The sequence below is a fragment of the Blastococcus sp. SYSU DS0552 genome, assembly GCF_054050815.1.
This window is the reverse complement of sequence record NZ_JBJHAB010000005.1, coordinates 166,652-224,322: the sequence shown is the minus strand read 5'-3', so window position 1 is coordinate 224,322 and position 57,671 is coordinate 166,652. Positions and strand designations below refer to the sequence as shown.

Sequence of the window (57,671 nt, the reverse complement as noted above, 5' to 3'; positions counted from 1 at the left end):
TGCGGACGGTCATCGCCTGGCCGGCCCCCACCAAGCAGAACACCGGCGCCTCGCACGGCTCGGCGCTCGGCGACGACGAGGTGCGCGCGACCAAGGAGATCCTCGGCTTCGACCCCGAGCGGACCTTCCAGGTCGACGACGACGTCCTCGCCCACGCCCGGTCCGTCGTGGAGAAGGGCCGCGCGGCCCGCGCCGAGTGGGACGAGCGGTTCACCGCGTGGGAGAAGGCCAACCCCGAGGGCGCCGCCCTGCTGGCCCGGATGCGCGAGCGCCGGCTGCCCGAGGGCTGGGCCGAGGACCTGCCCGCCTTCCCCGCCGACGAGAAGGGCGTGGCCACCCGCAAGGCGTCGGGGAAGGTGCTGGCCGCGCTCTACCCACGGCTGCCCGAGCTCTGGGGCGGCTCGGCCGACCTCGCCGAGAGCAACAACACCGCGGTGGAGGGCGAGCCGTCGTTCCTGCCCGCCGACCGGCAGACCAAGATGTGGTCCGGCGGTCCCTTCGGCCGCACGATCCACTTCGGCGTCCGCGAGCACGCCATGGGCGCGATCATGAACGGCATCGCCCTGCACGGCGGCACCCGCGTGTACGGCGGCACGTTCCTCACCTTCTCCGACTACATGCGCGGCGCGGTCCGGCTGGCCGCGCTCATGCAGCTGCCGGTCACCTACGTCTGGACCCACGACTCGATCGGCCTCGGCGAGGACGGCCCCACCCACCAGCCGATCGAGCACTTCGCCGCGCTGCGTGCCATCCCCGGCCTCGACGTCGTCCGCCCCGCGGACGCCAACGAGGTCACCGCCGCCTGGCGGACGATCCTGGAGAACAACGACCGGCCGGCCGGGCTGCTGCTGTCCCGGCAGAACCTGCCGGTGTTCGACCGCGAGCGGTTCGGCTCGGCCGACGGCGTCGCCCGCGGCGCCTACGTGCTGGCCGAGGCCTCGACCGGCAGCCCCGACGTGATCCTGCTCGGCACCGGGTCCGAGGTGCAGATCGCCATGGCCGCCCGCGACCGCCTGGAGGCCGACGGCGTCCCGACCCGGGTCGTCTCCGTGCCGTGCGTCGAGTGGTTCGCCGACCAGGACCAGGCCTACAAGGACGAGGTGCTCCCCCCGACGGTCCGCGCCCGGGTGAGCGTCGAGGCGGGCGTGCCGATGGGCTGGCGCGAGTTCGTCGGCGACGCCGGCCGGATCGTCGGGCTCACCCACTACGGCGCCAGCGCCGCGTACACCGTCCTGTACGAGCAGTTCGGCCTGACCGACGAGGCCGTGGTCGCCGCCGCCCGCGAGAGCCTCGAGGCCGCCCGCTCCGGCGCCACCGTCCCGGCCGGTCCGGTCGCCGCCACGGGCGGGCTCCCCCAGGCCACCGGCGACCGCTGAGAAAGGACCTCGCTGCCCCCACCACCCACAGGCTCGCGGCGGGTCCCTGCAGCGAGGCCGCTCCAGTCCCTTCCTGAAAGGCACCTGACATGGCACAGAACCAGAACCTGGCCGAGCTGTCGTCCGCGGGGGTCGCCGTCTGGCTCGACGACCTCTCGCGTGACCGCATCCGCAGCGGCAACCTTCAGTCGCTGGTCGACGAGCACAGCGTCGTGGGCGTCACCACGAACCCGACCATCTTCGCGGCGGCGATCAGCGGGTCGGACTCCTACGACGACCAACTGCACGCGCTCGCCGTCCGCGAGGTCAGCGTCGAGGAGGCGCTGCGGACGATCACCGCCGCCGACGTCCGGGACGCCTGCGACCTGCTCCGCCCGATCGCCGACCGGCAGCCGGGCGACGGCCGGGTCTCCCTCGAGGTGGCCCCCGGCCTGGCGCACGACACCGACGCCACCGCCGCCGAGGCCGCCCACCTGTGGTGGCTGGTCGACCGGCCCAACCTCTACATCAAGATCCCGGCGACCGAGGCCGGCCTGCCCGCGATCACCGAGACGATCGCCAACGGCATCAGCGTCAACGTCACGCTCATCTTCAGCCTGGAGCGCTACCGCGCCGTGATGGACGCCTACCTCGCGGGCCTGGAGAAGCGGGTGGCCGAGGGCGGATCGCTCGAGGGCATCGCGTCGGTGGCGTCGTTCTTCGTGTCCCGGGTGGACAGCGAGATCGACAAGCGCCTCGACGCGGCCGGCGCCGACGCCTCGCTCAAGGGCAAGGCCGGCATCGCCAACGCGCAGCTGGCCTACCAGGCCTACGAGGAGGTGTTCTCCTCCGACCGCTGGCGGGCCCTCGAGGCACAGGGCGCGGCTCGGCAGCGGCCGCTGTGGGCCTCGACCGGAGTCAAGAACCCCGACTACTCCGACACGATGTACGTCAGCGAGCTCATCGCGCCGGGCACGGTCAACACCATGCCGGAGAAGACGATGATGGCCTACGCGGACCACGGCGCCCCCGGGACGCCCGTGCAGAAGGCCTACGACGACGCGGCGGGGGTCATGCAGGCGGTGCGCGACGCCGGCGTGGACCTCGACGACGTCTTCCGCGTGCTCGAGGACGAGGGCGTGCAGAAGTTCGTCGACTCCTGGGACGAGCTCACCGACTCGGTACGAAGCGAGCTCGAGGACAAGAAGTGACCCTGGCGGTCAGCTGCACGGGGTTGGAGATCCCCGGCGCTCTCCGCCGGCAACTGGACGAGGACGACGTCGCCGCCCGGCTGGTCCGCAAGGACCCGACGCTGTGGGGCCCCGACGCGGAGAGCGAGGCCGCGGTCCGGCTCGGCTGGATCGACCTGCCGGCCACCTCCCGGTCGCTGCTCACCGCGCTGGCCGAGCTGCGCACCCAGCTGGTCGCCGAGGGGCTGGACCGCATCGTGCTCTGCGGCATGGGTGGCTCGTCGCTGGCCCCGGAGGTGATCTGCCGGACGGCGGGCGTGCCGCTGGTCGTCCTGGACTCCACCGATCCCGGTCAGGTGGCCGCCGCCATGACCGAACTGGAGCGCACCGTCGTGGTGGTCAGCTCCAAGTCCGGCGGAACGCTGGAGACCGACAGCCAGCGGCGGGCGTTCGCAGCCGCGTTCGCCCGTGCTGGTCTGGACGAGAGCCAGATCGGCGCGCGGTTCGTCGTCGTCACCGATCCCGGGTCCCCCCTGGCGGAGGCGGCCGCCGCCATGGGGGCCCGCGCGGTGTTCCTCGCCGACCCCACCGTCGGTGGCCGGTACAGCGCGCTCTCCGCCTTCGGACTGGTGCCCGCCGCCCTCGCCGGTGCCGACGTCGCCGCGCTGATCGACGACGCGGCGCAGCTGGCCCAGCAGCTCGCCGCCCCGCGCAACCCGGCCATGGAACTGGGGATCGTGCTGGCCGCGGCGTTCGGCGCCGGGCGCGACAAGCTGGCCCTCGCCGACGCCGGCGTCCCCCCGATCGAGGGCTTCGGCGACTGGGCCGAGCAGCTCATCGCCGAGTCGACGGGCAAGGAGGGCCGCGGGATCCTCCCCGTCGTCCTCGAGCGGCCGGAGGCGTCCGCCAGCTCGGCCCCCGACGTCCTGCTGGGCCTGGTGGGAGCCGACGCCCCCGGCCCGGGGCCGGCGCTCGGCGTCACCGGGCCGCTCGGCGCGCAATTCCTCGGCTGGGAGTACGCGACCGCGGTCGCCGGCCGGGTGCTGGGGATCAACCCCTTCGACCAGCCGAACGTGACCGAGAGCAAGGAGAACACCTCCGTGCTCCTCGCCGCCGGGCTGCCCGACGAGCAGCCGGCGGCGACGATCGGCGCGGTGGAGATCCGCGGGACCGCCTCGGTCCTCGACGGGGTCGACCTCTCCTCGCTCGACGGTCTCTCGCTGACCCTCGACGCGCTGCTGGCCGCCGTCCAGCCCCGCGGGTACCTCGCCGTCATGGCATACCTCGACCGGCACCGGGACGCGCGCGCCGCCGAGGTGCGCAGGTCGCTGGCGAGCCGGACCGAGCAGGTGGTGACCTTCGGGTGGGGCCCCCGCTTCCTGCACTCGACCGGCCAGTACCACAAGGGCGGTCCTCCGGTCGGCGTCTTCCTGCAGCTCACCGGGGCACTCGGCGAGGACCTCCCGGTGCCGGACCGCCCGTACACCTTCGGCATGCTGCAGGCGGCGCAGGCAGCCGGCGACCGCAAGGCGCTCGCCGATCGTGGCCGCCCGCTGCTCCACCTGCACCTCACCGACCGCGAGGCCGGCATCGACCAGCTGCTCACCGCGCTGGGCTGCTGATCTGGGGCACCGACCAGCGAGCCGCCCCTCGATCCGCGCCCGACCCACTCCGCCGCCCGGTCCGACACGCCGGACGACGGGTCCCCCCCGACCACGAGGACGGACGATGATCCCCAACCCGCTGCGCGACCCGCGGGACCGCCGGCTGCCCCGCGTGCCCGAACCCTGCGCCCTGGTCGTCTTCGGCATCACCGGCGACCTCGCGCGCAAGAAGCTGCTCCCCGCCGTCTACGACCTGGCCAACCGCGGCCTGCTGCCCACGAACTTCGCCCTGCTCGGCTTCGCCCGCCGCGACTGGGGCGACACCGAGTTCGCCGAGCTGGCCCGGGAAGCGGCCCGGCGCAACGCCCGCACGCCCTGGCGCGAGGAGGTCTGGGAGCGCCTGGCCGGCACGGTCCGCTTCGTCCAGGGCAGCTTCGACGACGACAACGCCTTCGACGAGCTGGCCGAGCACCTTGACGAGCTGGAGGGCAGCCACGGCATCGGTGGCAACGCGGCGTTCTACCTGTCGATCCCGCCCGCGATGTTTCCCATCGTGCTGAAGCAGATGCAGCGCACGGGCATGGCCGAGAGCACGTCCGAGCGCTGGCGCCGGGTCGTGGTCGAGAAGCCGTTCGGGACCGACCTGGAGTCCAGCCGGGAGCTCAACGCGCTGGTGGACTCGGTCTTCACGGCGGACGACGTCTTCCGCATCGACCACTACCTGGGCAAGGAGACCGTCCAGAACCTGATGGCGCTGCGGTTCGCCAACAGCCTCTTCGAGCCCGTGTGGAACGGCCACCACGTCGACTCGGTGCAGATCACCATGGCGGAGGACGTGGGGATCGGCGGACGGGCCGGGTTCTACGAGAAGACCGGTGCGGCGCGGGACGTGCTGCAGAACCACCTGCTGCAGCTGCTGGCGCTGACCGCGATGGAGGAGCCGGTCGAGTTCTCCGCCGAGGAGATCCGCACCGAGAAGCTCAAGGTGCTGCGGGCGATCTCGCTGCCCGAGGACCTGCGCACGTTCGCGGTCCGCGGGCAGTACCAGCAGGGGTGGCTGGCCGGCCAGCGCGCCCGGGCCTACCGGCAGGAGGACGGCGTCGACCCCGGATCGACCACCGAGACCTACGCGGCGGTGCGGCTGGGCGTGGAGACCCGGCGCTGGGCCGGGGTGCCGTTCTACCTGCGCACCGGCAAGCGGCTCCCGCGCCGGGTCACCGAGATCGCGCTGGTGTTCAAGCGGGCACCGCACCTGCCGTTCGCCGAGACCGACACCGAGGAGCTGGGCAACAACCAGTTGGTCGTGCGGGTGCAGCCCGACGAAGGGGTCACCCTCAAGTTCGGCTCGAAGGTCCCCGGGAGCGTGATGGAGGTCCGGGACGTGTCCATGGACTTCCTGTACGGCGAGCAGTTCACCGAGAGCAGCCCCGAGGCCTACGAGCGGCTGCTCCTCGACGTCCTGCTCGGCGACGCCACCCTCTTCCCCCGCAACGCGGAGGTGGAGGCGTCCTGGGCGGTCATCGACCCGTTGCAGGAGTTCTGGCAGGGCAGCGACCCCTATCCCTACCGGGCGGGCGAGTGGGGCCCGCGGGCCGCCGACGAGATGCTCGCGGCCGAGGGCCGCCGCTGGCGGCGACCGTGACCGGCCCGCGCACCGACAGCCAGCACCCGACGCGAGCGGAGGAGACCCCGTGACGACCCTCTGGGACACCACCGGATCCGCGGTGGTGAAGGAACTGGCCGCCCAGCGGCGCACCGGCGGTGCGGTCCTGTCCGGCGTCGCGCTGACGCTGGTCGTCGTCGCCGACGAGAGCCGGGTGACCGAGGCGGAGGAGGCGGCGACGCACGCCGCCGAGCTGCACCCCTGCCGGCTGCTCATCGTGGTGCGCCGGCAGATCGACGCCCCCGGCCCGCGACTGGACGCCGAGGTCCTCATCGGCGGCCGCCTGGGCCCCGGCGAGGCGGTGGTGATGCGCATGTACGGGCGGCTCGCCCTGCACGCCGAGTCGGTCGTGCTCCCGCTGCTGGCGGCCGACGCCCCGGTGGTCACCTGGTGGCACGAAGCACCGCCGGAGCGGATCGCCACCGACGCCCTCGGGGTCTTCGCCGACCGCCGGATCACCGACACCTCGCTCGCCGAGGACCCCTTGGCGGCCCTCCGGGTCCGGGCGGAGGACTACGCCCCCGGTGACTCCGACCTGGCGTGGACCCGCAGCACCGCCTGGCGCGCGGCGCTCGCCTCGACGCTGGACTCCGTGTCCGGCCGGCGCGGCGGCGCGGTCCACCTGCAGGGCGGCACGATCGAGGGCGACCCGCACAACGCCACCACCCGGTTGCTGGCGGGGTGGCTCTCCTCCCGTGGCGGCTGCCCGATCGACGTCACCACCGCCGAGCGCCGCACCGGACCGAGCGGCGTCGAGGCCATCACCCTGCAGCTCGACCAGGACGAGGAGGTGCGGATCCGCGCCGACCACCGCGGCGGCGCGGTGATCACCCAGCCCTACCGGCCCGACTCGAGCGTGGCCCTCCCCGATCGGCCGCTCGGGGACCTGCTCAGCGAGGAGCTGCACCGGCTGGATCCCGACGAGCCCTACAGCGATGCGCTGGAGGCGGCGACCGGCCTCACGGGGCTGTCGGACCGTGCACCGGTCCGGAAGCACGTGTGGTTTGACCCCGCTGCCCCGGACGGGTCCCCCGTCCGGGAAGGCGCCACGGAAGGAGGAACCGGATGAGCCTGTCCCCTGGGGACCGGGTGTCCGCCGAGCTGGCGGACGGCGACCGGCCCGTGCCCGCCGTCGTGATCGAGCCGGACGCCGACCGGCTGGCCCGCGCGGTCGCCGAGGCGCTCGTCGCCCGGCTCGCCGCCGCCCAGGCCGTGCACGGCACGGCGTCGGTCGTGCTGACCGGCGGCGGCATCGGCATCGCCGTGCTGGAACGGGTCGCCGGACTCGCGGCGGAGCCGGTGCGGGAGGTCGTGGACTGGACCGCCGTCGACGTGTGGTGGGGCGACGAGCGCTTCGTCCCCGCCGACGACGACGAGCGCAACGAGAAGCAGGCCCGCGCGGCGCTGCTGGACCGCGTCCCCGTCCCCGCGGAACGGGTGCACGCGATGCCGGCGTCCGACTCCGGGTGTGGATCGCCCGAGGAGGCCGCCGCGGCCTACCTGACGGAGCTGCGGGGCCACGCCGGGGAGGGCCGGGACCTGCCGCGCTTCGACGTGCTGCTGCTCGGCATGGGGCCCGAAGGTCACACGGCGTCGATCTTCCCGGACTCCCCCGCGGCCCGGGACGCCCGGCCGGTGCTCGCCGTGCACGACTGCCCCAAGCCGCCGCCCACGCGCGTCAGCCTCGGCTTTCCGGCGATCAACAGCGCCGAGGAGGTCTGGCTGCTCGTCGCGGGCGAGGGCAAGGCCGAGGCCGTGGCGGCGGCGCTGAACGGCGCCGACCCGGTCGACCTCCCCGCGGCAGGGGTCCACGGCACCCGGGCGACGCGCTGGCTGCTCGACGCCGATGCCGCCTCACGCCTGCCCCGGCCCGCCGGCTGAGTCAGCCCCCGCGACGCACGCGGAGCCGGTGCAACGCCTCCTCGAGCAGGGCGTCGCCGTCGGCGTCGCTGCGCCGTTCCCGCACGTACGCCAGGTGCGTCTTGTAGGGCTCGATCCGGGGCGCCGGCGGCGGGGCGGTGCGGTCCTGCCCGGCCGGCAGCCCGCAGCGCGGGCAGTCCCACAGCTCGGGCACCTCGGCCTCGCTCGCGAGCACCACGCGGGTCTCGTGCCCGTTGGCGCACCAGAAGGGGATCCGGCGCCGGGGCGCGGACTCGCCGCGTTCCACCTCGCCGACCGGACCCGCCCCGACCCGGGTGCCCCGGATCGCATTCCCACCAGCCACGTGTGCCCCCTGATCGTCGGTCCGGGTCGCGGCGACGCCGACCACCGCGGGGGAAGTCTAGGGCTTGACGGGGCGCTTCCCGGTCACGATTGCGTGCCGGTTGTGATTCAGCGCACGAGGCGTGCGGTCAGGGGTTGACCTTGATCAGGATGCCCAGTGCCACGATGCAGACGGTCCAGATGAGGGCGGTGAGCACGGTCAGCCGGTTGAGGTTCTTCTCCACCACCGACGACCCGGACAGCGAGGAGGACACCGAGCCCCCGAACATCGAGGAGAGCCCGCCCCCCTTGCCGCGGTGCAGCAGGATCAGCACCACCAGCAGCAGGCTGCTGAGGACCAGCAGCACGTTGAGGAACAGCTCCATTGACCTCTCCGGAAGTATCGGCGACCGGCGACGGACGCCAGTTCTCGGTTCGAGCGTAGCCGACGGGGCCGGGTGGTCCGGTCAGCCCTGCCGGCGCCGACCCGCGGTTGTCATCGGACGCCTGCAGTGGCGACGTCGTAGCCGTCGTACGGCCGCATGACCAGGCCGTTGCGCAGCCGCTGCCCCGCCAGGAGCTGGATGCGCGTCTCGACCAGCGGGACGTAGGCGGCTCGAGCCAGCGCCGCCTCGGCCACCTCCGCCCACGCCACCTCCCCCGCCTTCGCCCGGTCGACCAGGGCGTTGACCTCCGGGTCGTCCAGCCGGGCGTGATTGGGATTGCCCACCCGGGCGATGCTGCGCCCGTCGACGAGGGGGACGAGGAAGGACCCGGCCGTCGGGAAGTCCGCGGTCCGGGTGGCCAGCACGAGCCCGTACCCGCTGCGGGCCACGTTGTCCGGGTTGCCGACGTCGGTCGCGTAGAAGGTCGCCGGGTCCAGCGGGCGGACCTCGACGTCGATCCCGATCTCGCCCAACTGGCCGGCGATCTCCTCGGCGACGTCGACGCTGCTGCGCACGTCGGGCACGGCGAGGACGGTGGCGAACCCGTCGGGCTGCCCGCACTCGGCCAGGGCGGCCCGGGCGGCATCCAGGTCCGGGCCGTCGTCGCCCCCTCCCGGCCCGTCCGGCAGCGCCCGTGGCCACAGCTGGTTGCTGAGCACCGCGTCGACGGCACCGCCGAGTGCGGACTGGACGGCACGCCGGTCGATGGCCGCGGCGACGGCGGCCCGGCAGGCGGCGTCGTCCATCGGCGCGACGTCGGTGGGCAGCGCGAGCAGACGCACGGCGCCGGTGGTGACGTCGTCGACCCGGTCCAGCAGCTGCTCGCCGTCGTCCCCGGCGAGGCGGGCCGTCGTCGCGGGCATCACCCCGGTGCCCGAGATGTCGATGTCGGCGGAGCCGGCGAGCAGCGCCTGGTCCCGCGCCAGCCCCGAGAGGTCCGTGCGCACCACCACGCTCTCGGGCAGCGCCGTCCGCACCTGGTCGGTGGCCGGGTCCCACTCCGGGTTCCGCTCCAGCAGGATGCCCGTCTGCGGGTCGACCGAGGAGATGGCGTACGGCCCGGAGGACACCGGGTCGTCGCCGTACGCACCGCGGGTGTCGGCCTCCGCCGGTACCGGGCTGGCCGACGGCAGCGCCAGCACGTACGGCAGGTCAGGTTGCGGGGCGCGCAGCTGGAAGACGATCGTGCGGTCGTCGGGCGTCTCGATCGAGGTCAGGTCGGGGTCGTCCTCGTCGGTGGAGTACGGCCCCGGGTAGGGGTTGGCGGGGTCGTCCAGCAGGCCCACGAGGTAGGTGGGGCCCCCGACGATCACGTCGGAGGCGAACGAACGCTGGATGCCGTACTTCACGTCGGCGCTGGTGATGGGCCGGCCGTTCTCGAAGCGGACGCCCTCCTTGAGGGTGAAGGTCCAGCGCAACCCGTCCTCGGACACGGTGCCCAGGTCGGTGGCCAGGTCCGGGACGAGCTCGCCGATCTCCCCCGGCGCGCTGGCGAACGTGACGAGGGTGCGGGCGTACAGCCGCATGAGGTTCCACACCCCCGGCAGGTAGGAGCGCTGCGGGTCCAGGCTGTCGATGGCCGGGGCGACCACCCGGAGCGTGCCGCCGCGCTCGTCCGACGGCGACCGGACACCCTCGATGCCGGCGTCGGGTCCGTCGGCGAGCACCGGCACGTCGGCTCGGCCGCCCGCGCCACCCAGGCAGCTGACCGCGAGGACGGCGACCAGCAGGATCACCGCCGCGGCCGCGAGCAGGCGCCGCGGGGACCAGTCCCGGGCCCACGGCGGGAGCCGGTCGGTCACCCGCTCCAGCGTCGAAGGCTCCACCTGCTGCCCGCCCCCTTCCGTCTGCGGCCGGGGACGGGCAGCAGGGTTCAGCTACCGCCGGCGATCCGGCAGATCTGCGCGAACTCGTCGGCGTCCAGGCTGGCCCCACCGACGAGTGCGCCGTCGATGTCCGCCCCGGCCAGGATCCCGGCCGTGTTGGCGGCCTTCACCGACCCGCCGTAGAGGATACGGACGCCGGCGCCGGTCTCGGCGCCGAAGCGCTCGGCGAGCCGCGCCCGCAGGGCACCGCACACCTCCTGCGCGTCCTCCGGGGTGGCCACCTCGCCGGTGCCGATGGCCCACACCGGCTCGTAGGCGACCACGAGCCCGCCCACCTGCTCGGCGGTCAGGCCCTCGAGCGCGGCGTCCAGCTGCCGCGTGCAGTGCGCGACGTGGTCGCCGGCCTGTCGGACGTCGAGCCCCTCCCCCACGCACACGATCGGCACGAGCCCGTGACGCACCGCCGCCTGCACCTTGGCGGCCACCACGGCGTCGTCCTCCGCGTGCAGCGCCCGCCGCTCGGAGTGCCCCACGGTCACGTACGTGCAGGCGAGCGCAGCGAGCATGCCCCCGCTGACCTCACCGGTGTAGGCGCCGGCGTCGTGGGCGGAGAGGTCCTGGGCTCCGTAGCCGATCGCCAGCTTGTCGCCGGCCACCAGCGTCTGCACGCTGCGCAGGGCAGTGAAGGGCGGGAGGACGACGACCTCGGTGGCGTCGAGCTCCTTCTCCTTGAGGGAGAACACGACCTTCTGGACGAGCCCGATGGCCTCCAGGTGGGTCATGTGCATCTTCCAGTTGCCGGCGATGAGCGGCCGGCGGCCCTCGCGGGGCTGGGTGCGGCGGTCGTTGCGGGCCATCTCACTCCCCCGCTCGGTCGGCCAGCACGGCGAGGCCCGGGAGCTCCCGGCCCTCCAGGTACTCCAGCGACGCACCACCGCCGGTGCTGATGTGCCCGTAGGCGTCCTCGTCGAGGCCCAGCACCCGGACAGCGGCCGCCGAGTCCCCGCCGCCCACGACCGACAAGCCGGCGACGGCGGAAACCGCCTGGGCCACCCCGCGGGTGCCCGCCTGGAAGGGAGCCAGCTCGAAGACCCCCATCGGCCCGTTCCAGAACACCGTGCGGGCGTCGCCCAGGGTGGTCCCGAAGAGCTCCACGGTGCGCGGGCCGACGTCCAGGCCCATCTGGTCGTCCGGGATGGCGTCGACCGCCACGGTGGTCGTCGGGGCGTCCGCGCTGAACTCCGGCGCGCAGACGACGTCGACCGGGAGCACGATCCGGTCGCCGGCCTCGGCCAGCAGCCGGCGGCAGGTCTCGACCTGGTCGGTCTCCAGCAGCGACTTCCCGACCCCGTGCCCCTGCGCGGCCAGGAAGGTGAAGCACATCCCGCCGCCGACGAGCAGCCGGTCCACCTTGGGCAGGAGCGCCTCGATCACCGCCAGCTTGTCGCTGACCTTGGAGCCACCGAGCACGACGACGTACGGCCGCTCGGGCTCGGTCGTGAGCCGGGTGAGCACCTCGAGCTCGCGGGCGACCAGCCGCCCGGCGTAGCGCGGGAGCCGCTCGGCGACGTCGAAGACCGAGGCGTGCGCCCGGTGCACCGCGCCGAAGGCGTCGTCGACGTAGACGTCGGCCAGCGTGGCGAGCCGGTCGGCGAGCGCGCCCCGCTCGGCGGCGTCCTTGGCCGTCTCGGCGGCCTCGAAGCGGACGTTCTCCAGCAGCAGGACGTCGCCGTCGCCGAGGGCGGCGGCCTTGGCCTGCGCGTCCTCGCCGGCCACGTCGGACGCCAGCGGGACCGTCGTCCCGAGCAGCTCGCCCAGGCGGGCGGCGACCGGCCCGAGCGAGAACTGCGGGTCGGGCGCGCCCTTCGGGCGGCCGAGGTGGGCGGCCACGACCACCCGCGCCCCGGCCTCCCGCAGCGCCTGGAGCGTGGGCAGGCTGGCGCGGATCCGGCCGTCGTCGGTGATGACGCGGGTCTTCTTGTCCAGCGGGACGTTCAGGTCGGCGCGCAGGAGCACGCGCCGACCCGACACGCCTTCGGCGATGAGGTCGTCGACGGAGCGCATCAGAGGGACTTGCCCACCAGGGTGGTCAGGTCGACGAGGCGGTTGGAGTAGCCCCACTCGTTGTCGTACCAGCCGAGCACCTTGGCCATCGGCCCGAAGACCTTGGTGAGCTTGGCGTCGTAGATGCACGACGACGGGTCGGTGACGATGTCGGAGGAGACGATCGGCGCGTCCGTGTAGGTGAGGTACTTGCCGAGCGGGCCGGCGGCGGCCTCGCGGTAGGCGGCGTCGATCTCGTCGGCCGAGGCCTGCTTCGTCAGCTGGACGGTGAGGTCGGTCGCCGAGCCGGTGGGCACCGGGACGCGGATGGCGTAGCCGTCGAGCTTCCCCTTGAGCTCGGGCAGGACCAGGCCGATCGCCTTCGCCGCACCGGTGGAGGTGGGCACCATGTTGAGGGCGGCGGCGCGGGCGCGACGCAGGTCCTTGTGCGGGCCGTCCTGCAGGTTCTGGTCGGCGGTGTAGGCGTGGATGGTGGTCATCAGGCCGCGCTCGATGCCGAACGCGTCGTTGAGGACCTTGGCCAGCGGGGCCAGGCAGTTGGTGGTGCACGAGGCGTTGCTGATGATCGTCTGCGAGCCGTCGTACAGGTTGTCGTTGACGCCCATGACGATGGTGATGTCGTCGTCGGTGGCCGGCGCGGAGATGATGACCTTCTTGGCCCCACCGGCGTCGACGTGCTTGCGCGCGTCGGCGGCCTTGGTGAAGAAACCGGTGGACTCGACGACGACGTCGACGCCCAGGTCGCCCCACGGCAGGTTGGCCGGATCGCGCTCGGAGAGGACCTTCATGGTCTTCCCGCCGATCTTGATGCCCTCGCCGTCGGCGGCGACGTCCTCCTTGAGGACGCCCAGGATGCTGTCGTACTTCAGCAGGTGGGCGAGCGCCTCGTTGCTGGTGAGGTCGTTCACCGCCACGATCTCGATGTCCTGGCCGCTGGCGGCGGCGGCACGCCAGAAGTTACGGCCGATCCGGCCGAATCCGTTGATGCCTACCCGGACCGTCACTGCAGACCTCCCATGGGAACCGTCACGTTGGCTGCCGCGCGGACCGCGCGGCCTCGCTCCGTGCAGACCCTATCGGTCGCGGCGAGACGCGGCTCCCACTCGCCCCGTTCGAGCACCCGCCCCCTGTTGATCAGGTCACCTGATCATCAGGGGTCCTGGCTCAGTGTCGACGGTGAGCCAGGACCCCGTCAGGTGAGCCAAGAGGCCGAGAGGTGAGCCAGGACGTCGGGCCGGCGCCCGCACGTCGACCGGCCCTCCACCCCGAGGGCGACGGGCCGGTCGACGAAACGGTCGGGCAGTGCCGGGCGGGACGGGCCGCTACTGGGTCAGCATGTCGTCGGTGACGACCGACTCCGTGTCGGGGATGCCGAGATCCTTGGCCCGCTTGTCGGCCATGGCCAGCAGACGCCTGATGCGGCCGGCGACCGCGTCCTTGGTCATCGGCGGGTCGGCCCGCTGCCCGAGCTCCTCCAGCGAGGCCTGACCGAACTCCAGGCGGAGCCGGCCGGCGACGAGGAGGTGCTCCGGAGCGTCCTCCCCGAGGATCTGCAGGGCCCGCTCGACCCGGGCGCTGGCGGCGACGGCGGCCCGCGCCGAGCGGCGCAGGTTGGCGTCGTCGAAGTTGGCCAGGCGGTTGGCGGTGGCCCGGACCTCCCGGCGCATCCGCCGCTCCTCCCAGGCGAGCACCGCGTCGTGGGCGCCCATGCGGGTGAGCAGCGCGCTGATCGCGTCGCCGTCCCGGACGACGACCCGGTCGGCCCCGCGCACCTCGCGGGCCTTGGCGGCGATGCCCAGGCGGCGAGCGGCTCCGACGAGGGCCATCGCCGCCTCCGGGCCGGGGCAGGTGACCTCCAGCGAGGAGGAGCGGCCGGGCTCGGTCAGGGAACCGTGGGCGAGGAAGGCTCCGCGCCAGGCGGCCTCGGCGTCGTTGATGCTGCCGGACACGACCGCCGGGGGCAGGCCCCGGACCGGGCGTCCGCGCTGGTCGACCAGGCCGGTCTGGCGGGCCAGACCTTCGCCGTGCTTGGCGATGCGGACCAGGTAGCGCACGCCGCGGCGGATGTTGCCGCCGGCGAGCACGCTCACCCCGCTGGTGTAGCCGTAGACCTCGCTGATGTCCCGCCGCAGCCGCCGGGCGACCGAGCCGGTGTCCAGCTCGGCCTCGATGACCACGCGACCACCGACGATGTGCAGGCCACCGGAGAACCGCAGCAGCGCGGTCACCTCGGCCTTGCGCTCGGAGGTCTTCGTGCACTCCACCCTGGAGAGCTCGTCCTTCACCATCGCGGTCATCGCCACGCCGTCCACCCCCACGTTCCCCCGGGGTTTGCCGCCCCCGCAGTCCGGGTCAGCGTCATCTACGCCGTCCCCTCTCCCCCTCGTGCCGGCCGGTCGACCGTCCACCTGGTACCCGCTCGCACACCGCTATTCGTTCACCGCAGCCCGACCACGGAGGCCAGCGCCGCGGACAGCCGCACCGGGTCGTGCCGCGGCGCGCCGTCCGGCTCGGCGACCGGCGCCAGCAGCAGCTCCGCGCCGCACCCGCGGACCGCCTCAAGCAGACCACGGCGGTCAACCACCGATTCCACGTCCGCGATCACGGTGTGCAACGCCACTCCGTCCAGATGGGCCTGCAACACGGACAGGTGCTCCTCCGGGGAGAAGCCGTCCGTCTCGCCGGGCTGCGGTTCCAGGTTCAGCACCACCACCACCCGTGCCCGGGTCGCCGCCAGGGCGGCGCGGAGCCGGGGCACGAGCAGGTGCGGCAGCACGGAGGTGTACCAGGAGCCGGGCCCGAGCGAGACCACGTCCGCCGCGGCGATCGCCTCGAGCACCGCGGGGTGCACCACCGGGTCGGCCGGGGCGAGCCGGATCTCGCGGACCCGGCCCGGCGTCGCCGCGATCGCCACCTGCCCGCGGATGGTGCGCACGCGGGCCGGGTCGTCCGGGTCGGCGGTCTCCACCCGGGCAACCAGGTCCAGCGGCTCGTCGGCCATGGGCAGCACCCGGCCGGCGGCACCGACGAGCGAGCAGAGCTCGTCGAGGGCCCGGACGGTGTCACCGCCGAACATCTCCGTCAGCCCGGTCAGGAGCAGGTTGCCGACCGGGTGGCCGGCCAGGACACCGCTGCCACCGAAACGGTGCTGGAACAGCGTGGCGAGGGTCTGCTCGCGCTCGGCCTCACCCGCGAGCGCGGCCAGCGCCATGCGCAGGTCGCCGGGCGGCAGCACCGGCATCTCCCGCCGGATCCGCCCGGAGGAGCCGCCGTCGTCGGCCACCGTCACCACGGCGGTCAGCGCCGGGGTGATCCGGCGCCAGGCAGCCAGCGCAGCCGCCAGGCCGTGCCCGCCGCCGAAGGCGACCACCCGGGGCGCTCGTCCCGGGACCGTCGGCCCTGCCACTACTCGCGCCCCAGGTCGCGGTGCCGGGCCACGGCGGCGATGCCCTCGGCGCCCAGCCGCCGGGCGAACTCCTCGGCGATCGCCACGCTGCGGTGCTTCCCGCCGGTGCAGCCGACCGCGAGCGTCAGGTAGCGCTTGCCCTCGCGGCGGTAGCCGGGCAGCAGCAGCCGCAGCACCTCGCCGTACCGGTCCAGGAAGTTGGCGGCGTCCTGCTGCCCGAGCACGTAGTCGCGGACGTCGGCGTCGCGCCCGGTGTGCCCCCGCAGCTCGGGCACCCAGTGCGGGTTCGGCAGGAAGCGGGCGTCCACCACGAGGTCGGCGTCCAGCGGCAGCCCGTACTTGAAGCCGAAGCTCATCACCGTCGCGGTGAGGGGCGGGGTCTGGCCGTCGCGGGCGAACGCGTTCTCCAGGGTGGCACGTAGCTGGTGGACGTTGAGATCGCTGGTGTCCACCCAGAGATCGGCCTCGCCGGCGATGCCGGTGAGCAGCGCGCGTTCGGCGGTGATCCCGTCGATGAGCGTGCCGTTCCCCTGCAGCGGGTGCTCCCGACGGACGGACTCGTAGCGCCGGACCAGCACCTCGTCGCGGGCGTGCACGTACACCACCCGGGGCCGGTGCCCGGCCTCGGAGAGGACCCGGATGGCCTCCTGCAGGTCGCTGGAGAAGGCCCGGCTGCGGACGTCGACGACGGCGGCGAACCGGCGCAGGTCCCCGCGGGCGCCCAGCTCCACCATCGGCAGCAGCAGCGCCGGCGGCAGGTTGTCCACGACGAACCAGCCGAGGTCCTCGAGCACCCGGCCGGCGCTGTTCTTCCCGGCGCCCGAGAGCCCGGTGACGACGACGACCTCGAGTGGCTGGGTCTCCGTGCTCGCCGGGTCCATCGCCGGCGAGACGTCGTTCTGGGGCCCCACCGGGGGCGTGGTGCCGGGCCCCTGGGCCGGCGCCTCGGCCTCCCTGCCGGCGTCCGCGGTCACGAGGCCACCCGGCCGACCTCGGCGGTGTTCCCGGAGCCGGCGCGCGGGACGCCCTGCTCGGCCGGGCCCTGGGGCGCGAGGGTGGTCTCCGCCGCCGGCGGCTTCCCCTCCTCGGGCGCCGGCACCGGTTCGGCCACCGCCATCTGCACCGCCTCCGCCGTCCGCCGGCCGATGCCGGGTACCGCCATGAGCTCCTCCACTGTCGCGGCCCGCAACCGTTTGAGCGAGCCGAACTGCTTCATCAACGCCTTGCGACGCGTCTCCCCGAGCCCGGGGACGTCGTCCAGGAGGGAGACCAGCATGCCGGTGGACCGCTTCTGCCGGTGGTAGGTGATGGCGAAGCGGTGGGCCTCGTCGCGCACCCGCTGCAGCAGGTAGAGCGCCTCCGAGGTGCGCGGCAGGATCACCGGGTCGCTCTCCCCCGGCAGCCACACCTCCTCCATGCGCTTGGCCAGCCCGCAGACGGCGACGTCGACGATGCCGAGCTCGTCGAGCGAGCGCGCGGCCGCGGCCACCTGGGGAGCACCGCCGTCGACCACCAGCAGGTTCGGCGGGTAGGCGAACCGGCGGGGGCGCCCCTCCTCGGCGGCGATCCCCTGCTCGTCCCGGCGGTCGGCCTCGTCCTTGAGGTGCCGGGCGAAGCGGCGGCGGACCACCTCGGCCATGGCCGCGGTGTCGTCGGTGCCCTCGGTGACGGAGAACCGGCGGTAGTCGGACTTCTTCGCCAGCCCGTCCTCGAAGACGACCATCGAGGCCACCACGTTGGTGCCCTGGACGTGGCTGATGTCGATGCACTCGATCCGCAGCGGTGCGTCGGGCAGCTCGAGCGCCTCCTGGAGCTCCGACAGCGCGAGCGAGCGAGCGGTCAGGTCGCTGGACCGCTTCACCCGGTGCCGGGCGAACGCCTCCTTGGCGTTGCGCTCGACGGTCTCCATGAGGCTGCGCTTGTCGCCCCGTTGCGGAACGCGCAGCGAGACCCGGCCGCCGCGGAGCTCCTCGAGCAGCTCGACGTAGACATCGGCGTCGTCGGGCAGCTCGGGGACGAGCACCTCGCGCGGGACGGCCTCGCCGGCCTCACCGACGCCGGTCTCCTCGTCGACCCCGCCGTACACCTGGAGGAGGAACTGCTCCACCAGTTCGCCGGTGGTGACGTCCTCGACCTTGTCGATGATCCAGCCCCGCTGCCCGCGCACCCGCCCGCCGCGGACGTGGAAGACCTGGACGGCCGCCTCGAGCTCGTCCTGGGCGAAGGCGACGACGTCGGCGTCGGTGCCGTCGCCGAGGACGACGGCCTGCTTCTCCATCGCCCGCTTGAGCGCACCGATGTCGTCGCGGAGCCGGGCGGCCTTCTCGTACTCCATCGCCTCGGCGGCCTCGCCCATCTCCCGCTCGAGCCGCTTGATCATCGAGTCGGTGCGCCCGGCCATGAAGTCGCAGAAGTCGTCGACGATCCGCCGGTGCTCCTCGGCGCTCACCCGGCCCACGCACGGGGCGGCGCACTTGCCGATGTAGCCCAGCAGGCAGGGCCGGCCGATCTGACCGGCGCGCTTGAAGACGCCGGTGGAGCAGGTCCGTGCCGGGAAGACGCGGGTGAGCGTGTCGAGGGTCTCGCGGATCGCCCAGGCGTGGGCGTAGGGGCCGAAGTAGCGGACGCCCTTCTTCTTGGGCCCGCGCATGACCTGCAGCCTCGGGTACTCCTCGTTCAGCGTCACGGCGAGGCTCGGGTAGCTCTTGTCGTCGCGGTAGCGGACGTTGAAGCGGGGGTCGAACTCCTTGATCCAGTTGTACTCGAGCTGGAGCGCCTCGACCTCGGTGCCGACGACGGTCCACTCCACGCTCGACGCCGTCGTCACCATCTGGCGCGTGCGCGGGTGCAGGCCCGCGACGTCGGCGAAGTAGCTGTTCAGCCGCTGCCGGAGGCTCTTGGCCTTGCCCACGTAGATGACCCGGCCGTTCGGGTCACGGAACTTGTAGACCCCTGGGGACTCCGGGATGGAGCCGACCGCCGGGCGGTACGTGGAGGGGTCGGCCATGCCTCCACACTAGGTCGCCGCACCGACACGTCGTCAGCGAGCGCACCCGTCCGTCACAACCGCCCCAGCGGTCGCGCACTCGCCCCAGGACGCCGGACGACGCGGTACCGGTGCCGACGCACCGGTACCGCGTCAGGAGCCGCTGGTCAGCCGGCCGGACGGGACCGCGGGGCCCAGTGAGCGTGCGCCGCCACCCCGGCGCCGGCACGGCGGGCCAGCCGCATGGTGCGGGGCAGCAGCGCCATCGCCGAGAGCACGGCCGTGCCGCCACCGAGGAAGGCGACGACCCCGGAGCCGGCGCCTCCGGTGGCCAGGCTCACCGAGCCGACGAGCAGGGCCAGCAGGACGACGGTGCTCGTCACGCCGCCCCCCGTGGGCGAGCCGCAGTTGGAGAGGTCCGGGTCGCAGTCGGGCGTCAGCGCACTCATTCGCTGTCCTCCTCCGAGGAGTTCCGTCGGACCCGCCGGGCGGCGGGCGTGACGTCGCTCACATTCAGGGTACGGCGACGCGACCGCCCGCTCAACCCCTGCCCGACCGAGCCCGGCACCTCGCGGCCGCCGACGCCGTCCTGCGGGTCGTGCTCGCCGTCTTGGCCGGCTACGGCCTGACCGGCGTGGACGCCATCGACGCCACCCGCTCGCTGCGCGCGGCGCTGCACGGGTTCGTCACCCTGGAGGCCGCCGGCGGCTTCGGGATGCCGCGGGAGATCGACCGCTCCTTCGACCGCTTCCTGGCGGCCTTCGACTCCGCGTTGCGGGGCTGGTCGACGGCGGTGGGGCGCTCGGGCTGAACCCGGGCCCCACCGCCGCCGGTCAGCTGGCCTTCTTGCGCGCCCGCTTCCTCACCGGGTCGGCCGCCGCCGCGGCGACGGCGTCGGCGTCCAGCAACGGCACGAGGTACCGGCCGGTGTGGCTCTCCGGCACCGAGGCGACGAACTCCGGTGTGCCCTCCGCGACGACCATGCCGCCGCGGAAGCCCCCCTCGGGCCCCATGTCGACCAGCCAGTCGGCGCTCTTGATGACGTCGAGGTTGTGCTCGATCACGAGCACCGAGTTGCCCTTGTCGACCAGCCCCTGCAGGACCAGCAGCAGCTTGCGGATGTCCTCGAAGTGCAGACCGGTGGTGGGCTCGTCGAGCACGTAGATGCTGCGCCCGTTGGACCGCTTCTGCAGCTCGCTCGCGAGCTTCACCCGCTGCGCCTCACCACCGGAGAGCGTGGTCGCCGGCTGGCCGAGCCGGACGTAGCCCAGGCCGACGTCGGTGAGCGTGCGCAGGTACCGGGCGATGGCCGGGATGGCGGCGAAGAAGTCCGCCGCCTCCTCGATCGGCATGTCGAGGACCTCGGAGACCGTCTTGCCCTTGTAGTGGACCTCGAGGGTCTCCCGGTTGAACCGGGCGCCCTTGCACACCTCGCACGGCACGTAGACGTCGGGCAGGAAGTTCATCTCGATCTTCAGCGTGCCGTCGCCCGAGCAGGCCTCGCAGCGGCCGCCCTTCACGTTGAAGGAGAACCGGCCCGGCAGGTAGCCGCGGACCTTCGCCTCCGAGGTCTGGGCGAACAGCTTGCGCACGTGGTCCCAGACGCCGGTGTAGGTGGCCGGGTTCGAGCGCGGCGTGCGGCCGATCGGCGACTGGTCGACGTGCACGACCTTGTCCAGGTGCTCCAGCCCGGTGACCGTGCGGTGCCGGCCGGGCACCAGTCGCGCCCGGTTCAGCTCGTTGGCCAGGACGCTGTAGAGGATGTCGTTGACCAGGCTGGACTTGCCCGACCCGGAGACGCCGGTGACGGCGACGAGCATGCCGAGCGGGAAGGTGACGTCGACACCCCGCAGGTTGTTCTCGCGGGCGCCCTTCACCACCAGCTCGCGCCCCGGGGTCCGCTCGCGGCGCTTCGCCGGGACGGTGATCTCCTTGCGCCCGGACAGGTACTGGCCGGTCAGCGACCGCTCGCTGGCGAGCAGGTCCTCGACCGTGCCGCTGACCACCACCTCGCCGCCGTGCTCGCCGGCGCCGGGCCCGATGTCGACCACCCAGTCGGCGGTCTTGATGGTGTCCTCGTCGTGCTCGACGACGATGAGCGTGTTCCCCATGTCGCGCAGCCGCACGAGCGTCTCGATCAGCTTGGTGTTGTCGCGCTGGTGCAGCCCGATCGACGGCTCGTCGAGCACGTACAGCACCCCGACGAGGCCGGAGCCGATCTGGGTGGCCAGCCGGATGCGCTGCGCCTCGCCCCCGGCCAGGGTGGCGGCCGGGCGGTCCAGCGACAGGTAGTCGAGGCCGACGTCGACGAGGAAGGAGAGCCGGGCCTGGATCTCGCGCAGCACGCGATCGGCGATCGCCTTCTCCCGCTCCCCGAGCTCCAGCGCGCCGAGCCACTGCGACGCCTCGCCGATGGAGAGGTTGGTGACCTCGGCGATGGAGCGGCCGTTGAGCTTCACCGCGAGGATCTCCGGCTTGAGCCGGGTGCCGTGGCACACGGGACAGGGCACGTCGCGCATGTAGCCCTCGTACTTGTCCCGCATGTAGTCGCTGTCGGTGTCGTCGTGCCGACGCTCCAGGAACGGCAGGACACCCTCGAAGGCGGCGTAGTAGCTGCGCTCGCGGCCGTACCGGTTCTTGTAGCGCACGTGCACCTGGTCGGGCGAGCCGTGCAGGATCGCCTTCTGCACCTTGGCCGGCAGCCGCTCCCACGGATCGTCCATCGAGAAGCCGATCTGCTGCGAGAGACCGGTCAGCAGTCGGGTGAAGTACTCGTTGCTCATCGAGCTCGACCACGGGGCGATCGCGCCCTGGTTGAGGCTCTTGCCGGGATCCGGCACGACGAGCTCGGGGTCGACCTCCTTGCGCGTGCCGATCCCGGTGCACTCGCCGCAGGCGCCGAAGGGCGAGTTGAAGGAGAACGAGCGCGGCTCGAGCGCCTCGAACGACAGCCCGTCGTCGACGCAGGCGAGGTGCTCGGAGAAGGTGCGCTCGCGCGCGGGGTCACCCTCCGGCAGGTCGACGAAGTCCAGGACGACCAGCCCCCCGGCCAGCCCGAGCGCGGTCTCCACCGAGTCGGTGAGCCGGCGCTTGGCGCTCTCCTTCACCGTGAGCCGGTCGACGATCACCTCGATGCTGTGCTTCTCCTGCTTCTTCAGCGCCGGCGGTTCGGTGAGCGGGTGCACGGTGCCGTCGACGCGGACGCGGGAGAACCCCTGGGTCTGCAGCGAGCTGAACAGGTCCACGTACTCGCCCTTGCGCGCCCGCACGACGGGGGCGAGCACCTGGAAGCGGGTGCCCTCCTCCATCGCCAGCACCTGGTCGACGATCTGCTGCGGGGTCTGCCGCGAGATCGGCTTGCCGCAGTTCGGGCAGTGCGGCTGCCCGGCCCGCGCGTACAGCAGCCGCAGGTAGTCGTAGACCTCGGTGATGGTGCCGACGGTCGACCGGGGGTTGCGGTTGGTCGACTTCTGGTCGATCGACACCGCCGGCGAGAGCCCCTCGATGAAGTCGACGTCGGGCTTGTCCATCTGGCCGAGGAACTGGCGGGCGTAGGCCGACAGCGACTCGACGTACCGCCGCTGCCCCTCGGCGAAGATCGTGTCGAAGGCGAGGCTGGACTTGCCCGACCCCGACAGCCCCGTGAAGACGATGAGCGCGTCACGGGGGAGGTCGATGTGGACGTCCTTGAGGTTGTGCTCGCGGGCGCCGCGGACGACGAGCCGGTCCATGTGATCCCTGTCGGTCGCTGGTGGGTGGTGCGGTGGTGGCCTGGACGGCGGCGGTCGTGGTCCGGTCGCGGCCCAGCCCGTGCAACACCGGCGCGGCCCGCGGTCGTCCACCCGGCGCTGTGAGCTGCGCCCGGTCACCGGGCGGCCGCTGCGCGCTCGGGCTCAGGCCGGCGTCGCGGTGGGGTCGAAGACGGGCGCGTACCGGCGCCAGGGCCGACGGGACTCCAGCTCGCCGGCGATCCACAGTAGCCGCTCCTCGGCACCCGGCGGCCCGACGAACTGGACCGGCACGGGGGGCCCGCCCGGCCGGGCACCGGCCGGCAGGACCGCGGCCGGGATGCCCGCGAGGTTCCAGGCCGCCGTCCACGGGGCCCACCGCGCGTTGGCCGCGAGGTTGGCCAGGAAGGACCGCTCGTGCCAGGGCCGGGCGGGCAGCGGCGGGCCGGTGGTGACCGGCGTGAGCAGCAGGTCGACGTCGTCGAAGAAGCGCTCCATCCGCTCCCGGAACCGCTCCTGCGTCCGGGGCCGCACCAGCCCGAGCCGGCGCACCAGCCGGCCGACGCGGGCGTGCGTGCGGCTGCGGGGCTGCAGCCGCGCACGGTCGATGCCGAGGAACTCCGCGTCGTCCTCCGCCCCGGCCATCCACCGCGCGAGCGCGCCGGCCGCGGCGGCCGGGGTGACCGGCGGGTTCCGGCGCACCACCGTGTGCCCGGCCGCCCGCAGCTGGTTCACCACGGCGTCGACCGCCGCGCGGGTGGCCTCGTCCGCGCCGACACCGGGGAGCGGCGACCGGGTGCTGACGGCGATCCGGAGCGGACGTCCGGGCGCGGCCGGGGCCGTCGGCCGCTCCCCCGCCAGCACGGCGTGCGCGACCGCGAGGTCGGCGACCGTGGTGGCCAGTGCGCCGTTGACGGCCATGCCCGACCAGTCGTCGGCGCCGATGCCACCCGGGACCACCCCGACACCGGGCTTGAGCGTGACCAGCCCGCAGGCCGCGGCGGGCAGCCGGAGGGAGCCCATGCCGTCGTTGCCGTGGGCGAGCGGGACGGCGCCGGAGGCCACCGCCGCCGCACTGCCGCCGGAGCTGCCCGCCGGCGAGAGGGCGGAGTCCCAGGGGTTGCGCGTGACCGTGCCCGGGCCGTCGGTGGCGGCGTACAGGCACAACTCGGGTACCCGGGTGATGCCGACGACGACCGCGCCGGCCTTGCGCAGCCGGGTGACGATCTCGTGGTCGCGGCGCTCCGGTCCGCTCTCCCGGGCCGGGGAGCCGTCGGTGCACACCTCGCCGGCCACCGGCACGTTGTCCTTCACCGCGACGGGCACCCCGGCCAGCGGGAGGGCGAAGCGGGTGAGGCTCGCGTCGACCGCGGCGGCCTCGGCCAGCGCCGCCTCGCGCCGGACGACGCGGAAGGCGCCGACCCGCGCGTCGACCGCCTCGATGTGGTCGAGGTGCGCCCGGACCACCTCCACGGCCGTCAGCTCGCCCGCGCGGACCCGCGCCGCGATCTCCGTCGCCGTCAGCCCGACGATCCGCGCCCCGGGCTCCTGCGGCTCACCCCCCGCGGTCCCGCCTCCTGCAGCGTCGCCCTGAGCGGTGCCGACACCTCCGCTAGCGTCCATGACTGGACCGTAACCGCGCCCGCCGACACTTTCCGAACGGAGTCCGGATGAGCACCCCCACCTACACCGGCGACGTCACGGTGGGCGGCCCCGCCGACGTGCGCGAGCTGCCCGGGCTGACCATCAGCAAGGTCGCGGTCAGCGAGATGGCGAACAACGCCTACCTGCTCCGGTGCACCGCCACCGGCGAGGCCCTGCTGGTCGACGCGGCCGACGAGCCGGCCACCCTCCGCTCGCTGGTCGGCGACGCCGACCTGCGCACCGTCGTCACCACCCACGGGCACTGGGACCACCACCGGGCGCTGCCCGACGTCGTGCGCGAGACCGGCGCGGCGACCGTCGCCCACCCGGCCGACGCCGCCGACCTGCCCGTCCCGGTGACGCGCCCGGTGGAGCACGGCGGCACCGTGGCGGTCGGTGAGCAGACCCTCGAGGTCGTCCACCTGCGCGGGCACACGCCCGGGAGCATCGCGCTGGTCTGGCGCGGCCCCGCGGACGCGGGGGTGCACGTCTTCACCGGCGACAGCCTCTTCCCCGGCGGCGTGGGCAAGACCTGGTCGGCGGAGGACTTCGCCAGCCTGATCGACGACGTCGAGCAACGGCTGTTCGCCGTCCTCCCGGACGACGCCTGGATCTACCCCGGCCACGGCCGGGACACCACGCTCGGCGCCGAGCGCCCGCACCTGGCCGAGTGGCGCGAGCGCGGCTGGTGATCGCGGGGCCGGCTACTCGTCGCTGAACAGCCCCACCAGCTCGTCGGGCGTGCCGGGCACGTGCAACGGGAGCACGGAGATCGACCACTCCGGGCGCCGCTCCTCGACGCCGAGCGCCAGGTCCCACGCCGCGCGGGGGGTGAGCGGGCCGAAGCAGGCGTCGTCGCCGTCCTCGCCCAGGTCGACCTCGACGAGCCACTGGTCCGACAGGTCGGCGGCGAGCTCGGCGAAGTCGGGAGCCGCGTCCTCGTCGGGCTCCGGGGAGTCGATCCGGACCGGGTAGATGAGCGCCATCCTGCGCACGGTAGGCCCCCGGGCCCCGTCCGGCATCCCCCGGTCGCCCGGGGGATGCCGGAGCGCCCGGGGCGTCCGGGGAGTGCCCCGACCGTAGGTTGGGCGCATGACGACGCCGCGGGACGACGGTCGCTCCATGCGCGAACGGATGCTGGCCGGCGAGCCGTACCTCGCCGACGACCCGGAGCTCGGCGAGCTCAGCTCGCGGGCCCTCGACCTCGCCGACGCCTACAACGCGACGTCGGTCCGCCAGGCCGGGCTGCGCCGGAAGCTGCTCGAGCAGCTGCTGGGGTCGGTCGGCGAGGACACCGAGCTGCGCCCGCCGTTGCGCGTCGACTACGGCCGGCACCTGACCGTCGGCGCCCGCTGCTTCGCCAACTTCGGGCTGGTCGCCCTCGACGTCGCCCCCATCACCATCGGGGACGACGTGCAGATCGGGCCCAACGTCCAGCTGCTCACGCCCACGCACCCGGTGGAGGCGGAGCCGCGGCGGCAGAAGTGGGAGGCCGCGCAGCCGATCACCATCGGCGACAACGTCTGGCTCGGCGGCGGGGTCATCGTCCTGGCGGGCGTCACGATCGGCGCGAACACGGTCGTCGGCGCGGGCGCCGTCGTCACCCGGGACCTGCCGGCCGACGTCGTCGCGGTCGGCAACCCGGCACGCGTCGTGCGCCACCTGGACGAGGCCCGGTAGCCGACGAGCCGCCGCCGGCGTCCCCGTGGGAACGCCGGCGACGGATCGACCGGTCGGAGGCCGACGGGGCGCGGCCGGTGCGGCCGCGCCCCGTCAGCCGTCAGTCGTCAGTCCACGACCTCGTGACCGTGCACGTGGTCGTGCGCGAGGCCGCCGCCGCCGGCCGCCTCCCTGAACGTGCCCTGCTCGCCGGCCGGGGCCGGCAGCTCGAACGCCGGACCGGGGACCGGTCGGCCCGGGACGCCGTTCACCGACTCCGTGGAGAAGGCGAACGTGAGCATCGCGAAGGCGATGAGGTCGCTGTTCACGTCCAGCGCGTCGAGGGCCATGTTGTCGATCTGGTCGCAGGCCAGGTGGTAGCACGGGTCGAACTGCTCGCCCGCCGTACCGCCCCAGATCGCCGCCTGCTCCTCGGTCTTGCGCACCTCGGCGCCGGTGAACAGACCCCCGGACGGGATGCCGGCGTTGATGAACGCCTGGTAGTCGCTGCGGCCGGAGTACTCCGCGTCGTCGTAGGGCACCCCGATCTTGGTGTAGTACGACTCGTAGAGGTCCTCGATCGCGGTGGAGCCCGCCGGGATCGGGGCCGAGGCGTCCCAGGTGGACTCGTCCGAGTCGTAGACCATCTGCACGTAGTTCGGCGACGCGACCATGTCGTAGTTCATGTAGAGCGCGATGCGGTCGAGCTCGGACTGCGGCAGCTTCTCGACGTAGCTCGTCGAGCCGACCAGCCCCTGCTCCTCCGCGGCCCACCACGCGAACCGCAACGTGTTGTGCGGCTTCATCCGAGCCATCGACAGCGCCGTCTCGAGCAGCGCCGCCGACCCCGAGCCGTTGTCGTTGATACCGGGTCCGACCTCGACGCTGTCCAGGTGGGCACCCGCCATGACGACGTTGTTCCGGTCCCTGCCCCGCAGCTCCGCGATGACGTTGTAGTCGGTGCGGGTCTCCGCGGGGAGCACCTTCACGAAGGCGGTGGCACCGTCGGCCGCCAGGGCCTCGCCCTGCGCGAAGCTGGCACCGACGACCGGGATGCCGTGCTGCACCGTGGTGCCGTCGCCGAGGGTCGCCGCGTTGGCGACGATCAGCTCCATGCGGTCGGGGCCGTTCCCCTGGTTGAAGATGATCACCGCCTCGGCGCCGGCCTGCTCGGCGTTGGCCACCTTGTCGCCGAAGTTGCAGGTGCCGCGCTGGACGAGGGCGATGTCGGCCGGGCCGACGAGGTCCAGCCCGGCGAAGTCCTCGGCCTCGCAGCCGCTGCTGGAGGCGGCCGGGTCGGTCAGTGCGAGGTCGACCGGTACGACGGCGCCCTCCACCGTGCCCGAGCCGCTGCCGGTGAAGACCCCGGTCTCGTACTCGGCCTCGACGGGGGTGAGCTGGCGCAGCTCGGCGGGGAAGTTGAACGTGACCTCGACCGGGTCGAGCGTGACGTCGAACCTGGCCTGCCGCAACAGGCCCGCGACGTACTCCACGCTGTCGGCGTAGCCGTCCGTGCCCGCCGCGCGGCTGCCCGGGTAGACCGGGTCGTCGCTGTTGTCCGCGATCTCCTGGAACGCGCGCTGGTGCTCGAGGATGTCCTCGAGGTCGACGCACTCCAGCAGCTTCTCGTACGTGATGTTGTGCCGGCGGTCGCACGGATCCCGGGGCAGGGTGTTCGAGTCCCGCGGTGCGGCGGTGGCCGTGGCGGGGAGGGCCAGCGCCAGCAGCAGTCCGCTGGTGCCCAGTGCGATGGCTCGAGCCGCCGTCCGTCGTGCGGACGCGGTCCGTCGTTCGTTCACGCTCGATCCCTTTCGATCGGTGGTCGGCGGGATCCCCGCCGGAGCCGGCGCCCTTGCCGGCACCGGAACTCCACCGGAGGAGAGGGCGCTTGCATAGGGGGAGTTCGCGATCCGGAACTGGCAGGAGCCCGCGCGGCACCCACTCGTCGAGGGCTCTTCTCCGCGGCCGACCAGCGGATTCAGGCGTGAGCCAGGTCACGACACGCAGAAAACGGAAACGACCCTCCGTGACGGGCTGCGACGCTCGGCGACCGTCGCCGGGCGGGCGGGACCTCAGCCCGCCCGGCCGGCCCCGTCCACCGGAAGCCACCGGCGCCACCAGCGGAGCAGGTGCTCCAGGCGGTCCACCCGGTGCCGGGGGCGGCCGCGTCGCGCCAGCTCGTGCCCCTCGCCGGGGAACAGGAGCAGCTCTGCCGGCACCCCGCGCCGGACCAGCTCCGCGTACAGCCGCTGCCCCTGCTCCAGCGGCGTCCGCCGGTCCTCCTCCGCGTGGACGACCAGGGTCGGGGTGCGGATCGTCCCCGCCCGGGCCAGCGGGCTCTGCGCCGCCAACCGCTCTGGGTCGGTGCCCAGATGCGTGTCGACCAGATACCAGCCCGCGTCGGAGGTACCGGCGAAGGCGACCGGGTCGGTGAGCGCCCCCTCCACCACGGCCGCCGCGAACCGGTTCGTCCGGCCGATCAGCAACGCGGCCAGCGAGCCGCCGTAGGCGCTGCCCATGATCCCCACCCGACCGGCGTCCAGCGCCGGCTCGGTGAGCACCGCGTCGAGGAAGGCCAGGACGTCGTCGGCGTCCGGGCCGCCCCACGCCCCCCGGACGGCCCGCCCGTGCGCCGCGCCGTAGCCGGAGGAACCACGCGGGTTGCACTGCACGACCGCGTACCCGGCGGAGACGAGGACCTGGACCTCCTCAGCCAGCTCCCAGCCGCACTGGCGGAACGGCCCGCCGTGCACCACGAGCAGCACCGGGTGCGGGCCCGGCCCCGGTGGCGCGGTCACCCAGCCGTGCACCGGGTACCCGTCGGGGGCGTGCGCGGTGCACTCCCGCATCCGGTGCAGCCGACCGGTGGCACCGAGGTGGCGGCCGAAGCCGGTGAGCAGCCGGCGCCCCCCACCGCCGACGGCCACCAGCTCCCCGGCCGACCGGTCGTGGCCCACCGTGGCGACGACGACCCCGCCCCCGGCGGCGATGCCCCGGACGGTGAACGGGCCGTCGACGAGCGTCTCGGGTGGCCCGCCGTCCAGCGGAACCCGCAGCAGCTCGACCGCGCCCCGTCGTTGGACGCCGACCAGCACCGCTCCGTCGGCCAGCACGGTCGCGGGGGTGGTGTCGCCCCGCCCGTGCTGCTCGGGGTCGAGGAGCACCGCCAGCGGGCCGCCGTCGACGGGGACCCGGCAGGGCACCGCCTGCCGGGCGGCCGCGTCCACGCCGTCCGGGCCCAGGTCGGGGATCGCGGTGAGCACGATCGTGGCGCCGTCCGGCGTGTACGCCGGGGAGGAGCAGTCGCCGCGGGACTGCGTGACGCGACGGAGCGCGGACCCGTCGGGGCCGATGACGTACACGTCCCGGACCAGGTCCCTGTCCGCCCGGTCGTGGCGCGCCGACACGAACGCCAGTTCGGCGCCGTCCGGGCGCCAGGCCACGTCCGCGCAGTCCGCCTCCCCCGCCGTCACCTGCACCGGCTGCGGGGGCGCGGCGGTGTCGTCGGCGAAGTCGGCCGGCAGCGAGGCGACGAAGACCTGGGCGGGGCGGTCGCGGACGAAGCCCAGCCCGTCCCGGCGGTAGGTCAGCGTGGTGATCAGGCGCGGCGGCTCGGCCTCCGGGCGCACACCGGGGACCGTGCCGTACCGGCCGTGCTCGGGCACCCGTGCGACGTAGGCGATGCGGCGGGAGTCCGGGGACCAGGCCGGCGCACCGGCACCCAGCGGGTGGTCGGTCAGCCGACGCGGCGCGCCACCGGCGGCGGGCAGCACCTGCAGCTGCGGACGGCCACCTGGTTCCGCGCCCAGATAGGCCAGCCACCGACCGTCCGGCGAGAACTGCGGGTCGGTGTCGCACCGGCCGGTGGTGAGCGGGCGCGCCGGCGCGGAGCCGTCGGTGGGCACCGCCCACAGCTGGCTGCGGTACTCGTCGGCGACGGGGTCGGGCCAGCCGACGGCCACGACCGCCATCCGACCGTCGGGCGAGACCGTCGGCGTCCCCGGCGTGCGCAGGAGGGCGAGGTCCGACGGGCGCATGGCGGCGACGCTAGCCGAGGGATCCGGGCCGGCCGCCCGGCGGCCGGGCCGTCGCCGTCAGCGTGCCGCGCCGCCCCCGCCCGGGCCGCTGGTGTCGGCGATCCGCGCCTCGGCCGCTGCCGCGGCCTCGGGCCCTCCCGGCGCTACCGCCTCGGCCTCGTCCGGCTCGATCACCGGCTCGTCGGCCGAGACGAGCTGGCCCCGCGTGCGCAGCAGGCTGGCGATCGTGGCGACCACGAGGACGCCGAGGATGACCGACAGCGACAGCCAGATCGGGATCTCGGGAACGGCCTCGAGGTGCTCGCCGCCGTTGATGAACGGCAGCTCGTTCGTGTGCAGCGCCTCCATCACCAGCTTGACCCCGATGAAGGCGAGGATCACGGCGAGGCCCAGCGAGAGGTAGACCAGGCGCTTGAGCAGGCCACCCAGCAGGAAGTAGAGCTGGCGCAGCCCCATGAGCGCGAAGACGTTGGCCGTGAAGACGATGAACGCCTCCTGGGTGAGGCCGAAGATCGCCGGGATGCTGTCGAGCGCGAAGAGCAGGTCCGTCGTCCCCAGGGCGAGGAAGACGATGATCATCGGCGTCCAGAGCTTCCTGCCGTCCTCGACGACCCGGACCTTGGCGCCCCGGAAGTCCTGGGTCATCGGCAGCACCCTGCGCATGCGCCGGATGAACGGGTTCTCCTCGTAGTCCTCGTCCTCGCCGCGGTGGCGAACCAGGTTGATCGCCGTGTAGACGAGGAACGCACCGAAGACGTAGAAGACCCAGGTGAAGCGCTCGATCACCGCGGCGCCGAGCAGGATGAAGATGCCGCGCAGGACCAGCGCGATGATGATGCCGACCATCAGGGCCTCCTGCTGCAGGTGCCGCGGCACCCGGAAGCGGGCCATGATGATCACGAACACGAACAGGTTGTCGACCGAGAGCGAGTACTCGGTCAGCCAGCCCGCGTAGAACTCGGTCGCGGAGGTGCCATCGGCGACCCAGAACAGGATTCCGCCGAACACGAGGGCCAGCGCCACGTAGAACGCGACCCAGCCTCCCGCCTCCTTCGTGCTGGGTTCGTGCGGGCGGCGGGCGACGATGGCGAGGTCGGCGAGCAGCAGGACGGTCAGCCCCACCAGCGTCGCGACCTCGAACCAGACGGGGAGGGCCACGCGCCGGAACGCTACGTACCGGAACGGAGGCCCGCCCGGCGAACGACGGGCCGGGGGCGGTGAGGCTGCTCACGTGCCGCCGCGGCCCGCCGGACGGCCGGCTCCGCCCCGGGAGACCACCCCGGGCGGAGCCGGCCGGGGCTCAGTCCGTCGAGCCGTCGTCCCGCGAGGTCACCGGGGCGTTCCTCGGGTCCGGCGGCCCCTCGCCGCGCCCGGGGGTGTCCAGACCGTCGTGGCTCCCCGGAGCGGGCACGTTGCGCCCGGTCCGGTCGGCGCCCGGGTCCCCGGCACCCGTCGGGCTGGTGTAGCCGGCTGCCTCGTCGCGCTTGTTCTTGGCCAGGCTGGCGACGGTGGTGATCAGCAGGGTGACGAGGATGACCGTCAGGGACAGCCACGTCGGGATCTCGGGCACCACGGTGACGTGCTCGCCACCGTTGATGAACGGCAGCTCGTTCTCGTGCAGGGCGTGGATGAGCAGCTTGATCCCGATGAAGCCGAGGATCACCGCGAGGCCGTAGGCCAGGTAGACCAAGCGGTCCAGCAGGCCGTCGATCAGGAAGAAGAGCTGCCGCAGCCCGAGCAGCGCGAAGGCGTTGGCGCTGAACACCAGGTAGGTCTCCTGGGTCAGCCCGAAGATCGCCGGGATGGAGTCGACGGCAAAGAGGATGTCGGCGCTGCCGATGGCCACCAGTGCGATCGCCAGGGGCGTGATGTAGCGCTTGCCCTCGAGCTTCGTGACCATCCGGTCGCCGTGGTACTCCTTCGTCGTCGGCACGGCCTTGCGGGTGAGGCGGAGGAGGAGGTTCTCCTTGAACTCCTCGTCCTCGTTGTGCCCGCCGCTGCGCGCCTGCGCCCAGGCGGTGTAGATGAGGAATCCGCCGAAGAGGTAGAAGACCCAGCTGAAGTTGTTGATCGCCGCGGCGCCGACGAGGATGAAGGCGGTCCGCAGGACCAGCGCGAACGCGATCCCGAACAGCAGCACCTTCTGCTGCAGCTCCCGCGGTACCGCGAAGCTCGCCATGATCAGCACGAAGACGAACAGGTTGTCCACCGAGAGGCTCTTCTCGGTGATGTAGCCGGCGAAGTACTCACCGCCGTACGTGCCGCCGTAGGCCCACAGGATGAGCAGTCCGAAGACGACCGCGATCCCGACGTAGATGGCCGACCAGGTGGCCGATTCCCGCAGGGTCGGCGCGTGCGGCGTGCGCACGTGCCCGTAGAAGTCGAACACGAGCATGCCCACGATCGCGCCGACCGTGATCGCCCACACCCAGAAGGGCACGTCCATTGCAGAAGACCTCCGGTATCACTGCCAGCCATCCGGCACCGGAGGTCTCTCCCGCCGCCGGCCCGAGGCCTGCGGCCGGCAGCACCGGAGGCCATGGGACCTCGTGATGACGACGCTGCCGCGCGGGGATACTCCCCTCCATTGTGCATCCCGCCGCCGTGCAGACGTCGTCGGATGCGGGCGCCGGGGTGCTGGGCGACACGCTACCCCGAGGGCGCCGGAACCACCGCCCGTGCGTCCAGGCGCGCCGCCCGGTGCCCCGCTCCCGGGCCCACCGGCCGGCCGCCGTCAGGCGTGCGCGGCGTCGAACTGGCGCAGCTCCTTCTTCAGCTCGTTCAGCTCGTCCCGCAGGCGGGCGGCGACCTCGAACTGCAGCTCGCGGGCGGCGGCGAGCATCTGCTCGTTCATCTGCGTGATCAGGTCGGCCAGCTCGGCACGCGGCAGGCCCTGCACGTCGATCGAGCCGGCCTTGACCTTGCCCTTCGACGACAGCCCCGGCACCGGGGCCTTGCCGCGGGACTGCTGCCGCCCCGATCCGCCGACGAGCTCGACCGACTCCGAGTCCTCCGCCTCGCGGTAGATGCCGTCGAGGATGTCGACGATCTTCTTCCGCAGCGGCTGGGGGTCGATGCCCCGCTCGGTGTTGTAGGCGATCTGCTTCTCGCGCCGGCGGCTGGTCTCGTCGATCGCCTGGGCCATGGACGGGGTGATCTTGTCGGCGTACATGTGCACCTGGCCGGAGACGTTGCGCGCCGCGCGGCCGATCGTCTGGATCAGTGACTTGCCCGACCGGAGGAAGCCCTCCTTGTCGGCGTCGAGGATCGCCACCAGCGACACCTCGGGCAGGTCCAGCCCCTCGCGCAGCAGGTTGATGCCGACGAGCACGTCGTACTCGCCCTGCCGGAGTTCCCGGAGCAGCTCGACGCGGCGCAGGGTGTCGACCTCGGAGTGCAGGTACCGCACCTTGATGCCCAGCTCGAGCAGGTAGTCGGTCAGGTCCTCGGCCATCTTCTTGGTGAGCGTGGTGACCAGGATCCGCTCGTCCTTCTCGGTGCGCAGGCGGATCTCGTGCACCAGGTCGTCGATCTGCCCCTTCGTCGGCTTCACCACCACCTCCGGGTCGACCAGCCCCGTCGGCCGGATGACCTGCTCGACGACGTCGCCCTGGACGCGGCCGAGCTCGTAGTCCCCGGGCGTTGCCGAGAGGTACACCGTCTGGCCGATCCGGTCGGCGAACTCCTCCCACTTCAGCGGGCGGTTGTCCATCGCCGACGGCAGCCGGAACCCGTGCTCGACGAGCGTGCGCTTGCGGCTCATGTCGCCCTCGTACATGCCGCCGATCTGCGGCACGGTCACGTGCGACTCGTCGATGACCAGCAGGAAGTCGTCGGGGAAGTAGTCGATGAGGCAGGCACCGGCGCTGCCGGGCGCCCGGCCGTCGATGTGCCGCGAGTAGTTCTCGATGCCGGAGCAGAACCCGACCTGGCGCATCATCTCGATGTCGTAGGTGGTGCGCATGCGCAGCCGCTGCGCCTCCAGCAGCTTGCCCTGCTTCTCGAGTTCCGCCAGGCGTACCTCCAGCTCCGCCTCGATGGAGGCGATCGCCCGCTCCATGCGGTCGGGGCCGGCCACGTAGTGGCTGGCCGGGAAGACGAACAGCTCCTCCACCTCGCGCACGACCTCGCCGGTGAGCGGGTGCAGGTAGTACAGCCGCTCCACCTCGTCGCCGAACATCTCGATCCGGACGGCGAGCTCCTCGTAGACCGGGAAGACCTCGATCGTGTCGCCGCGCACCCGGAACGTGCCACGGGTGAAGGCGAGGTCGTTGCGGGTGTACTGCTCGGTGACCAGGGTGCGCAGCAGCTCGTCGCGGTCCCGCTCCTCCCCCACCGAGATCTTCAGCGCGCGGTCGACGTACTCCTCGGGCGTGCCCAGGCCGTAGATGCAGGAGACCGTGGACACCACCACGACGTCGCGCCGGGTGAGCAGGCTGTTCGTGGCCGAGTGCCGCAGCCGCTCGACCTCCTCGTTGATCGAGGAGTCCTTCTCGATGTAGGTGTCCGTCTGCGGGACGTAGGCCTCGGGCTGGTAGTAGTCGTAGTAGGAGACGAAGTACTCGACCGCCGCGTCGGGCAGCAGCTCGCGGAACTCGTTGGCCAGCTGCGCGGCGAGGGTCTTGTTCGGGGCCATCACCAGCGTCGGGCGCTGCACCTGCTCGATCAGCCACGCCGTGGTCGCGGACTTGCCGGTGCCGGTGGCGCCGAGCAGGACCACGTCCTTCTCCCCGGCGTTCACCCGCTCGGCGAGCGCCTTGATCGCCGCCGGCTGGTCGCCGGCGGGCTCGAACTCGCTGACGACGCGGAAGCGCCCCTGCGTGGGCCGGAGATCGGTGGTCGTGCGCACGCGACGACGGTACGTCGGCGGTGTGACAGAAGGCGTCGCGCGCGCACCGGGCGGTGGCTGGGGCGGAGGGGACGGCGGCGGCGGGGCCGGTACTTGTCTGCTCCGGCTCGCACCCCTAGCGTGCCCAGTCGCAGGAGCGGTCCGCGCCGAGGACCAGCGCCACCCGGGGCTCCCCGGGCGAGGTCGGACCCGGCGCGCCGCCGGTCCCACCCCACCGGTCAGGTGGCACCACCGCCCCCGGTCGGCCGGGCCCCCGGTGGCATCCCGGCCGGGCCTGCGCACGACGCCCCCCGCGGTCCGCCGCGGGGGGCGTCGTCGTCCGTCGGAGCGGCGTCCCGCCGGAGACCCCGGGCACGGTCGCCGGTCTCACGCCCGCCGGAGGTGTGGCGAGCCCCGGACGCGGGCACGGGGGTCCCGACGTCCGTCCCGACCCGGTCACGCGAGCACGCGCCCGGGTCTCCCGCCCCCAGCCCCGGGGCGCCCTGCGCAGGAGGAACGACCCAGATGACCCAGGTGTGGCCCGGTAGCGCCTATCCCCTCGGTGCCACGTACGACGGCACCGGCACCAACTTCGCGATCTTCAGCGAGGTGGCCGAGAAGGTGGAGCTGTGCCTGTTCGACGAGGACGGCAACGAGGAGCGGGTCCGGTTGCCCGAGATGGACGGGTACGTCTGGCACGCGTTCCTCCCCGGCGTCCACCCGGGCCAGAAGTACGGCTTCCGGGTGCACGGGCCCTACGACCCCTCGCAGGGCCTGCGCTGCAACCCGAACAAGCTGCTGCTCGATCCGTATGCCAAGGCGATCGACGGCCAGGTCGCCTGGCACCCCTCGGTCTTCGGCTACGACTTCGAGACCCAGGAGCGCAACGACGAGGACTCGGCCCCGCACATGCCGAAGTCCGTCGTCGTCAACCCGTTCTTCGACTGGGGCGTCGACCGGCCGCCGAAGACCCCCTACAACAAGACGGTCATCTACGAGGCCCACGTCAAGGGGCTGACGATGACCAACCCGCGGATCCCCGAGGAGCTGCGCGGCACGTACGCCGGCATCGCCCACCCGGCGACGATCGAGCACCTCACCGACCTGGGCATCACCGCCCTCGAGCTGCTGCCGGTGCACCGCTTCGTGCAGGACGACACCCTGCAGCAGAAGGGCCTGCGCAACTACTGGGGCTACAACTCGATCGGCTTCTTCGCGCCGCACGACGAGTACGCCAGCGACACGACGGCGGGTCAGCAGGTGCAGGAGTTCAAGGGCATGGTGCGCGCCCTGCACGAGGCGGGCATCGAGGTCATCCTCGACGTCGTCTACAACCACACGGCCGAGGGCAACCACCTGGGCCCGACCCTGTCGTTCAAGGGCATCGACAACCGGGCGTACTACAAGCTCGTCGAGGGCGACGAGCAGTACTACATGGACTACACCGGCACCGGCAACACGCTCAACGTCCGGACGCCGCAGGCGCTGCAGCTGATCATGGACTCGCTGCGCTACTGGGTCACCGAGATGCACGTCGACGGCTTCCGCTTCGACCTCGCCTCCGCCCTGGCCCGCGAGCTGCACGCCGTCGACCGGCTGGCCACCTTCTTCGACCTCGTGCACCAGGACCCGGTCGTCAGCCAGGTGAAGCTGATCGCCGAGCCCTGGGACGTCGGCGAGGGCGGGTACCAGGTCGGCAACTTCCCGGCCCTGTGGACCGAGTGGAACGGCAAGTACCGCGACACGGTCCGCGACTTCTGGCGCGGCGAAGGCGGCACGATCGGGGAGTTCGCCGACCGCATCTCCGGCTCCTCCGACCTCTACCAGCACTCGGGCCGGCGACCGGTGGCCAGCATCAACTTCGTCACCGCGCACGACGGCTTCACCATGCGCGACCTCGTCTCCTACAACGAGAAGCACAACGAGGCCAACGGTGAGGGCAACAACGACGGCGAGAGCCACAACCGCAGCTGGAACTGCGGGGTCGAGGGCGAGACCGACGACCCCGACGTGCTGGCCTGCCGGGCCCGCCAGCAGCGCAACTTCATCACCACCCTGATGCTGAGCCAGGGCGTGCCGATGCTGCTGCACGGTGACGAGCTCGGCCGCTCGCAGGGCGGCAACAACAACGGCTACTGCCAGGACTCGCCGCTGACGTGGATCGACTGGGAGAACGTCGACGAGGGGCTGCTGGAGTTCACCAAGAAGGTCACCAAGCTCCGCGCCGACCACCCGACGTTCCGCCGTCGCCGGTTCTTCCACGGCCGGCCGGTCCGCCGCGGACTGGGCGACCCGGTGCCCGACATTGCCTGGCTCGCCCCGACCGGCGAGGAGATGGCCGACGAGGACTGGGACGCCGCCTACGCCAAGTCGCTGGCGGTCTACCTCAACGGCGTCGGGATCCGGGAGACCGACGAGCGCGGCGAGTACGTCTCCGACGACCACTTCTACCTGGCGTTCAACGCCTCGCACGAGCCGATCGAGTTCACCCTGCCCAGCGCCGACTACTCGCGGAGCTGGACGCCGGTGCTCGACACCGCCGAGATGCACGAGGTGGAGCCGGTCGAGGTGAAGCCCGGCGAGACGGTGACCGTGCAGGCCCGCTCGATCATCGTCCTGACGGGTCCCGCCCAGTGAGCGAGCCCATCCAGGTGCCCGGGGACGAGCGTCGCCGCGCGGACCCCACGGCGACGTACCGGCTGCAGGTGCACGCCGGCTTCCCGCTGCAGGACGCCGCCGAGGTCGCGGGCTACCTCGCGAACCTCGGCGTCACCCACGCCTACTCCTCCCCGCTGCTCCGCTCGGCCGAGGGCAGCAACCACGGGTACGACACCGTGGACCACGCGCACATCGACGAGGCGCGGGGCGGGCAGGCAGGCTTCGACCGGTTCGTCGCCGCGCTGCACGAGCACGGGCTCGGGCTGGTGCTCGACCTGGTGCCCAACCACATGGGCGTCGACGACCCGGCGGCGGCGCCGTGGTGGTGGGACGTGCTGCAGCACGGCCGGGACAGCGCGCACGCGGACGCCTTCGACATCGACTGGGACTTCGGCGGCGGGAAGGTCCGCATCCCCGTCCTGGGCTCCGCGGACGACGTCGAGAAGCTCGAGGTGGTGGACGGGGAGCTCCGCTACTACGACAACCGCTTCCCCATCGCCCCCGGAACCGGGGACGGAACGCCGCAGGAGGTGCACGCGCGGCAGCACTACGAGCTGGTGGACTGGCGCCGCGCGGACAGCGATCTGAACTACCGGCGCTTCTTCGCGATCAACACGCTCGCCGGGCTGCGGGTCGAGGACCCGGCGGTCTTCCAGGCCACGCACGAGCTGGTGCTGCGACTGGTGCACGACGGCGCCGTCGACGGGCTGCGCATCGACCACCCGGACGGGCTGGCCGACCCGAAGGGCTACCTGGACCGCCTGGCCCAGGCGTCGGACGGCCGGTGGACGGTCGTGGAGAAGATCCTCGAACCCGGGGAGGACCTCCCCGAGAGCTGGGCGACGGCGGGGACGACGGGTTACGACGCCCTCGCCGAGGTGGACGAGGTGCTCGTCGACCCGGCCGGGGAGCCGGCGCTGACCGCGCTGGACACCGAACTCGCCGGCCGGCGGGTCGACTACGCCCAGCTGGTCCACGACTGCAAGCGCGAGGTCACCGACGGGATGCTCGGCTCGGAGGTCGCCCGGCTGGTCCGGGTCATCGGCGCGCTCGGAGGGGCGGGCGGCGGCGCGGTCGACCGGGAGCAGGAGACCGAAGCGCTGGCCGAGCTGCTCGCCTCCTTCCCGGTCTACCGGAGCTACCTGCCCGACGGCCGGGAGCACCTGGACCGGACCGTGGCCGCGGTCCGGGAACGCCGCCCCGACCTGGCGCCGGCGCTGGAGGCGCTGCACCCGGTGCTCTCGCAGGCCGGTACCGAGGCGGCCATCCGCTTCGAGCAGACCAGCGGGCCGGTCATGGCCAAGGGTGTCGAGGACAGCGCGTACTACCGGTGGGCGCGCTTCGCGGCGCTGAACGAGGTGGGCGGTGACCCGGCCCGCTTCGGCAGCACGGTGGCCGAGTTCCACGAGGCACAGCGCCGGCGGCTGGCGTTGCGGCCGCGGTCGATGACCACGCTGTCCACGCACGACACCAAGCGCAGCGAGGACGTGCGCGCCCGGCTGGCGGTACTCGCCGAGCTCCCCGCCGACTGGGCGCGGCTCGTGCGGGGCTGGATCACCCGGCACCCGCTGGCCGACCGCTCGCTGGCCCACCTGGTGTGGCAGAACCTGGTCGGCGCGTGGCCGCTCTCCCGGGAGCGGGCGCACGCCTACGCGGAGAAGGCGGCCCGCGAGGCCGGCACCTCGACCACCTGGACCGCTCCGGACCAGGAGTTCGAGGAGCAGCTGCACGCCCTGGTCGACGCCGCCTTCGACGACCCCACGACGCGGTCGGAGATCGACGCCTTCGTCACCCGGATCGCGCCGCTGGGCTGGTCGAACTCGCTGACCCAAAAGCTCCTGCAGCTGACGATGCCCGGTGTCCCCGACGTCTACCAGGGCACCGAGCTGTGGGACTTCTCGCTGGTCGACCCGGACAACCGCCGCCCCGTGGACTACGCCCTGCGCCGGCAGCTGCTCGCCCGGCTCGACGGCGGGGAGGTGCCCGCGGTGGACGAGTCCGGCGCGGCGAAGCTGCTGGTCGTGTCGCGCACCCTGCGCGCCCGCCGGGACCACCCCGAGTGGTTCACCGCCTACGAGCCGGTGGCGGTCACCGGGGCGGCGGCCGACCACGTGATCGCCTACGACCGCGGCGGTGTCGTCGTGGTCGGCACGCGGCTGCCGGCGAAGCTGGCGCAGGACGGCTGGGGCGACACCGCGCTCCAGCTGCCGAACGGCGCGTGGCGGGACCTGCTCACCGGTGGACGGGCGGTCTCGGACGTCGCCGGTGTCGCTGCCGACGTCGTGCTCTCCCGGCTGCCGGTGGCGCTGCTCGTGCAGGAGTAGGCGGCACCGCCGGTGGCGCCGGAGCATCCTCCCGCGCCACCGGCCGACGTCACGACACCATCCGGGCCTCGGGCGGTGCGGTCGCACCACGCCGCCGGGGTCCTGGCTCCGGCACCGGGTGCGGTGCCGTCGGCAGGGACCAGTGCTCCCCGAGCCAGGCATCGAACGAACGGGGCTCGTACCGCATCGTGCCCCCGCTCGGGTACGGCGTGAACTCGCCGAACCAGACCGCGTCCCCCGTGGTGTAGAGGTCGACCCGCATGAAGTCGAAGGACCGCCCGAGGACCCGCGCGGCGTGCAGCATGGCGGCCAGGTTCTCCGGCGCCGCCATCGGCGGCCCGCACGGGACGACGAGCTGGACGGGGATCTGCTCCCACTCGGGGGTGTAGTAGCTGCGCGTCTGCTCGCGCGTGAACCTGCCCCGGTCCACCTGGATCGCGGCGACCTCGCCGTCGAAGACGAAGAACTTGAAGTCGTCCAGGCGCGCTCCCCCGGCGATGTGCTCCTCGAGCACGAACAGCTTGCGCGCCCTGCTGTAGGCCCACTCCCCCAGCAGCGCGCTCTGGTCGTCCCGCAGCCACTCCCGCGTCGCCGCCACGGTCGACGCGTCGATCACCTCCGAGGCCGCCCCGAAGCGCACCAGGCCGCTGCGGTGGTTCGGCTTGAGCACCCACGGGCGGTCGAACGAGCGACCGACCACCTCGCCCAGGTCCTCGCCCCACCACAGGGTCTCGGGCACCAGCACGCCGGCCTCCTGCTGGAGGCAACGCGCGTGCTCCTTCATCGCCAGCTTGTCGCAGGTCCACTCCAGCTCGGGCCGGCGGTCCCGGAGGATGCGCCAGCTGACCTTGTCCGTGAACGTCCGCGGGTCGCGGAGCCGAGGGAGGCGCCGCTGCCCGGCCAGGTAGAGGTACCGCCGCCGGGCGGCCGGCGGCAGGAAGCCGGCGAACCGGCGGTGCGCGGGCTGCAGGTACGAGCGGAGAACCGCGTTGAGCTGGCTCCGGGGCATCACGAACTCCTTCCGCGCGGGGCACCTGTTCGTCCGACGTTCTCCTGACCGTGGTGGACACAGGTATCCCACCGTGGCCGAGAGGCTAGTGCGGACAACGCCCCCCCACCTCCCTCCATCGAGCGAGAGCCGCCGGCGGGCTGGGCCACGTGCCCCGTCGAGGCGGTTTCCCCGGCGAGCGGGGATCGCTCAGGGAGCAGGCGGCATTACGCGGCCGTCGGACCGCAGGTGGCTCAGGTGGTCACGACAGCGAGGTGCCCGGCCGGTGCTCGGCGAGGTCGACCGGTCGTCGGGCGAGCCGGACGGTCGACCGGGACACCGAGATCATCGCCGCCAGGAAGACGATGGCACCGGCCATCTCCAGTGACTCCTCGATCGAGGAGGCCACGACGAACGCCAGGCTGCCCTTCTGGCCACCGTTGAGGTCGTAGGCGAGGCCGCCGATGGCCTCGACGCCCATCGCCCCTCCGACGTACAGCACGGCGGCGATCACGACGAGTCGACCGATGGAGGTGGGCAGCGCGCGCAGGAATCCGAGGTAGGCCAGCGCGAAGGCGACGACGACGGGCGCCGCGACCAGGATCCAGCCGAACGAGAAGATGCCGCGGGCGTCGATCAGCGAATCGACCACCACCTCGGCCGATTCGTGCAACCTGGCCGCCTCGTCGGCGGAGAGGTAGGCGAAGGCGACGGCGAGGAACGCCCAGTGCCGCCACCACCTGTCCTCCGCGGTGCGACGGTCCACCGCGATCCCCCAGACGACCAGGGCCGAGAGCAGCAGGATCGTCGCGGACAGCCAGGACGCCAGATTGGCCTCCTGGTCGACGCTGAAGATCCGCAGCAGGCCCTGGAAGCCGAAGAAGACCGGCTGCCGCACGCCGCTGTCGAGCTCGGCCGCGTTCGCCGGCTGGGCCGCGACCACCCGCAGCACGAGGCTCACGATGTTGATGACGATCGCGGCCACGCTGAGCGCGGAGAGCAAGCGTCGGGTGTTGCCGATCGGCACCATCGTGACCGTCTCCCGCCATCTCGAGCCCCATGGGCAGTCATCGATCCGGCGACCCTAGCCCCGGCCTCTCCCGGGTCCGTCCCCGGTCGCGTCCCGGGTGGATGCGGACGGCGGGGGGGGCACCCGCTGGCCGTCGCCCCCGAGCTGCGGCTGCCCCCGCGGTCGCCGGACAAGCCGGGCGGCCCACCGTGGGTAGCATCCGGCTGCGTGACCGGAGGACGAGACGCGGAGCGGGTGCGGCTGCTGTGGACCGGCGGCTGGGACTCGTCGTTCCGGCTGCTGCACCTGATGCTCGTCGAGCGACGCCCGGTGCAGCCGATCTACGTGATCGACACCGGTCGACCGAGCACGCTCTTCGAGCTCCGCGCCATGGAGGCGATGCGTGCAGGGGTGCTCGCACGACTGCCGGACCCGTCCCTCCTGGCCCCCACCGCATTCGTCCTGGCGAGCGACCACCCGCCCGGTCCGCGTGACGCGGCGATCGGGGAGCGTCTGCGCCGGGAGACGACGATGGGCACCCAGTACGTCTGGCTGAGTGGTCCTGCCGAGGCGCTCGGGTGGTCGGACGTCGAGCTCTGCATCGAGCGTTACGAGTCCGGCCTCAGCGACTGGCAGCGCAGGGTGTTCGACGAGCCGGGGCAGCTCAACGGCTCGCCGGAGTCGGAGCTCTTCCGGTTCTGGTCGTTCCCCGTGATCCACCTGACCAAGGAGGAGATGCGGCAGATCGCGCGGGCCCACGGCTTCCTGGACCTGCTCCTGCTGCGCTGGTTCTGCTTCCGCCCGCTGGACGGCAAGCCGTGCGGCCGGTGCCGGCCCTGCCGGCTGACGCACGACGAAGGCGTCCGGTTCGCCAATCCCGTCCTGGTCACGGTGCGCGACCTCGGCCGCAAGACCAGGAAGGCGCTGCGGGAACCCGCCGCGGCGCTGGACGTGCTGCGCCGACGCTGACCTCAGGACGAGAGCTCCGGCACCGACCACCGCGCCCCGAGCCACTCGTCGAACTCGGTCGGCTCGAACGGGGTGACGCCGCCGCCCGGGTACGGCGTGAGCTCGCCGAACCAGACCGTGTCCCCCGTGGTGTAGAGGTCGACCCGCATGAAGTCGAAGGGCTGGGCGAGCACCTCTGCCGCGCGCAGCATCGCGGCCAGGTTCTCCGGGGCTGCCGTCGGTGGCCCGCTCCGCACGGTCTTCTGCACGGGGAGGTGCTCCCAGTCGGGCGTGTAGAAGTTCCTCGCCTGTCCCGTCGTGAACCTGCCCCGATCCACCTGGATCGCGGCGACCTTCCCGTGGAAGACGAAAAACTTGTAGTCGTCCAGCGGTTCGCCGGCGGCGATGTCCTCCTCGACCAGGAACAGCTTCCGGGCCTGGCTGTAGGCCCACTCCCCCAGCAGCACCCCCTGGTCGTCCCGCAACCAGTCCCGCGTCGCCGCCACCGTCGCGGCGTCGATCGTCTGCGCGGCCGCCCCGAACCGCACCAGCCCGCTGCGGTGGTTCGGCTTGAGCACCCACGGGCGGTCGAACGCCCGCCCGACCACTGCGCCCAGGTCGTCGCCCGCCCACAGCGTCTCGGGCACGGCGATCCCTGATCGGCCCTGCAGCTGGCTGACGTGCTCCTTCGCCGCCAGCTTGTCGCAGGTCCACACCAGCTCGGGCCGCCGGTCGTTCAGGATGCGCCAGTTGACCTTCTCCGAGAACGTCCGCGGGTCCCGCAGCCGAGGCAGCCGCCGGTGTCCGGCCAGGTACAGGTACCGCCGCCGGGCAGTCGGCGGCAGCAGCCCCGCGACCCGGCGGTGCGCCGGCTGCAGGTACGAGCGGAGAACGGCGTTCAGCCGACTACGGGGCATGGTGAAGTCCTCCTGCGCGGGACGCCGGCATCTCCGGCGGCCGTCTCTCCGTGGCGGACACGGGTACCCCGCGGCCGCGGAGGTGCTGGGGAAAGGTCCCGTCCCGGCGCCCCCGCCGCGGTGGACGCACGCCGAAGGGAGGATCCGGACCGCTCAGAAGCGGATCGCGTCGATCACCTTCGCACGGACGGCGATGATCGCCGGCAGCAGCCCGGCGAGCGCGCCCACCGCCGTCGCGGCCACCAGGCCTTCCACCGCCGCGGCGACCGGGAAACCGGGGGCGTCGGCGAGCGGGATGCCATCGTTGAGCCACTGCTCGAGCGGCAGGTTGCGCACCAGCACGATCGACGCACCCACCGCGGCGACGCCGGCGAGCGCGGTCGCGCAGACGCTCTCCAGCATCACCGCGGAGAAGATCCGGCCGGACGTCGCCCCGAAACTGCGCCGAACGCCGATCTCGCGGATCCGCTGCCGCACGGTGACCAGCCCGATGTTGAGCACCCCGAGACCACCGAGCACCAGCACGACGATGCCGGCCCCACGGATGGCCAGCCGCAGCATGGCCAGGGTCTCCTCCATCCCGGAGGCGTCCTGCCGGAAGGTGTCCACCTGCACCCCGCCCAGCGCGGCACCGAGATCGCGGGACACCGTCTCCATCACCTGCTCGGCCTGGTCCGGCGGCACCCACAGCTCCAGCGTGCTGGGCCCGCCGTACATCGCCTGGGCAGGATCGACCGCGCCGGCGTCGTCCCACGCCCCACCGGACCGGTCGACGCGGTAGACGATGGGCTCGGTACCCCACCCTTCGCGGACGACGCCCACGATGGTCGCCCGCACCGGGGCCGGCCCGCCCAGGACCACGGTGGGCCGGGCCGACAGGTCGGGGACGCCGAGGACCTCGAGGAACGCCTCGTTGACCACGAGCGCCGGGCTCAGGGACGTGCGGTCGCCCTCCCGGAACCACCGGCCCTGCACCGGCTCCTTGCGGTGCAGCCCGCCGAAGGACGGCGACACCCGCATCGTCTGCACCCGCTGGGTGCCCCCGGGCAGCCGGTAGAGCCCCTCGCCGTAGGAGATGCTGGCCGCCGTCGCGATGTCGTAGCGGTCCACCAGGTCGGCCACGGCGGCGTCCCACTCCGCCGGGTCGGGCGGCATGCCGGTCACCGGGTCGTAGGCGTTGACGGCGACCGTCGCCGGCCGGCCCGAGCCGCGCTCGGCGGACTCCTGCTGCACCTGGGCCACGATGAGCCCGAGCGCCGTCACCGTGGTCATCGCGAAGACCGCCAGGAACACCCCGACCAGGGACAGGACCACGCGGCTCTTGTGGACCCGCACCTCGTCCCAGGCCTCCGACAGCGCGCCGAGGACGCCGGTCACGCGGTGCCCCGGTCGGCGGTCGCGGCGTCGAGGGCGCCGACCTCGACCAGCGGGGAGAGCCGGCCCCCGTCGAGCCGGAACCGCCGGTCGGCCAGCGCGGCCACCGAGAGGTCGTGCGTGATGGTGACGAGCGCGGCACCGTTCTCCGCGGTGGCCCGGGCGAGCAGGTCCATCACCTGTGCCCCGGTCTCCACGTCGAGCGCGCCGGTCGGCTCGTCGGCCAGCACGACCCGCGGCGCGCGGACCAGCGCCCGGGCGATCGCGACCCGCTGCTGCTCCCCACCGGAGAGCCGTTCGGGGACCTGGTCGGCCCGGGCGCCCAGACCGACCCGGTCGAGCATCTCGACCGCGGTGCGGCGGCGCCGCAGGAACTCGCGGCCGCGGGCGTACAGCAGGGGGGCGGCCACGTTCTCCACCGCGGTCCGTCTCGGGAGCAGGTTGAACTGCTGGAAGACGAAGCCGAAGACCTCGCCGCGCAGCCGCGAGCGGCGGCGGGCCCGGAGGTGGTCGGTGGGCTCGCCGTCGAGGAGGTAGCTGCCGGCGGTGGGGGCGTCCAGCAGGCCGAGGATGTTCAGCAGCGTCGACTTGCCCGACCCCGAGCGGCCGACGATCGACACGTGCTCGCCGGGCGCCACGTCGAGGTCGACGCCGGTGAGGATCGGCAGCACGGTGCCGTCCGGGAGGCCGACCTCCCGGCTGACGCCGCGCAGGGACAGCAGGCTCATCCGTACGGCCCGCCCATCATCGGGTCGTCCACCGAGTCGTCGGGCACCGGCACGAACTGCAGCACCTGCTCGCCCTCCGCCACGCCGTCCCGGACCTCGATCTGGTCGCCGTCGCTGAGCCCGAGGGCGACCGACCGCTGCTCCTGGGCGCCGTCGGCGCCGACGACCCAGACGTTGCCCTGCTGCACCGAGCCCTGCACCGCGGTGATCGGCACGACCAGGACCCCCTCGGCGGTGCCGGCGGCGACCGCGACCGTCGCCGCCATGCCGGCGAACACGGTGACCTCCGGCGGCACCGCGCAGCGGGCGGTGGTGCCGCCGGACTGCGCCGGCACGGGGAATCCGCCGGCGTCGTCCCCTGCCGCCGCCGGCGCTCCCGCACCGAGCGCCAGCGCGGTGCAGGTGAACGGCGCGGGGCCGCCCTGCACCGTCACCTCCGCGGTGGAGGGCGGCGCCAGCAGCCGGAACTGCTCTGCCTGGGTCAGCGAGGCCGTGACCGACAGCGTGCCCGGGGAGATCTCGCCGAGCTCGTCGCCCACCGACACCACCTGGTCGACGAGCGCGTCCATCGCCGTCACGGTGCCGCCGCTGGGGGCGGGCACGGTGACCGTCCGGACCTTCGGCGGCCGCGGGGTGACCGTGGGATTGCCCTCGGCGTCGGTGCCGGTGACCGGCTCCTGCTCCTCCTCGACCCGGATCTCCAGCACCGCCTGCCCGGCCGCGAGCGTCCCGCCCCGCGGGACGAGGACCCGCCGCACCGTGCCGGCGGCGGTCGCACGGACCGGCACCGGGTCGTCGGCGACGACGGTGCCCGCCACCGTGACCGTGTTGGCCACCGTGCCGCGGGCGACCGGGACCACCGGGGCGGTGAGGTCGAGCGTCGGCGCGCCCGGCCCGGCCGGGCCGCCGCCGGTCCCGCCGCCCCGGAAGGCGAGCACCACGAGCGCCACGGCGATGACCGACCACACCAGGAGCCGCAGGGCGGGGAAGACCAGGGTGCGGACCGTGCCCACGGGCGACCTCCGATGAACGGGTACCCACCGGTACCGGTGGTGCGGGACGATAACGCGTGCCCGGCCGGTCACGGCCCGTTCCGGTCGCGCCACGCGGCGCGGGTTCCCGCGGGCGCCCCGGTGCGGCCCTCGGCGTGGGCGCCACGGGGAGCAGCTGCCGGTCGCGGCCGATCGCGTGGTTGGGCGGCGGCGGTGCGGGCATGAAGCTCGCGCCTGGAACCCCTCGGCCAGGTCCGTCCCGCCCGCCCCCCTGGAGGCCCCCGCATGTCCGCACCCGTCGAGTTCTCCGTCTGGGCCCCGCTGCCCGAGCGCGTGCGGGTCCAGGTCGACGGCACCGTCCACGACATGCGCCGGGACGAGGGCGGCTGGTGGTGCGCCGAGGTGGAGGCCGGGCCGGAGGCCGACTACGGCTTCCTCGTGGACGACGACAGCACGCCCCGCCCCGACCCGCGGTCCCGTCGCCAGCCCGAGGGCGTGCACGGGCTGTCCCGCCGGTTCGACCCGTCCGCCCACCGCTGGGGCGACGGTGCGTGGACCGGCCGCCAGCTCGCCGGCGGCTCCGTCTACGAGCTGCACGTGGGCACCTTCACCCCGGAGGGGACGCTGGACGCCGCGGTCGCGCGGCTGGACCACCTGGTCGACCTCGGGATCGACTTCGTCGAGCTGCTGCCGGTCAACGCCTTCGACGGCACCCACAACTGGGGCTACGACGGCGTCCTCTGGTACGCGGTGCAGGAGACCTACGGCGGCCCCGCCGCCTACCAGCGCTTCGTCGACGCCTGCCACCAGCGCGGCCTGGGCGTGATCCAGGACGTCGTCTACAACCACCTCGGCCCGTCGGGGAACTACCTGCCGCTGTTCATGCCGATCTTCAGCGAGGGCGGCGCGAACACCTGGGGCGAATCGGTCAACCTCTCGGGGCCGGACTCCGACGAGGTGCGCCGCTACATACTCGACAACGCGCTGATGTGGCTGCGCGACATGCACGTCGACGGGTTGCGGCTGGACGCCGTCCACGCCCTGGTCGACGAGCGGGCCACCCACCTCCTGGAGGAGATGGCGCAGGAGGTGGACCGCCTCTCGGCGGCCGTCGGGCGGCCGCTGACCCTGATCGCGGAGAGCGACCTCAACGACCCCCGGATGGTGACCCCGCGGGTGGCGGGCGGCACGGGCATCCATGCCCAGTGGAGCGACGACTTCCACCACGCGCTGCACGCCACGCTGACCGGCGAGGACCAGGGCTACTACCGGGACTTCGCCCAGGCCGGGCTGGGCGGCCTGGCCAAGACCCTCACCGGCGCCTTCTTCCACGACGGCGCGTGGTCGAGCTTCCGGCGCCGGCACCACGGCCGGCCGGTGGACACCGCACGGCTGCCGGGCTGGAAGTTCGTCACCTACCTGCAGGACCACGACCAGATCGGCAACCGCGCCGTGGGCGACCGAATCTCGGCCTCCCTCTCCCCCGGGCTGCAGGCCGTCGGTGCGACGCTCGTGCTGACCAGCCCGTTCACCCCCATGCTGTTCATGGGCGAGGAGTGGGGCGCCGCCACGCCGTGGCAGTTCTTCACCAGCCACACCGACCCCGAGATCGGCCGGGCGACGGCGGAGGGGCGCAAGGGCGAGTTCGCCGAGCACGGCTGGGACGCCGACGAGGTGCCCGACCCGCAGGACCCCGAGACCTTCACCCGGTCGAAGCTGGACTGGTCGGAGCTGGGCGCGGAGCCCCACGACCGGCTGCTGGCCGTGCACCGCTCGCTGCTCGCCCTGCGCCGGGCGCACCCGGACCTGGTGGACGCCGACCTCTCCGCCGTGCAGGTCAACTGGGACGACGCCGACCGCTGGCTGGTCGTGCACCGGGGCTCCCTGCGGGTGGTGGCGAACCTGGCGGACCAGCCGCGGGAGATCGACCTCGACGCGCCGGCCGGTGACGTGCTGTTCGCGACCGGTGAGCTGCCGGACCTCGACGGACGCACGGTGACGCTGCCCCCGGAGAGCGCGGCCGTGCTCGGCACGCGCTGACGTGCGCCGGCTGTTCCCCGAGCCGGCCGAGCTCGACGACGCCGGCCTGGTCGAGGCCTACCGCTGCCCGCCGGGGCGGTGGCTGCGGATGGACTTCATCGCCTCGCTCGACGGCGCCATCACCGTCGGCGGGGTGAGCGCCGGCCTGGGCTCGCCCGGCGACCGCCGGGTGTTCCGCGCGCTGCGGGCGCTCGCCGACGTCGTCCTCGTCGGGCACGGCACGGCGGCGACCGAGGGCTACCGGCCGGTGCTGCCCGACTCGCCGGTCGGCCGGCTGCGGGAGTCCCTCGGCCGCACGCCCGCGATGCCGGTCGCCGTGGTGTCCCGGCGGGCGTCGCTGGACCCCGCGAGCAGGCTGGTGGCCGACGCCCTCCGCCCGACCGTCCTGGTCACCTGCGCGGCGGCCGACCCCGGCCGCCGCTCGGCGCTGGCCGATGCCGGTGTCGACGTGCTGGTCTGCGGCGACGACGACGTGGACCTGCCCGCCGCCCTGGAGGCGCTCGCCGGGCGCGGGCTGGAGCAGGTGACCTGCGAGGGCGGCCCGCAGCTGCTGCGCACCGCGCTGGCGGCCGGGGTCGTCGACGAGCTGGACCTGTCGGTGTCACCGGCGCTGGTCGGTGGCGAGGCCCGGCTGCTCGACGCAGCCCTGCCGGCACCGGTGCGGTTGACGCTGCGCCAGGTGCTCGAGGAGGACGGGATGCTCTTCACCCGGTACGGCGTGGACGGCGCGTCGGTCGCGTAGGGAGGAACCGTCGGCCCGGGGTCACGCCCGGACGACGGCGACGGTCCCGCGCACGACGGCGCCGTCCGCCGCGGTCCACCCGGCCTCGATCGAGCCGGCGCCCTCCCCCGGTGCGCCATCGCCGGGCTGCAGCACCCGGACGAACTCGACCGAGCCGGTGGCCTCCGGCGCGCCGGCACCGGTCCAGCGGCGCGCCACCGAGGGATCGGGTGTGTCGCTGTCGTCCTGGTGCTGCGCCTCGGCCGCCCCCGCGACGAAGGCCCGCACCTGCGCGACGGCGACCGGGTCGTGCGCGGCGTCGTAGATCCAGCGCGTGCCGAGGACGCCGTGCTCGGACGTGCCGAGCAGCCCCTCCTCCGCCCCGGCGAGGGGTGCGCCGCGATAGCTCAGCGGCACGAAGTAGGTCGTCTCCCGCCCCGGGGGGCCGTCGGCGACCACGATGAACTCGAGCCCGACCTCGCCCGCGGGGTCGTCCAGCCGGAACCCCCCGGCGCGCCGCAGCGCCGGCGGTGCGCCCGGCGGGCGGTACCAGGGCTGGCGGGGCAGCCACCCGCCGATCAGCTCGAGCTTGGTCGGCACCATCGTCGTCCGGTGGATCGTCGCCATGGCCCCATCCTGCTCCCGTGGACGGCACCGCAGCAGGTGGCGTGCGAGGGTGGGGCGACGGACGAGGCCCGCGAGCCGGTACGAGGAGAGCCCGTGGAACCGCTGGACCGGGATGGCATCGCCGGGCGTCTCGCCGGCTTCCCGCGGGTGGCCGCGGACCGGCCCGAGCTGAAGCAGGCGGCCGTCGCCGTGTGCGTGACCGTCCGCGACGGCGTTCCCTGCCTGGTGATCACCCGCCGCGCCGCGGGGCTGCGGGCGCACGCGGGTCAGTGGGCGCTGCCCGGCGGGCGGCTCGACGCCGGTGAGGGCCCCGTCGAGGGCGCCCTCCGCGAGCTGCGCGAGGAGGTCGGGCTCGACCTGGGGCCCTCGGCCGTCCTCGGGCTGCTCGACGACTACGTGACGCGCTCGGGCTACGTGATGACACCGGTGGCCTGCTGGGCCGGTCCGGTGGACCGCCTCACCGGGTCCGAACGCGAGGTGGCCGCCGTCCACGAGGTGCCACTGGCCGAGCTCGACGTCGACCCGGTCGTCGAGACCATCCCCGAATCCGAGGCGCCGGTGATCCGGCTGCCGCTGCTGGGCGGCCACGTGCACGCGCCCACGGCGGCGGTGGTCCACCAGTTCTGCCGGATCGCCTGCCGCGGCGAGGTGCAGCGGGTCGTCCACTACGAGCAGCCGGTCTTCGCCTGGCGCTAGCCGTGGCCACCGCCGCGACGCGGCCGCCGCCGGTGCGATGGTGCTGCTTGACTGACCGGCATGGATCTGCCCGTGCAGCCGCCGGTGAAGCCGATGCTGGCCAAGGCCGCGACGAAGGTGCCGACCGGCGACGACTGGTTCTACGAGCCCAAGTGGGACGGCTTCCGCTGCATCGTGTTCCGCGACGGCGACGAGGTCGAGCTGGGCAGCCGCAACGAGCGCCCGCTCACCCGCTACTTCCCCGACGTCGTGGCGGCGGTCAAGGCCAACCTGCCGGAGCGCTGCGTCGTCGACGGCGAGATCATCGTGCCGCGGGGCGACCGGCTGCACTTCGAGGCGCTGCTGCAGCGCATCCACCCCGCCGAGTCCCGCGTCACCCTGCTCGCCGAGCAGACGCCGGCGTCGTTCGTGGCGTTCGACCTGCTGGCCGTGGGCGACGAGTCGCTGCTCGAGACGCCGTTCGCCGACCGGCGGGCCCGGCTGGAGACCGCGCTGGCCGGCGCCCGGGCGCCCGTGTACCTGACCGGCGTCACCCGCGACCCCGCCACCGCCGAGCGCTGGTTCGAGACCTTCGAGGGCGCCGGCCTGGACGGCGTCGTCGCCAAGTCGGCCGCCCTGCCCTACGGCCCCGACCAGCGGCTGATGACCAAGGTGAAGCACGTGCGGACGGCGGACTGCGTCGTCGCGGGTTTCCGCTGGCACAAGAGCGGGCCGATCGTCGGCTCGCTGCTGCTCGGGCTCTACGACGGCGGCGAGCTGCAGCACATCGGCGTCGCGGCGTCCTTCCCGATGAAGCGCCGGGCCGAGCTGGTCGAGGAGCTCGCGCCCTACCGCGCCGAGGCGCTCGACGGCCACCCCTGGCAGGACTGGGCGAACGCCCAGGTGCAGGCCGACGGCGAGCAGCGGATGCCCGGAGCGGTGAGCCGGTGGAACGCGAAGAAGGACCTCTCGTGGGTCCCGCTGCGGCCGGAGCTGGTCGTGGAGATCAAGTACGACCAGCTCGAGGGCCGTCGACTCCGTCACACCGGTCAGTTCCTCCGCTGGCGACCCGACCGCGACCCCCGCAGCTGCACGTACGACCAGCTCGAGGTGCCGGTCCGCTACGACCTGGGCGAGGTCCTGGAGGGCTGAGACGGTGCTCCGTGGCGGCCTTCCTGCAGGGGCCCGCCGCGAGCGTGCGAGCGGTGGGGGGCAGAAAGGTCCCTATGCTCGTGATCATGCGTCTGCACCGAGGCCTCCCGGCCGCCGCGTCCGGCCTGCTGCTGGCCTTGCCCCTCGCGCTGAGCGGCTGCACGTCGTTCGGGGAGAGCGCCGAGGAACCGGCGGCGACCACCACGGCACCGGCCGAGCCCGAGGCGGCGCCGATCGAGTGGACCGACTGCGACGCGCAGATCGAGCCGCTGATCGAGGGCCAGCCCGGCAGCGAGCGCGACATCGCCTTCGAGTGCGGCCGCACCGACGTGCCGATCAGCTACGACGAGCCCGGGGGCGCCACGCTGCCGCTCTTCCTGGTGCGCGCCGTGCTGGCCGGGCAGACCGACCGCATCGGCTCCCTCATGGTCAACCCCGGTGGACCGGGCGGCTCCGGCGCGGACGCCGCCATCGGGCTGGCGCTCACCCTCCCCGAGGACGTGCTGCGCCGCTTCGACGTCGTCGGCTTCGACCCGCGCGGCGTGGGTCTGTCCACACCCGTCGAGTGCATCCCGAAGGAGCTCAAGGACCGCGCGATCGCCGCGGAGCCCCGCCCCACCACCGACGAGCAGCTCGACAGCGTCTTCGCGCTCTCCCGCGAGATCGCCGAGGGCTGCGCCGAGGAGTACGGCGAGGCGCTCGGCACGTTCAACACCGTGGACACCGCGCACGACATGGAGCGGCTGCGCGAGGCCCTGGGCGAGGAGCAGCTCAACTACCTCGGCTACTCCTACGGCACCACGCTGGGCTCCACCTACGCCGAGCTCTACCCCGACCGGGTGCGCGCCATGGTCCTCGACGCCGCGGTCGACCCCGACGACGACGCCATCGCCGAGGCGGAGGCCAGCGCCGCCGGGTTCGAGGCCGGCTTCGACGCCTTCGCCGAGAACTGCCGGGGCCTGATCGCCGGCTGCCCGCTGGGCGACGACCCCCGGCGCTTCCTCGAGGACCTGCTCGCGCAGGCGCAGGCCGCCCCGATCCCGAGCAGCGAGGAGGGCGAGACCCGGCAGGCCACGCCCGGCGTCGTCCTCACCGCGGTGCAGGCGGCGCTCTACGACACCGCGTCGTGGCCGCAGCTGGCGCAGGGGCTCGCCGCCGCCCGCGACGGCGACGCCCGGGCGCTCTTCTCGCTGGCCGACGACTACAGCGGGCGGCTGGAGGACGGGTCGTACTCCAACCTCCTCGACGCCAACGTGGCGATCAACTGCGCCGACACCGAGGAGACGGTGGAGGAGAGCCGGATCCGCCAGCTCGCCGCCGAGTGGGGCGAGCGGTACCCGCTCTTCGGCGCCGGTTCCGCCGCCGGGCTGTTCACCTGCTCGGTGTGGGAGGCCGACCGCACCCCCGTCCCGGAGCGCGACGCCGAGGGCAGCGCCCCGATCGTCGTCGTGGGCAACGCCGGTGACCCGGTGACCCCGCTGGCCGGCGCCGTGGACCTCGCGGAGGACCTCGACAGCGGCGTGCTGCTGACCTGGCAGGGGCAGGGCCACACCGCCTACCCCAAGACCGAGTGCGTCAACGGCGCGATCAACGCCTACCTCATCGACCTGGCGCCACCCATGGACGGGCTGACCTGTCCCGCGTGACACTCGTCGGCCCCGGAGCGAGCGGAGCAGCTGGATGGCCACGAGCAAGGACGCCGTCGTCCTCGACGTCGACGGGCACGAGGTGCGGGTGTCCAACCCGGAGAAGCCCTACTTCCCCGAGCGCGGGATCCGCAAGATCGACGTCGTGCAGTACTTCCTCGCCGTGGGCGAGGGGATCCTCTTCGCGCTGAAGGACCGGCCGACGACGCTGGAGCGCTGGCCCGGCGGCTACTCCCCCGACGCGAAGATGGCCACGCGGGCGGACACCCACGGCGACGCGTTCTACCAGAAGCGGGTGCCCAAGAACGCCCCGGACTGGGTGCCGACCGCGCACATCACCTTCCCCAGCGGACGCACCGCGGACGAGATCGCCCCGGACTCGGTCGCCGTCGTCGCGTGGTGCGCGAACCTCGGCACGCTCACGTTCCACCCCTGGCCGGTGGACAAGACCGACGTCGAGTCGCCGAACCAGATCCGCATCGACCTCGACCCCCAGCCGGGCACCGACTTCTCCGACGCGGTGTGGGTGGCGCCGCACGTGCGGGAGCTGCTGCACGAGTTGGGCATGGAGGGGTGGCCGAAGACCTCGGGCGGCCGCGGGGTGCACGTCTACGTGCCCATCCAGCCGCGCTGGACCTTCACCGACGTCCGCCGGGCGGTGATCGCCTTCGGCCGCGAGCTGGAACGCCGTCTCCCCGACCGCGTGACGATGTCCTGGTGGAAGGAGGAGCGCGGCGAGAAGATCTTCATCGACTACAACCAGATGGCCCGGGACCGCACGATCGCGTCCGCCTACTCGATCCGGCCCCGGCCGCACGCCCCCGTCTCCGCGCCGGTCGACTGGGACGAGCTGCCCGACGTGCACCCCACCGACTTCGACGTGCTGAGCATGCCGGCCCGCTTCGCGGCCGTGGGTGACAAGCACGCCGGGCTGGCCGAGCACGCCTTCGGCATCGAGCCGCTGCTGGAGCTGGCCGAGCGCCAGGCCGCCGACGACGGCCTCGGCGACCTGCCCTATCCACCGGACTACCCGAAGATGCCCGGGGAGCCCATGCGCGTGCAGCCCAGCCGCGCCCGCCGCACCGCCCCCACCGGGGACTGATCCCCGAGCGCCTCCACGGAGCCGGCGGTCACTGCGTTCACCGGATGCTCCTCTGCGGGTCGCCATGCCGTCCTCCCGGCGTCCTCCCCGGACACGACGCTGTCCGCCGGACACCCCACGTCGAGGAGGCACACGTGACCGGATCATCGAGTTCCCTGGACGGCTCGTCGGCCGAGGCCGCGCTGACCCGGAGGCGCCTGCTGCAGGCCGCCGCCGTGGTCGGGGCCGGCATCGGGGCGGGCACCGTGCTGGGCCCCGCCCCCCGGGCCTTCGCCGCGCCGGGCCTGGCCCGATCGCGGCCGGAGGTGCGCTGGGGCGTGCAGAGCGGGGACGTCACCGCGCGCTCGGCGGTCGTCTGGTCCAAGACCGACCGCCCCGCGCGCATGGTGGTCGAGGTGGCGGCGACCGAGGACTTCCGCACGCCCCGTGGCCGGTGGTCGGTCGACGTCGGGCCGCACACCGACCACACGGGCAAGGTGCTCCTCTCCGGCCTGCCGGCCGGGACCGAGCTGTTCTACCGGGTCAGCTTCGCCGAGCACGACGCGGGGCAGACCAGCGAGCCGCTGACCGGTCGGCTCCGCACCGCCCCGGGCGACCGCCGGGACGTGAGCTTCGCCTGGTCCGGGGACGTCGCCGGCCAGGGGTGGGGCATCAACCCCGACACCGGCGGCATGACCGGGTTCGAGGCGGTTCGCCGGCTCTCCCCGGACTTCTTCATCCACTCCGGCGACAGCGTGTACGCCGACGGACCGCTGGAGGAGCGCGTCGTCCTGCCCGACGGCACGGTGTGGCGCAACGTGGTCACCCCGGAGAAGAGAAAGGTCGCCGAGACGCTGGACGAGTACCGCGGCCAGTACCGGTACAACCTGCTCGACGACAACGTGCGGCGCTTCGCGGCGGAGGTCCCGCAACTGGTCCAGTGGGACGACCACGAGGTGACCAACAACTGGTACCCGGGCGAGGTGCTCACCGACGAGCGGTACACGGTCAAGGACGTCGACACGCTGGCCGCCCGCGGCCGGCGGGCGTTCCTCGAGTACATGCCCATCGGGGGCAAGCGGATCGACCGGGTGCTGCCGTACGGCCCGCTGGTGGACGTGTTCACCCTGGACCTGCGCACCTACCGCGGCCCCAACTCGCCCAACCTGGCGCAGGGTGGTCCCGAGGCCCGGATCTTCGGCACCAGCCAGCTGGGCCAGCTCGCCCGGCAGCTCCGCAACTCCCGGGCCCTGTGGAAGGTGATCGCCTCCGACATGCCGATCGGGCTGGTCGTGCCGGACGGGCCGGTGAACCACGAGGGCATCGCCAACCGCGACCCCGGTCTGCCCGCGGGCCGGGAGCTGGAGATCGCCCGCCTGCTGTCCGACCTCAAGCGGCACGGGGTCCGCAACGTCGTCTGGTTCACCGCCGACGTGCACTACACCGCGGCGCACCACTACGACCCGGCACGGGCGACGTTCACCGACTTCGACCCGTTCTGGGAGTTCGTGTCCGGCCCGCTGCACGCCGGCACCTTCGGCCCCAACGAGCTGGACCCCACCTTCGGGCCGCAGGTCGTCTTCAACCGGGCCGCCGACCGCCCGAACCAGCCGCCCAGCGACGGCCTGCAGTTCGTCGGCCACGTGCGCGTCGACGGGGGCAGCGGCACGATGACGGTGCAGCTGCGCGACGTCGCCGGCAACGTCCTGCACCAGACCGACCTGACCCCGGCCTGACCGGCTCCCGGGAGGCGGCCGCGAGCGCGGCCGCCTCCCGGGAACGCGTCCGTGCGGCCTCGGCCGCCCGCCGTCGCGGCGCGCCTCCGCGCCCCGCTCCTGCTGGTGGGCCGGTGCACGGCGAGTCGCCCCCTGGAGGTCACGAGGAGGTCACGGTGGTGCGGTCGACTCACCCCATGTCACTCCTCCCGTCGTCCCCGCGACGACCCCTCCTGGCCCTGGCCGCCGTCCCCGCCCTCCTGGCCCTGGTGGCGACCGCCGCCCCGGCCGCCGCCCAGTCCCCGCGCGACTTCGACCTGCAGGCGCACCGCGGTGGCCTCGCGCTCACCGTGGAGAACACCCTCCCGGCCTTCGCCAACGCCCTCGAACTGGGGGTCAGCACGCTCGAGCTCGACGTCCAGATCACCGAGGACCAGCAGGCCGTCGTCACCCACGACCGGCAGATCTCCGCCACCAAGTGCCAGGACACCGGGCCGGCCACCCCGGGCGACCCCGAGTTCCCCTACGTCGGCGACTACGTCCACACGCTGACCCTGGCGCAGGTGCGCACGCTGGACTGCGGGTCGCAGCGCCACCCCGCCCATCCGGAGCAGGAGCTGGCGCCGGGCGAGCCGATGCCCCTGCTGTCCGAGGTGTTCGACCTCGTCCGGGCCTACAAGGCCCGGCAGGTGACGTTCAACATCGAGACGAAGGTGGAGGCGGGAGCACCGCACGAGACGGCGCCCCGCGAGCAGTTCGTCCAGGTGGTCGCCGACCTCGTGATGCGGGCGAAGGTCGCCCGCCACGTGACGATCCAGTCCTTCGACTGGGGCGCGTTGATGCGGATGCGGGAGGTCGCGCCGAAGCTGCCGGTGGTCGCGCTCACCAACGGTCAGCAGTTCCTGCAGGCCGGCCAGCCGGGCGCCTCCCCGTGGCTCGGCGGCATCGACATCGACGACTTCATGACCGAGGGTCGTTCCCTGCAGGAGGCCTACGTCGCCGCGGCCGCCTCCTTCGGTGCCGACGCGGTCTCCCCCGTGCACGGCACGCCGCAGGGCGGCTCGGTCGCCGACGCGGGGTACGTGCCGTTCACCACGCCGGAGCTCGTCGACGCCGCGCACGCCGCCGGCATGGAGGTCGTCCCGTGGACGGTCAACGACCGCCCCACCATGGAGCACCTCGTCGGCATCGGGGTGGACGGGCTGATCACCGACCGGCCCGACCTGCTGCGCGAGGTCCTCGCCGAGCGCGGGTTCCGGCTGCCGCGGGCCTACCCGCCGCCGCGGACCGGCCGTTCCTGACCACTGCGCACCGCCCGCCGATGGCGGGCGGTGCGCCCGTCCGGGCGGCGGGGCCCGCCACGTCGTCGCGGCGGCCACGCCCCGCCCTGCCCCGGTCGGGTGACCGGAGCCGGTGAGCGTGCGCCCGTCCGATCAGC

At 73.5% G+C, this 57,671-nt stretch carries 47 protein-coding genes (2 of these 47 running past the window's edge); 20 read left to right on the top strand and 27 right to left on the bottom strand.

The window, feature by feature from the left end; all coding sequences use genetic code 11:
• From tkt to pgl, 6 genes are all read left to right on the top strand, one after another.
• Positions 1-1,376, top strand: the 3' portion of a protein-coding gene (gene tkt / locus ACI8AG_RS07315; RefSeq protein ID WP_456596486.1) for a transketolase. The gene continues 838 nt to the left of window position 1, outside the view; only the last 1,376 of its 2,214 coding nucleotides appear in the window; its start codon lies off the left edge, out of view; it ends in the stop codon at positions 1,374-1,376.
• 89 nt (positions 1,377-1,465) lie between these two features.
• Positions 1,466-2,566 carry a transaldolase gene (tal, locus tag ACI8AG_RS07310; protein ID WP_456596485.1) on the top strand — a complete coding sequence of 367 codons (1,101 nt, stop codon included), beginning with the start codon at positions 1,466-1,468 and terminating at the stop codon, positions 2,564-2,566.
• Positions 2,563-4,167: a glucose-6-phosphate isomerase gene (locus tag ACI8AG_RS07305; protein WP_456596484.1), complete on the top strand. Its 1,605-nt coding sequence runs from the start codon at positions 2,563-2,565 to the stop codon at positions 4,165-4,167. The genes tal and ACI8AG_RS07305 overlap by 4 nt, the downstream gene beginning before the upstream one ends.
• Before the next feature lie 106 nt (positions 4,168-4,273).
• Entirely contained in the window at positions 4,274-5,791 is a 1,518-nt protein-coding gene (gene zwf / locus ACI8AG_RS07300; RefSeq protein WP_456596483.1) for a glucose-6-phosphate dehydrogenase, read from the top strand.
• A gap of 49 nt (positions 5,792-5,840) precedes the next feature.
• A complete protein-coding gene (locus tag ACI8AG_RS07295; RefSeq protein WP_456590332.1) occupies positions 5,841-6,881 on the top strand; it encodes a glucose-6-phosphate dehydrogenase assembly protein OpcA in 1,041 nt (346 codons plus the stop codon).
• Entirely contained in the window at positions 6,878-7,693 is an 816-nt protein-coding gene (pgl, locus tag ACI8AG_RS07290; protein WP_456596482.1) for a 6-phosphogluconolactonase, read from the top strand. Before ACI8AG_RS07295 ends, pgl begins: the two co-directional genes overlap by 4 nt.
• 1 nt (position 7,694) lies before the next feature.
• Here pgl and ACI8AG_RS07285 read toward each other — a convergent pair whose 3' ends face one another.
• The 11 genes from ACI8AG_RS07285 to ACI8AG_RS07235 all read right to left on the bottom strand — a co-directional run bounded on the left by ACI8AG_RS07285 (position 7,695) and on the right by ACI8AG_RS07235 (position 19,191).
• Positions 7,695-8,036, bottom strand: coding sequence for an RNA polymerase-binding protein RbpA (locus tag ACI8AG_RS07285; protein ID WP_456590330.1), 342 nt, complete (start codon positions 8,034-8,036; stop codon positions 7,695-7,697).
• 127 nt (positions 8,037-8,163) lie between these two features.
• Positions 8,164-8,400, bottom strand: a complete 237-nt coding sequence (secG, locus tag ACI8AG_RS07280; RefSeq protein WP_456590329.1) for a preprotein translocase subunit SecG — start codon at positions 8,398-8,400, stop codon at positions 8,164-8,166.
• A 110-nt stretch (positions 8,401-8,510) separates the two neighbouring features.
• Positions 8,511-10,262, bottom strand: coding sequence for an ABC transporter substrate-binding protein (locus ACI8AG_RS07275; RefSeq protein WP_456596481.1), 1,752 nt, complete (start codon positions 10,260-10,262; stop codon positions 8,511-8,513).
• A gap of 71 nt (positions 10,263-10,333) precedes the next feature.
• Positions 10,334-11,143 carry a triose-phosphate isomerase gene (gene tpiA, locus ACI8AG_RS07270; protein ID WP_456596480.1) on the bottom strand — a complete coding sequence of 270 codons (810 nt, stop codon included), beginning with the start codon at positions 11,141-11,143 and terminating at the stop codon, positions 10,334-10,336.
• A 1-nt stretch (position 11,144) separates the two neighbouring features.
• A complete protein-coding gene (locus ACI8AG_RS07265; protein ID WP_456596479.1) occupies positions 11,145-12,350 on the bottom strand; it encodes a phosphoglycerate kinase in 1,206 nt (401 codons plus the stop codon).
• Positions 12,350-13,354 (bottom strand): type I glyceraldehyde-3-phosphate dehydrogenase, encoded by a 1,005-nt coding sequence (gap, locus tag ACI8AG_RS07260; RefSeq protein WP_456590325.1) that lies wholly within the window; start codon positions 13,352-13,354, stop codon positions 12,350-12,352. The genes ACI8AG_RS07265 and gap overlap by 1 nt, the downstream gene beginning before the upstream one ends.
• A gap of 318 nt (positions 13,355-13,672) precedes the next feature.
• Positions 13,673-14,647, bottom strand: coding sequence for a DNA-binding protein WhiA (whiA, locus tag ACI8AG_RS07255; RefSeq protein ID WP_456590378.1), 975 nt, complete (start codon positions 14,645-14,647; stop codon positions 13,673-13,675).
• 140 nt (positions 14,648-14,787) lie between these two features.
• Positions 14,788-15,720 carry a gluconeogenesis factor YvcK family protein gene (locus ACI8AG_RS07250; protein ID WP_456596478.1) on the bottom strand — a complete coding sequence of 311 codons (933 nt, stop codon included), beginning with the start codon at positions 15,718-15,720 and terminating at the stop codon, positions 14,788-14,790.
• Between the two features lie 35 nt (positions 15,721-15,755).
• Complete coding sequence (gene rapZ / locus ACI8AG_RS07245) at positions 15,756-16,730, bottom strand: RNase adapter RapZ (RefSeq protein WP_456590323.1); 975 nt, start codon at positions 16,728-16,730, stop codon at positions 15,756-15,758.
• Positions 16,727-18,763, bottom strand: a complete 2,037-nt coding sequence (gene uvrC, locus ACI8AG_RS07240; RefSeq protein ID WP_456596477.1) for an excinuclease ABC subunit UvrC — start codon at positions 18,761-18,763, stop codon at positions 16,727-16,729. Before uvrC ends, rapZ begins: the two co-directional genes overlap by 4 nt.
• Positions 18,764-18,909: 146 nt before the next feature.
• Positions 18,910-19,191: a hypothetical protein gene (locus ACI8AG_RS07235; protein WP_456596476.1), complete on the bottom strand. Its 282-nt coding sequence runs from the start codon at positions 19,189-19,191 to the stop codon at positions 18,910-18,912.
• 62 nt (positions 19,192-19,253) lie between these two features.
• Here ACI8AG_RS07235 and ACI8AG_RS07230 point away from each other — a divergent pair, with 62 nt between their 5' ends.
• Entirely contained in the window at positions 19,254-19,553 is a 300-nt protein-coding gene (locus ACI8AG_RS07230) for a TetR-like C-terminal domain-containing protein (protein WP_456596505.1), read from the top strand.
• A 22-nt stretch (positions 19,554-19,575) separates the two neighbouring features.
• Here ACI8AG_RS07230 and uvrA read toward each other — a convergent pair whose 3' ends face one another.
• Positions 19,576-22,473, bottom strand: coding sequence for an excinuclease ABC subunit UvrA (gene uvrA, locus ACI8AG_RS07225; RefSeq protein ID WP_456596475.1), 2,898 nt, complete (start codon positions 22,471-22,473; stop codon positions 19,576-19,578).
• 162 nt (positions 22,474-22,635) lie between these two features.
• Positions 22,636-24,093: an amidase gene (locus ACI8AG_RS07220; protein ID WP_456596474.1), complete on the bottom strand. Its 1,458-nt coding sequence runs from the start codon at positions 24,091-24,093 to the stop codon at positions 22,636-22,638.
• A gap of 47 nt (positions 24,094-24,140) precedes the next feature.
• On the opposite strand from ACI8AG_RS07220, the gene ACI8AG_RS07215 reads away from it, so the two are divergent.
• A complete protein-coding gene (locus tag ACI8AG_RS07215; protein WP_456596473.1) occupies positions 24,141-24,806 on the top strand; it encodes an MBL fold metallo-hydrolase in 666 nt (221 codons plus the stop codon).
• Between the two features lie 12 nt (positions 24,807-24,818).
• Here ACI8AG_RS07215 and ACI8AG_RS07210 read toward each other — a convergent pair whose 3' ends face one another.
• Positions 24,819-25,100, bottom strand: coding sequence for a hypothetical protein (locus tag ACI8AG_RS07210; RefSeq protein ID WP_456596472.1), 282 nt, complete (start codon positions 25,098-25,100; stop codon positions 24,819-24,821).
• Positions 25,101-25,206: 106 nt separating this feature from the next.
• On the opposite strand from ACI8AG_RS07210, the gene ACI8AG_RS07205 reads away from it, so the two are divergent.
• Entirely contained in the window at positions 25,207-25,794 is a 588-nt protein-coding gene (locus ACI8AG_RS07205) for a sugar O-acetyltransferase (RefSeq protein WP_456596471.1), read from the top strand.
• A 107-nt stretch (positions 25,795-25,901) separates the two neighbouring features.
• Here the strand turns inward: ACI8AG_RS07205 and ACI8AG_RS07200 are convergent, their stop codons facing one another.
• The 5 genes from ACI8AG_RS07200 to uvrB all read right to left on the bottom strand — a co-directional run bounded on the left by ACI8AG_RS07200 (position 25,902) and on the right by uvrB (position 34,659).
• The gene (locus ACI8AG_RS07200; protein WP_456596470.1) at positions 25,902-27,572 is read right to left on the bottom strand and encodes a M28 family metallopeptidase; all 1,671 of its coding nucleotides are present in this window, start codon (positions 27,570-27,572) and stop codon (positions 25,902-25,904) included.
• Positions 27,573-27,845: 273 nt separating this feature from the next.
• Positions 27,846-29,810 carry a S9 family peptidase gene (locus ACI8AG_RS07195; RefSeq protein ID WP_456596469.1) on the bottom strand — a complete coding sequence of 655 codons (1,965 nt, stop codon included), beginning with the start codon at positions 29,808-29,810 and terminating at the stop codon, positions 27,846-27,848.
• Between the two features lie 57 nt (positions 29,811-29,867).
• On the bottom strand, positions 29,868-30,968 hold the full coding sequence (locus tag ACI8AG_RS07190) for a TerC family protein (RefSeq protein ID WP_456596468.1): 1,101 nt from the start codon (positions 30,966-30,968) through the stop codon (positions 29,868-29,870).
• 142 nt (positions 30,969-31,110) lie between these two features.
• Positions 31,111-32,256, bottom strand: coding sequence for a TerC family protein (locus ACI8AG_RS07185; RefSeq protein WP_456596467.1), 1,146 nt, complete (start codon positions 32,254-32,256; stop codon positions 31,111-31,113).
• 288 nt (positions 32,257-32,544) lie between these two features.
• Positions 32,545-34,659 (bottom strand): excinuclease ABC subunit UvrB, encoded by a 2,115-nt coding sequence (uvrB, locus tag ACI8AG_RS07180; protein ID WP_456596466.1) that lies wholly within the window; start codon positions 34,657-34,659, stop codon positions 32,545-32,547.
• Positions 34,660-35,163: 504 nt separating this feature from the next.
• Between uvrB and glgX the strand changes: the two genes are divergently transcribed.
• Both glgX and treY read left to right on the top strand, forming a co-directional pair.
• Complete coding sequence (gene glgX, locus ACI8AG_RS07175; protein ID WP_456587806.1) at positions 35,164-37,275, top strand: glycogen debranching protein GlgX; 2,112 nt, start codon at positions 35,164-35,166, stop codon at positions 37,273-37,275.
• On the top strand, positions 37,272-39,620 hold the full coding sequence (gene treY, locus ACI8AG_RS07170) for a malto-oligosyltrehalose synthase (protein WP_456596465.1): 2,349 nt from the start codon (positions 37,272-37,274) through the stop codon (positions 39,618-39,620). Before glgX ends, treY begins: the two co-directional genes overlap by 4 nt.
• A gap of 49 nt (positions 39,621-39,669) precedes the next feature.
• Here the strand turns inward: treY and ACI8AG_RS07165 are convergent, their stop codons facing one another.
• Both ACI8AG_RS07165 and ACI8AG_RS07160 read right to left on the bottom strand, forming a co-directional pair.
• Complete coding sequence (locus tag ACI8AG_RS07165) at positions 39,670-40,629, bottom strand: ATP-grasp fold amidoligase family protein (protein ID WP_456596464.1); 960 nt, start codon at positions 40,627-40,629, stop codon at positions 39,670-39,672.
• Positions 40,630-40,870: 241 nt separating this feature from the next.
• A complete protein-coding gene (locus tag ACI8AG_RS07160; RefSeq protein WP_456596463.1) occupies positions 40,871-41,638 on the bottom strand; it encodes a hypothetical protein in 768 nt (255 codons plus the stop codon).
• Positions 41,639-41,845: 207 nt separating this feature from the next.
• Here ACI8AG_RS07160 and ACI8AG_RS07155 point away from each other — a divergent pair, with 207 nt between their 5' ends.
• On the top strand, positions 41,846-42,586 hold the full coding sequence (locus ACI8AG_RS07155; protein WP_456596462.1) for a hypothetical protein: 741 nt from the start codon (positions 41,846-41,848) through the stop codon (positions 42,584-42,586).
• A gap of 2 nt (positions 42,587-42,588) precedes the next feature.
• On the opposite strand, the gene ACI8AG_RS07150 is transcribed toward ACI8AG_RS07155, so the two are convergent.
• From ACI8AG_RS07150 to ACI8AG_RS07135, 4 genes are all read right to left on the bottom strand, one after another.
• Positions 42,589-43,482 (bottom strand): ATP-grasp fold amidoligase family protein, encoded by an 894-nt coding sequence (locus ACI8AG_RS07150; protein WP_456596461.1) that lies wholly within the window; start codon positions 43,480-43,482, stop codon positions 42,589-42,591.
• A 153-nt stretch (positions 43,483-43,635) separates the two neighbouring features.
• Complete coding sequence (locus ACI8AG_RS07145; protein WP_456596460.1) at positions 43,636-44,859, bottom strand: ABC transporter permease; 1,224 nt, start codon at positions 44,857-44,859, stop codon at positions 43,636-43,638.
• A complete protein-coding gene (locus tag ACI8AG_RS07140) occupies positions 44,856-45,584 on the bottom strand; it encodes an ABC transporter ATP-binding protein (RefSeq protein ID WP_456596459.1) in 729 nt (242 codons plus the stop codon). The genes ACI8AG_RS07145 and ACI8AG_RS07140 overlap by 4 nt, the downstream gene beginning before the upstream one ends.
• Positions 45,581-46,597: an HlyD family efflux transporter periplasmic adaptor subunit gene (locus ACI8AG_RS07135; RefSeq protein ID WP_456596458.1), complete on the bottom strand. Its 1,017-nt coding sequence runs from the start codon at positions 46,595-46,597 to the stop codon at positions 45,581-45,583. Before ACI8AG_RS07135 ends, ACI8AG_RS07140 begins: the two co-directional genes overlap by 4 nt.
• 264 nt (positions 46,598-46,861) lie before the next feature.
• On the opposite strand from ACI8AG_RS07135, the gene treZ reads away from it, so the two are divergent.
• Positions 46,862-48,616: a malto-oligosyltrehalose trehalohydrolase gene (gene treZ / locus ACI8AG_RS07130; RefSeq protein WP_456596457.1), complete on the top strand. Its 1,755-nt coding sequence runs from the start codon at positions 46,862-46,864 to the stop codon at positions 48,614-48,616.
• A 1-nt stretch (position 48,617) separates the two neighbouring features.
• Positions 48,618-49,358 carry a dihydrofolate reductase family protein gene (locus ACI8AG_RS07125; RefSeq protein WP_456596456.1) on the top strand — a complete coding sequence of 247 codons (741 nt, stop codon included), beginning with the start codon at positions 48,618-48,620 and terminating at the stop codon, positions 49,356-49,358.
• Between the two features lie 21 nt (positions 49,359-49,379).
• Here ACI8AG_RS07125 and ACI8AG_RS07120 read toward each other — a convergent pair whose 3' ends face one another.
• Complete coding sequence (locus tag ACI8AG_RS07120; protein WP_456596455.1) at positions 49,380-49,964, bottom strand: maltokinase N-terminal cap-like domain-containing protein; 585 nt, start codon at positions 49,962-49,964, stop codon at positions 49,380-49,382.
• 93 nt (positions 49,965-50,057) lie between these two features.
• Between ACI8AG_RS07120 and ACI8AG_RS07115 the strand changes: the two genes are divergently transcribed.
• From ACI8AG_RS07115 to ACI8AG_RS07090, 6 genes are all read left to right on the top strand, one after another.
• Entirely contained in the window at positions 50,058-50,660 is a 603-nt protein-coding gene (locus ACI8AG_RS07115; protein ID WP_456596454.1) for an NUDIX hydrolase, read from the top strand.
• 60 nt (positions 50,661-50,720) lie between these two features.
• The gene (locus ACI8AG_RS07110; RefSeq protein ID WP_456587796.1) at positions 50,721-51,791 is read left to right on the top strand and encodes an ATP-dependent DNA ligase; all 1,071 of its coding nucleotides are present in this window, start codon (positions 50,721-50,723) and stop codon (positions 51,789-51,791) included.
• Positions 51,792-51,877: 86 nt separating this feature from the next.
• A complete protein-coding gene (locus ACI8AG_RS07105; protein WP_456596453.1) occupies positions 51,878-53,437 on the top strand; it encodes an alpha/beta hydrolase in 1,560 nt (519 codons plus the stop codon).
• Positions 53,438-53,471: 34 nt separating this feature from the next.
• On the top strand, positions 53,472-54,539 hold the full coding sequence (locus ACI8AG_RS07100; RefSeq protein WP_456596452.1) for a DNA polymerase domain-containing protein: 1,068 nt from the start codon (positions 53,472-53,474) through the stop codon (positions 54,537-54,539).
• 134 nt (positions 54,540-54,673) lie between these two features.
• On the top strand, positions 54,674-56,254 hold the full coding sequence (locus ACI8AG_RS07095) for an alkaline phosphatase D family protein (protein WP_456596451.1): 1,581 nt from the start codon (positions 54,674-54,676) through the stop codon (positions 56,252-56,254).
• 176 nt (positions 56,255-56,430) lie between these two features.
• On the top strand, positions 56,431-57,534 hold the full coding sequence (locus ACI8AG_RS07090; RefSeq protein ID WP_456596450.1) for a glycerophosphodiester phosphodiesterase family protein: 1,104 nt from the start codon (positions 56,431-56,433) through the stop codon (positions 57,532-57,534).
• Positions 57,535-57,666: 132 nt separating this feature from the next.
• Here the strand turns inward: ACI8AG_RS07090 and ACI8AG_RS07085 are convergent, their stop codons facing one another.
• A protein-coding gene (locus ACI8AG_RS07085; RefSeq protein WP_456587791.1) for a hypothetical protein crosses the window boundary here: on the bottom strand, positions 57,667-57,671 show its 3' end. It continues 241 nt past the right edge of the window; the window shows 5 of its 246 coding nt (coding positions 242-246); the start codon falls outside the window, past its right edge; its stop codon occupies positions 57,667-57,669.

Bases quoted from the DNA above. Each gene is read 5' to 3' on its own strand.
- glgX (WP_456587806.1), top strand. From the start codon at position 35,164: ATGACCCAGGTGTGGCCCGGTAGCGCCTATCCCCTCGGTGCCACGTAC.
- tal (WP_456596485.1), top strand. From the start codon at position 1,466: ATGGCACAGAACCAGAACCTGGCCGAGCTGTCGTCCGCGGGGGTCGCC.
- ACI8AG_RS07215 (WP_456596473.1), top strand. From the start codon at position 24,141: ATGAGCACCCCCACCTACACCGGCGACGTCACGGTGGGCGGCCCCGCC.
- secG (WP_456590329.1), bottom strand. From the start codon at position 8,400: ATGGAGCTGTTCCTCAACGTGCTGCTGGTCCTCAGCAGCCTGCTGCTG.
- uvrC (WP_456596477.1), bottom strand. From the start codon at position 18,763: ATGGCCGACCCCTCCACGTACCGCCCGGCGGTCGGCTCCATCCCGGAG.
- uvrA (WP_456596475.1), bottom strand. From the start codon at position 22,473: ATGGACCGGCTCGTCGTCCGCGGCGCCCGCGAGCACAACCTCAAGGAC.
- ACI8AG_RS07100 (WP_456596452.1), top strand. From the start codon at position 53,472: ATGGCCACGAGCAAGGACGCCGTCGTCCTCGACGTCGACGGGCACGAG.
- tpiA (WP_456596480.1), bottom strand. From the start codon at position 11,143: ATGGCCCGCAACGACCGCCGCACCCAGCCCCGCGAGGGCCGCCGGCCG.
- pgl (WP_456596482.1), top strand. From the start codon at position 6,878: ATGAGCCTGTCCCCTGGGGACCGGGTGTCCGCCGAGCTGGCGGACGGC.
- treZ (WP_456596457.1), top strand. From the start codon at position 46,862: ATGTCCGCACCCGTCGAGTTCTCCGTCTGGGCCCCGCTGCCCGAGCGC.
- ACI8AG_RS07110 (WP_456587796.1), top strand. From the start codon at position 50,721: ATGGATCTGCCCGTGCAGCCGCCGGTGAAGCCGATGCTGGCCAAGGCC.
- ACI8AG_RS07160 (WP_456596463.1), bottom strand. From the start codon at position 41,638: ATGGTGCCGATCGGCAACACCCGACGCTTGCTCTCCGCGCTCAGCGTG.
- whiA (WP_456590378.1), bottom strand. From the start codon at position 14,647: ATGACCGCGATGGTGAAGGACGAGCTCTCCAGGGTGGAGTGCACGAAG.
- ACI8AG_RS07210 (WP_456596472.1), bottom strand. From the start codon at position 25,100: ATGGCGCTCATCTACCCGGTCCGGATCGACTCCCCGGAGCCCGACGAG.
- ACI8AG_RS07150 (WP_456596461.1), bottom strand. From the start codon at position 43,482: ATGCCCCGTAGTCGGCTGAACGCCGTTCTCCGCTCGTACCTGCAGCCG.
- ACI8AG_RS07235 (WP_456596476.1), bottom strand. From the start codon at position 19,191: ATGAGTGCGCTGACGCCCGACTGCGACCCGGACCTCTCCAACTGCGGC.
- ACI8AG_RS07195 (WP_456596469.1), bottom strand. From the start codon at position 29,810: ATGCGCCCGTCGGACCTCGCCCTCCTGCGCACGCCGGGGACGCCGACG.
- ACI8AG_RS07265 (WP_456596479.1), bottom strand. From the start codon at position 12,350: ATGCGCTCCGTCGACGACCTCATCGCCGAAGGCGTGTCGGGTCGGCGC.
- ACI8AG_RS07185 (WP_456596467.1), bottom strand. From the start codon at position 32,256: ATGGACGTGCCCTTCTGGGTGTGGGCGATCACGGTCGGCGCGATCGTG.
- ACI8AG_RS07120 (WP_456596455.1), bottom strand. From the start codon at position 49,964: ATGGCGACGATCCACCGGACGACGATGGTGCCGACCAAGCTCGAGCTG.
- ACI8AG_RS07205 (WP_456596471.1), top strand. From the start codon at position 25,207: ATGACGACGCCGCGGGACGACGGTCGCTCCATGCGCGAACGGATGCTG.
- ACI8AG_RS07090 (WP_456596450.1), top strand. From the start codon at position 56,431: ATGTCACTCCTCCCGTCGTCCCCGCGACGACCCCTCCTGGCCCTGGCC.
- ACI8AG_RS07105 (WP_456596453.1), top strand. From the start codon at position 51,878: ATGCGTCTGCACCGAGGCCTCCCGGCCGCCGCGTCCGGCCTGCTGCTG.
- zwf (WP_456596483.1), top strand. From the start codon at position 4,274: ATGATCCCCAACCCGCTGCGCGACCCGCGGGACCGCCGGCTGCCCCGC.
- ACI8AG_RS07140 (WP_456596459.1), bottom strand. From the start codon at position 45,584: ATGAGCCTGCTGTCCCTGCGCGGCGTCAGCCGGGAGGTCGGCCTCCCG.
- ACI8AG_RS07165 (WP_456596464.1), bottom strand. From the start codon at position 40,629: ATGCCCCGGAGCCAGCTCAACGCGGTTCTCCGCTCGTACCTGCAGCCC.
- ACI8AG_RS07220 (WP_456596474.1), bottom strand. From the start codon at position 24,093: ATGGACGCTAGCGGAGGTGTCGGCACCGCTCAGGGCGACGCTGCAGGA.